The organism is Sphingobacterium sp. N143 (assembly GCF_030325625.1).
In the GTDB taxonomy this organism is placed as follows: Bacteria; Bacteroidota; Bacteroidia; order Sphingobacteriales; family Sphingobacteriaceae; genus Sphingobacterium.
The window spans coordinates 57,672-115,342 of sequence record NZ_JACAIS010000010.1 but is presented as its reverse complement, the minus strand read 5'-3'; the positions used below and the strand labels follow the sequence as shown (position 1 = coordinate 115,342).

General features: G+C 42.3%; 50 protein-coding genes and 1 riboswitch (2 of these 51 cut by a window edge). Of the genes, 16 read left to right on the top strand and 34 right to left on the bottom strand.

All coding sequences use genetic code 11. The annotated features are described in order from the left end of the window. Positions 1 to 209 carry the 3' portion of a DMT family transporter gene (locus HX021_RS18310; protein WP_286591998.1) on the top strand. Its footprint begins 661 nt before the window's first position, so the window shows 209 of its 870 coding nt (coding positions 662-870); its start codon lies beyond the left edge, outside the window; the stop codon is at positions 207 to 209. Between the two features lie 53 nt (positions 210 to 262). Here HX021_RS18310 and HX021_RS18305 read toward each other — a convergent pair whose 3' ends face one another. From HX021_RS18305 to HX021_RS18295, 3 genes are all read right to left on the bottom strand, one after another. After that, positions 263 to 772: a GNAT family N-acetyltransferase gene (locus HX021_RS18305; RefSeq protein WP_286591997.1), complete on the bottom strand. Its 510-nt coding sequence runs from the start codon at positions 770 to 772 to the stop codon at positions 263 to 265. Positions 773 to 856: 84 nt separating this feature from the next. Then, positions 857 to 1,147, bottom strand: a complete 291-nt coding sequence (locus tag HX021_RS18300; RefSeq protein WP_286591996.1) for a putative quinol monooxygenase — start codon at positions 1,145 to 1,147, stop codon at positions 857 to 859. Beyond that, positions 1,144 to 1,755: an NAD(P)H-dependent oxidoreductase gene (locus HX021_RS18295; protein WP_286591995.1), complete on the bottom strand. Its 612-nt coding sequence runs from the start codon at positions 1,753 to 1,755 to the stop codon at positions 1,144 to 1,146. The genes HX021_RS18300 and HX021_RS18295 overlap by 4 nt, the downstream gene beginning before the upstream one ends. A gap of 97 nt (positions 1,756 to 1,852) precedes the next feature. Here HX021_RS18295 and HX021_RS18290 point away from each other — a divergent pair, with 97 nt between their 5' ends. After that, the gene (locus HX021_RS18290) at positions 1,853 to 2,749 is read left to right on the top strand and encodes a LysR family transcriptional regulator (protein ID WP_286591994.1); all 897 of its coding nucleotides are present in this window, start codon (positions 1,853 to 1,855) and stop codon (positions 2,747 to 2,749) included. 52 nt (positions 2,750 to 2,801) lie between these two features. Here the strand turns inward: HX021_RS18290 and HX021_RS18285 are convergent, their stop codons facing one another. Continuing rightward, entirely contained in the window at positions 2,802 to 3,371 is a 570-nt protein-coding gene (locus HX021_RS18285; RefSeq protein ID WP_286591993.1) for a Crp/Fnr family transcriptional regulator, read from the bottom strand. A gap of 172 nt (positions 3,372 to 3,543) precedes the next feature. Between HX021_RS18285 and HX021_RS18280 the strand changes: the two genes are divergently transcribed. Then, positions 3,544 to 4,029, top strand: a complete 486-nt coding sequence (locus tag HX021_RS18280) for an OsmC family protein (protein WP_286591992.1) — start codon at positions 3,544 to 3,546, stop codon at positions 4,027 to 4,029. A gap of 72 nt (positions 4,030 to 4,101) precedes the next feature. On the opposite strand, the gene HX021_RS18275 is transcribed toward HX021_RS18280, so the two are convergent. Further along, positions 4,102 to 5,142 (bottom strand): linear amide C-N hydrolase, encoded by a 1,041-nt coding sequence (locus HX021_RS18275; RefSeq protein WP_286591991.1) that lies wholly within the window; start codon positions 5,140 to 5,142, stop codon positions 4,102 to 4,104. A 145-nt stretch (positions 5,143 to 5,287) separates the two neighbouring features. Then, a complete protein-coding gene (locus HX021_RS18270; RefSeq protein ID WP_286591990.1) occupies positions 5,288 to 6,121 on the bottom strand; it encodes a YgdI/YgdR family lipoprotein in 834 nt (277 codons plus the stop codon). A gap of 315 nt (positions 6,122 to 6,436) precedes the next feature. Here HX021_RS18270 and HX021_RS18265 point away from each other — a divergent pair, with 315 nt between their 5' ends. The 4 genes from HX021_RS18265 to HX021_RS18250 all read left to right on the top strand — a co-directional run bounded on the left by HX021_RS18265 (position 6,437) and on the right by HX021_RS18250 (position 9,209). Beyond that, positions 6,437 to 7,222 (top strand): class I SAM-dependent methyltransferase, encoded by a 786-nt coding sequence (locus HX021_RS18265; protein WP_286591989.1) that lies wholly within the window; start codon positions 6,437 to 6,439, stop codon positions 7,220 to 7,222. A gap of 51 nt (positions 7,223 to 7,273) precedes the next feature. Further along, on the top strand, positions 7,274 to 8,197 hold the full coding sequence (locus tag HX021_RS18260) for a Dyp-type peroxidase (RefSeq protein WP_286591988.1): 924 nt from the start codon (positions 7,274 to 7,276) through the stop codon (positions 8,195 to 8,197). Between the two features lie 127 nt (positions 8,198 to 8,324). After that, complete coding sequence (locus HX021_RS18255) at positions 8,325 to 8,687, top strand: DUF4180 domain-containing protein (protein WP_286591987.1); 363 nt, start codon at positions 8,325 to 8,327, stop codon at positions 8,685 to 8,687. A gap of 21 nt (positions 8,688 to 8,708) precedes the next feature. Next, positions 8,709 to 9,209 (top strand): GNAT family N-acetyltransferase, encoded by a 501-nt coding sequence (locus HX021_RS18250; RefSeq protein WP_286591986.1) that lies wholly within the window; start codon positions 8,709 to 8,711, stop codon positions 9,207 to 9,209. A gap of 59 nt (positions 9,210 to 9,268) precedes the next feature. On the opposite strand, the gene HX021_RS18245 is transcribed toward HX021_RS18250, so the two are convergent. After that, a complete protein-coding gene (locus HX021_RS18245; protein WP_286591985.1) occupies positions 9,269 to 10,405 on the bottom strand; it encodes a serine hydrolase domain-containing protein in 1,137 nt (378 codons plus the stop codon). A 220-nt stretch (positions 10,406 to 10,625) separates the two neighbouring features. Between HX021_RS18245 and HX021_RS18240 the strand changes: the two genes are divergently transcribed. Next, positions 10,626 to 11,375, top strand: a complete 750-nt coding sequence (locus tag HX021_RS18240; RefSeq protein ID WP_286591984.1) for a hypothetical protein — start codon at positions 10,626 to 10,628, stop codon at positions 11,373 to 11,375. Positions 11,376 to 11,483: 108 nt separating this feature from the next. Here HX021_RS18240 and HX021_RS18235 read toward each other — a convergent pair whose 3' ends face one another. After that, positions 11,484 to 12,008, bottom strand: coding sequence for a DinB family protein (locus HX021_RS18235; protein ID WP_286591983.1), 525 nt, complete (start codon positions 12,006 to 12,008; stop codon positions 11,484 to 11,486). Positions 12,009 to 12,306: 298 nt separating this feature from the next. Next, entirely contained in the window at positions 12,307 to 13,071 is a 765-nt protein-coding gene (locus HX021_RS18230) for a DUF3050 domain-containing protein (protein ID WP_286591982.1), read from the bottom strand. Between the two features lie 123 nt (positions 13,072 to 13,194). Next, a riboswitch (SAM-I-IV-variant riboswitch) is annotated at positions 13,195 to 13,289 on the top strand. Positions 13,290 to 13,353: 64 nt separating this feature from the next. Here HX021_RS18230 and HX021_RS18225 point away from each other — a divergent pair. Next, on the top strand, positions 13,354 to 13,611 hold the full coding sequence (locus tag HX021_RS18225) for a 5-oxoprolinase (protein ID WP_286591981.1): 258 nt from the start codon (positions 13,354 to 13,356) through the stop codon (positions 13,609 to 13,611). A 28-nt stretch (positions 13,612 to 13,639) separates the two neighbouring features. On the opposite strand, the gene HX021_RS18220 is transcribed toward HX021_RS18225, so the two are convergent. Continuing rightward, positions 13,640 to 13,945 carry a hypothetical protein gene (locus HX021_RS18220; RefSeq protein WP_286591980.1) on the bottom strand — a complete coding sequence of 102 codons (306 nt, stop codon included), beginning with the start codon at positions 13,943 to 13,945 and terminating at the stop codon, positions 13,640 to 13,642. A 237-nt stretch (positions 13,946 to 14,182) separates the two neighbouring features. Between HX021_RS18220 and HX021_RS18215 the strand changes: the two genes are divergently transcribed. Beyond that, positions 14,183 to 14,725, top strand: a complete 543-nt coding sequence (locus HX021_RS18215; protein ID WP_286591979.1) for a DKNYY domain-containing protein — start codon at positions 14,183 to 14,185, stop codon at positions 14,723 to 14,725. Between the two features lies 1 nt (position 14,726). Here the strand turns inward: HX021_RS18215 and HX021_RS18210 are convergent, their stop codons facing one another. From HX021_RS18210 to HX021_RS18175, 8 genes are all read right to left on the bottom strand, one after another. After that, the gene (locus tag HX021_RS18210; protein ID WP_286591978.1) at positions 14,727 to 14,957 is read right to left on the bottom strand and encodes a hypothetical protein; all 231 of its coding nucleotides are present in this window, start codon (positions 14,955 to 14,957) and stop codon (positions 14,727 to 14,729) included. 382 nt (positions 14,958 to 15,339) lie between these two features. After that, positions 15,340 to 16,803: a polysaccharide lyase 6 family protein gene (locus HX021_RS18205; RefSeq protein WP_286591977.1), complete on the bottom strand. Its 1,464-nt coding sequence runs from the start codon at positions 16,801 to 16,803 to the stop codon at positions 15,340 to 15,342. 26 nt (positions 16,804 to 16,829) lie between these two features. Further along, positions 16,830 to 17,597 (bottom strand): hypothetical protein, encoded by a 768-nt coding sequence (locus tag HX021_RS18200; RefSeq protein WP_286591976.1) that lies wholly within the window; start codon positions 17,595 to 17,597, stop codon positions 16,830 to 16,832. Positions 17,598 to 17,622: 25 nt separating this feature from the next. Then, on the bottom strand, positions 17,623 to 19,167 hold the full coding sequence (locus HX021_RS18195; protein WP_286591975.1) for a RagB/SusD family nutrient uptake outer membrane protein: 1,545 nt from the start codon (positions 19,165 to 19,167) through the stop codon (positions 17,623 to 17,625). A gap of 12 nt (positions 19,168 to 19,179) precedes the next feature. Next, a complete protein-coding gene (locus tag HX021_RS18190; protein ID WP_286591974.1) occupies positions 19,180 to 22,278 on the bottom strand; it encodes a SusC/RagA family TonB-linked outer membrane protein in 3,099 nt (1,032 codons plus the stop codon). A 250-nt stretch (positions 22,279 to 22,528) separates the two neighbouring features. Further along, positions 22,529 to 24,661, bottom strand: coding sequence for a glycoside hydrolase family 31 protein (locus HX021_RS18185; protein ID WP_286591973.1), 2,133 nt, complete (start codon positions 24,659 to 24,661; stop codon positions 22,529 to 22,531). 6 nt (positions 24,662 to 24,667) lie between these two features. After that, entirely contained in the window at positions 24,668 to 25,804 is a 1,137-nt protein-coding gene (locus tag HX021_RS18180) for a glycoside hydrolase family 88/105 protein (RefSeq protein WP_286591972.1), read from the bottom strand. Positions 25,805 to 26,025: 221 nt separating this feature from the next. Continuing rightward, on the bottom strand, positions 26,026 to 29,427 hold the full coding sequence (locus tag HX021_RS18175; protein WP_286591971.1) for a TonB-dependent receptor: 3,402 nt from the start codon (positions 29,425 to 29,427) through the stop codon (positions 26,026 to 26,028). A gap of 499 nt (positions 29,428 to 29,926) precedes the next feature. On the opposite strand from HX021_RS18175, the gene HX021_RS18170 reads away from it, so the two are divergent. Then, positions 29,927 to 30,403, top strand: a complete 477-nt coding sequence (locus HX021_RS18170; protein ID WP_286591970.1) for a hypothetical protein — start codon at positions 29,927 to 29,929, stop codon at positions 30,401 to 30,403. Between the two features lie 60 nt (positions 30,404 to 30,463). Here HX021_RS18170 and HX021_RS18165 read toward each other — a convergent pair whose 3' ends face one another. The 4 genes from HX021_RS18165 to HX021_RS18150 all read right to left on the bottom strand — a co-directional run bounded on the left by HX021_RS18165 (position 30,464) and on the right by HX021_RS18150 (position 33,323). Continuing rightward, entirely contained in the window at positions 30,464 to 31,276 is an 813-nt protein-coding gene (locus HX021_RS18165) for a M48 family metallopeptidase (RefSeq protein ID WP_286591969.1), read from the bottom strand. A 42-nt stretch (positions 31,277 to 31,318) separates the two neighbouring features. Then, entirely contained in the window at positions 31,319 to 31,969 is a 651-nt protein-coding gene (plsY, locus tag HX021_RS18160) for a glycerol-3-phosphate 1-O-acyltransferase PlsY (RefSeq protein ID WP_286591968.1), read from the bottom strand. Positions 31,970 to 31,984: 15 nt separating this feature from the next. Further along, the gene (gene nadC, locus HX021_RS18155) at positions 31,985 to 32,842 is read right to left on the bottom strand and encodes a carboxylating nicotinate-nucleotide diphosphorylase (protein ID WP_286591967.1); all 858 of its coding nucleotides are present in this window, start codon (positions 32,840 to 32,842) and stop codon (positions 31,985 to 31,987) included. A 76-nt stretch (positions 32,843 to 32,918) separates the two neighbouring features. After that, positions 32,919 to 33,323: a DUF4783 domain-containing protein gene (locus HX021_RS18150; protein ID WP_286591966.1), complete on the bottom strand. Its 405-nt coding sequence runs from the start codon at positions 33,321 to 33,323 to the stop codon at positions 32,919 to 32,921. Positions 33,324 to 33,551: 228 nt separating this feature from the next. Between HX021_RS18150 and gpmI the strand changes: the two genes are divergently transcribed. Next, positions 33,552 to 35,084: a 2,3-bisphosphoglycerate-independent phosphoglycerate mutase gene (gene gpmI, locus HX021_RS18145; protein WP_286591965.1), complete on the top strand. Its 1,533-nt coding sequence runs from the start codon at positions 33,552 to 33,554 to the stop codon at positions 35,082 to 35,084. Then, positions 35,065 to 35,643 carry a hypothetical protein gene (locus HX021_RS18140; protein ID WP_286591964.1) on the top strand — a complete coding sequence of 193 codons (579 nt, stop codon included), beginning with the start codon at positions 35,065 to 35,067 and terminating at the stop codon, positions 35,641 to 35,643. Before gpmI ends, HX021_RS18140 begins: the two co-directional genes overlap by 20 nt. A gap of 55 nt (positions 35,644 to 35,698) precedes the next feature. Here HX021_RS18140 and HX021_RS18135 read toward each other — a convergent pair whose 3' ends face one another. Next, entirely contained in the window at positions 35,699 to 36,253 is a 555-nt protein-coding gene (locus tag HX021_RS18135; RefSeq protein ID WP_286591963.1) for a ferritin, read from the bottom strand. A 169-nt stretch (positions 36,254 to 36,422) separates the two neighbouring features. Then, on the bottom strand, positions 36,423 to 37,106 hold the full coding sequence (locus HX021_RS18130; protein ID WP_286591962.1) for a tetratricopeptide repeat protein: 684 nt from the start codon (positions 37,104 to 37,106) through the stop codon (positions 36,423 to 36,425). Between the two features lie 307 nt (positions 37,107 to 37,413). Here HX021_RS18130 and lon point away from each other — a divergent pair, with 307 nt between their 5' ends. After that, positions 37,414 to 39,891: an endopeptidase La gene (gene lon, locus HX021_RS18125; protein ID WP_286591961.1), complete on the top strand. Its 2,478-nt coding sequence runs from the start codon at positions 37,414 to 37,416 to the stop codon at positions 39,889 to 39,891. Between the two features lie 70 nt (positions 39,892 to 39,961). On the opposite strand, the gene dctA is transcribed toward lon, so the two are convergent. The 8 genes from dctA to HX021_RS18085 form a co-directional block, all read right to left on the bottom strand. Then, the gene (gene dctA, locus HX021_RS18120; RefSeq protein ID WP_286591960.1) at positions 39,962 to 41,215 is read right to left on the bottom strand and encodes a C4-dicarboxylate transporter DctA; all 1,254 of its coding nucleotides are present in this window, start codon (positions 41,213 to 41,215) and stop codon (positions 39,962 to 39,964) included. A gap of 245 nt (positions 41,216 to 41,460) precedes the next feature. Then, complete coding sequence (locus HX021_RS18115) at positions 41,461 to 43,371, bottom strand: amidophosphoribosyltransferase (RefSeq protein WP_286591959.1); 1,911 nt, start codon at positions 43,369 to 43,371, stop codon at positions 41,461 to 41,463. 119 nt (positions 43,372 to 43,490) lie between these two features. Beyond that, complete coding sequence (locus HX021_RS18110; protein ID WP_286591958.1) at positions 43,491 to 45,368, bottom strand: Nramp family divalent metal transporter; 1,878 nt, start codon at positions 45,366 to 45,368, stop codon at positions 43,491 to 43,493. An 83-nt stretch (positions 45,369 to 45,451) separates the two neighbouring features. Further along, entirely contained in the window at positions 45,452 to 46,060 is a 609-nt protein-coding gene (locus HX021_RS18105) for a 2'-5' RNA ligase family protein (RefSeq protein ID WP_286591957.1), read from the bottom strand. Positions 46,061 to 46,115: 55 nt separating this feature from the next. Next, a complete protein-coding gene (locus HX021_RS18100) occupies positions 46,116 to 48,071 on the bottom strand; it encodes a gamma-glutamyltransferase family protein (protein ID WP_286591956.1) in 1,956 nt (651 codons plus the stop codon). A gap of 341 nt (positions 48,072 to 48,412) precedes the next feature. Further along, positions 48,413 to 50,089 carry a sodium/sugar symporter gene (locus HX021_RS18095; RefSeq protein WP_286591955.1) on the bottom strand — a complete coding sequence of 559 codons (1,677 nt, stop codon included), beginning with the start codon at positions 50,087 to 50,089 and terminating at the stop codon, positions 48,413 to 48,415. A gap of 52 nt (positions 50,090 to 50,141) precedes the next feature. Beyond that, a complete protein-coding gene (gene xylA, locus HX021_RS18090) occupies positions 50,142 to 51,470 on the bottom strand; it encodes a xylose isomerase (RefSeq protein ID WP_286591954.1) in 1,329 nt (442 codons plus the stop codon). A 1-nt stretch (position 51,471) separates the two neighbouring features. Continuing rightward, a complete protein-coding gene (locus HX021_RS18085; RefSeq protein WP_286591953.1) occupies positions 51,472 to 52,956 on the bottom strand; it encodes a xylulokinase in 1,485 nt (494 codons plus the stop codon). A 144-nt stretch (positions 52,957 to 53,100) separates the two neighbouring features. Between HX021_RS18085 and HX021_RS18080 the strand changes: the two genes are divergently transcribed. Together HX021_RS18080 and HX021_RS18075 are read left to right on the top strand one after the other, a co-directional pair. Further along, the gene (locus tag HX021_RS18080; protein WP_286591951.1) at positions 53,101 to 54,123 is read left to right on the top strand and encodes a LacI family DNA-binding transcriptional regulator; all 1,023 of its coding nucleotides are present in this window, start codon (positions 53,101 to 53,103) and stop codon (positions 54,121 to 54,123) included. Between the two features lie 10 nt (positions 54,124 to 54,133). Beyond that, entirely contained in the window at positions 54,134 to 55,156 is a 1,023-nt protein-coding gene (locus HX021_RS18075) for a WD40/YVTN/BNR-like repeat-containing protein (protein WP_286591950.1), read from the top strand. 121 nt (positions 55,157 to 55,277) lie between these two features. On the opposite strand, the gene HX021_RS18070 is transcribed toward HX021_RS18075, so the two are convergent. Both HX021_RS18070 and glmM read right to left on the bottom strand, forming a co-directional pair. After that, entirely contained in the window at positions 55,278 to 57,353 is a 2,076-nt protein-coding gene (locus tag HX021_RS18070) for a Na+/H+ antiporter (RefSeq protein WP_286591949.1), read from the bottom strand. 102 nt (positions 57,354 to 57,455) lie between these two features. Further along, on the bottom strand, positions 57,456 to 57,671 hold the 3' portion of the coding sequence (glmM, locus tag HX021_RS18065) for a phosphoglucosamine mutase (RefSeq protein ID WP_286591948.1). It continues 1,167 nt past the right edge of the window; only the last 216 of its 1,383 coding nucleotides appear in the window; the start codon falls outside the window, past its right edge; its stop codon occupies positions 57,456 to 57,458.

Genomic DNA, 57,671 nt, shown 5'->3' with positions numbered 1-57,671 from the left:
TGTTTAGTATGTTTATCGGATTTATTTTTTGGTATAAAGGGTTGGCGCAAGGGGGAATTGCCACGATAGGACAGTTACAGCTTCTTCAGCCCTTCTTTGGCTTAATATTAGCAGCAGGCCTGCTCCATGAAGAAATCAGTGCCGGGATGCTATTCGTGACCATAGCGGTCATCCTATGTGTGGGTGGGGCAAAAAAATTCGCGCATTAATTAGTATGACCCTAATAAACTTAGCACCAACCAATAAACTAACGATCAGAGCGTTAAAGAAATAAAACATACATATACTCTTTTGCTGAAACACCATCTGGCCAGATCACATCTTGGGCATGTGTATATTTAAAATTGAAAGATTGATTGGCTGCCTTAGAGGCATCGTTCCCATCACGATGGGAAACCGTAATCCTATTACATCCTTTTTGCCGGGCCCATGTAATTCGAGCTTCATAGAATAATTTAGACAATCCATTTCCTCTAAATGGCTCTTTAATAAAAGAAGCAATTAAAATTGCATTTGAGCTATCGTCTCTATCCAGTATCACTCCCGTCATCCCTATCAATACCTCCTGATCATATAAGCCAAATATGGCACAGGCTGGATTTCCCAACAAAGAGATCCAATCGTCATCGTTATATGCTGATTCCTTTTTGTAATTACTTCCAAAAAATTCAGGATTTGTCTGTAATGCCTCCAGTCTAATTGTTTTATAATCAGCCCAAGCAGTTGTCTCCAAGCGTCGCAGGGTATAGTTACCCTTTCCCAATACGTCCATTTCTTGTCATTTCAAGTAAATATACTTAAGAAAATTGAATAATACGCCCAAACTACTGCTACCAAAAGGCTGTATAAAGAACAATTACGCTATCTTCTCCATCAGATAAATCTGAGGAGCCTCCTGTAGCTGCTCGCCTGCCACACGCCCAAACTCCTGAATATATGGCTGTTGATTGTGCGCATCCAGCCCGGCTTGGTTTTCCCAAATTTCGTAGAAAATAAACTGATTTTCATCCGAGGTCACTTCATGCAGGTCATATTGCAGGCAGGCTGCTTCTTTTCTGCTCTCTTGTACCATCTGATGTAATAGCGCTAGTACCTCTGCTCTTTGCGCAGGAATTGCCTTTAGGATTGCTGTTATATAAATCTTCATGATAATTGATGTTCTAACTGAAATACTTCTTCCAAATATTGTTTATATTCTTTTTCATAATTGTCCACACGTTCTTGCGTAGCATCTTTTTCCATATCATGAAAATGAAAAGTTCCAATATTCTCCAAACCTGCAAATTGATTCATCTTATGAAAACCGAACAAGACCCCTTCATCGACAGAATGTTGATCAAAAAATTCATTTTCCATGGTAAAAGCTGTTTCCGGAGCATTCCAGCTTGAGGTTACAAAATATTTTTTTCCATGCATCAGACCACCTGTACCATAATTGATGGCCGGGTTTTTACGAGAACGGCCATCATTTTTATAGATACCATTGTTATGTCCCGCTGTAAAAACTTCGTCAATATAAAACTTTAAACGATTGGGCACCTGAAACCACCAAACGGGGAAATGATAGACGATAATATCGGCCCATTTAAAATTTTCAGCCTCAACCATAGGATCGAATTCGTCATTAACATTGGTTACACGGGTTTCGAAACCATTTTTAGATACGGCCTGTACAGTCCAGCCTGTAATCGTGCTATTAAAGGAACCACCTGAGTGCGCAAACTTTTGTCCGCCATTGATAATAAATATTTTCATTTCTATAATTTTTATTATTGATAACACAAATTTCTATCATTTTTTTAGATAATACAAATAATTTAAATTGTATATTTGTATCATAAAAATAATAGACATGAAATGGAATCTAGAATGGCTCCGCACCTTTAAAGCAATCTATGAAACAGGAACGCTCTCTGCGGCAGCACAAGAACTATTTATTTCCCAACCCGGGGTGAGCCTGCACCTCAATTCCCTGGAAGCTTTTACGGGTCATAAGCTTTTTGACCGTTCAGCACGCCGGATGGTGCCAACCGAAAAGGGTAAAATACTATATAACTATGTGATAGATCCGCTCAAGAAATTAGAAACGGGCGAACAGCATTTTCATAAACGGGCATTGGATGAACGGGTAACCATAAGTATCGGGATGTGTTTTGAGACTTTTCAATATACATTAGAGGAGCATATTGCCCAACTCCCCTTCAACCTCATCATTAAATTTGGAGAATATCCACAAATGCAACAAGATCTGGATAATGGTCTTTTGGATCTGATCATCACACCACAAAAAGGAAATCAACAAAATCTGCAATACCAACCATTTTCGAAGGAAAGAATTGTGCTTATTGCAGGCTGCCAGACGGATACCACCGACCTGGAAAATTTATTACACAACAACAATATCAAAGAAGCCGCGCAGCTATTAAAAAAACAATTGTGGTATAGTACAGCAGCGGATATGGACCACCTCAAGAATTTCTGGTCTACACATTTTGGGGAGCATCCCGATTTCAGTCCCAATTACATTGTACCCAACATTAGTTCCATTATACGCTGCCTAAGCAATAATAACGGTTTTTCCATTGTACCCGATTTCTTATGTGCCGAAGCCATAGCATCTGGTAAAATCAAACTGATCTGGGAGGGGACAGCACCTGTGGAGAATACCCTATATTTTGGGACAAGGAAAAAAACAATGTATCAGGAAGAAATAAGCCAGCTGGAAAATCTGCTGAAAGAAAAATGGTAACCAATAATTTTCGTTTTGTATACGCAGTGGAGCCGTTGGAAAGTGCCCGTAGTTATTGATTAAGCATCTTACTTAAAAACTCGGGTGTTACACCTATATATGCGGCAACCTGTTTTTGTGGAAGACAATCGATCAGTGTAGGATAGCGCGAACAAAATTTTTCATAGCGTTCCTTTGCTGCTAAGCGCAAATTCTCCATTGATCGACTTTGGTAATAGACCAGCGCATTCTCTGCAAGAACCCGAAAATAAACGTTCAATTTTGGGATCTCTTTATACAATCGGTGCAATTCTACCTTCGGTAGCATAAATATCTCAGCGTCAAACACAACATCAATATAGAGATGCCCCGGATTTCCTGTAACCAAGCTGTACATATCACCGATCCACCAACCTTCGGGGGCAAACTGCTGGATATATTGAAATCCATTTTCATCCACACAATAACTCCGTAAGCAACCTGAAGCAACAAAGATGGCATACCGGCTAATATCCCCTTCCAATAGCAGGTATTGTTTTTTCTTGACCCTTTTAAATTTGACAATAGCTAAAAGCTGCTCGATTTCCTCTTCCATAAGGTCAACCTCCTTACTTATGCTGTCTAATAATATTTGCTGATCCATAATTTGTGCCGATTGCTTCAGGGCAAACTTAGATAAATTATTTTATAAGCCATACAATTGCATCTATATAAAGAAGCACGATCATTTGCATCTGTCCTCCCATAAAAAAAGTACAGGATATTTTAGTAACTTCATCACCTAATCACAATCTTGTTAAATTATAACCTGACAGATGAAACAACATCACTATAATACGACGATAGAATGGACTGGAAATAGAGGGAGCGGAACAGATCATTATAAAAATTATGAGCGGAGCCACCGTATCATTATCGGGCACAAAGCCGATATTGAAGGTTCATCAGATCCAGCATTTCGGGGTGACGCAAGCAAGCATAACCCTGAAGATCTATTGCTCGCATCATTATCCTCCTGCCACATGCTATGGTACCTCCACTTCTGTGCTGTGGATAACATCGTTGTAGAAGAGTATATAGATCATGCCACTGCCGTCATGGTGGAAGAGGAGAACGGTAAAGGTTCCTTCAAAGAGGCTATCCTCCATCCTATAGTCCGTGTAAAAACAGCCGAAATGATTGCCCCCGCCCTTGCATTGCACCGGAAGGCCAGTGAGTATTGTTTCATTGCAAATTCAGTCAATTTTCAGGTATCACATCGCCCGACCGTCCAAACCGAAGCAGTCAATCGGGCAACATGAAAAAAGCATGGGCTTATTTTACGATTTTAATGGCAATGCCAAGCAATAATTATATCCAAATAAATTTGTCTGTTAAATTCCCATAAATTTAAACGGTTGTGCCGCTTTAAATAAGGAATTGGAATTGCCATTGATTGCCATGCCTTGTTTTACCTCCAATTTCATGGATGGGGCACCTTGTGCTAAGTTAAATTTTGCAAGGTCAATCCACAGGGTGCCCGGAATCAGGACATTCTCAAAATAATAAATTTTATTTTTTTGATCAGCTACCGATCTCCAGCGTGTGGAAGATATGTTCGGCTCAGTTTCGGAACTGATGCCAAAGGGTACAGAGCAATTTCTGATCACACTAAACACACTTGCAATCGAAATTCGGGCATCATCGGTCTGCGGAATCGCATTGATATAATAGGAAGCCCGCACAAAGCGGTCTGCAGCGCGATTTGTACCGGGAAGCATGGTTGTTCCGGGAATACCCTGCCAATATCTATTTAAGGCAAGCTGTTCTTCAAATACCGGGGAGTTTGTCATCACGGTATAAGAAGCATCATGATGGATCACCAATTTTCCATCGATGTATTCAAAAATGGCATTATCTCCAGTTGCGTCTGACAAGGATAGATGTACTGTTGTAAATTTTGTGGTGCCAGGAATATAATCACTCACGACCACAAAAGGTTCATCTTGTAATGCCGTCACAGCCGCACTGACTGTCGCAAAATTGTCCAGCACATACTGCGCCCAAGCGGAGATCGCAAGACCTTTTTTTGCTCCGGTCGGGTCAAATTTTGGATAAGTAGACTCAACAAGCCAAAGGACATTTGCCACCAGGCCTTTCTCATTCAATCCATCTACAGTAGCGATATCCCACGCACTGGCAACAATACTACCATATTGTGAGGTCCATTCCAATGACTGTGGCCCCACTTCTCCATTACGGGCAATCCCACGCGGAAAGACCCATAAATTAGCGCTAATATCGTCCTTCCAATCCATGCTCCTTGCCGTAATCACAGTCTGATTCGGTCCTTTATAAACAACCCTGGTACAGGCCACTGGTTTCTGATACCACAGCAGAAACATCGCCAAAACAATAAAATAAAAATACTTCATCTGTATAGATTTTTAATAAATGATATGACTCACGTATGGAAGATCAAAAAGCTCCTCGCTATTAAACAACAATAACAGGAATATAATGTTTTACAAACTGCCCCATGCTTATTGTATACAAAAATGAATAATGGCCAATGTGCTGCTATTCCGGATTTTTATTGTCAATTGCTACCGCCGCTGCCGTTAATGCTGCTGCCCCCCCCACTACCCATATATTTTGACCTTTTTTTTCTTTATAGGCGATCACATCTCCCCTTTTATGATACATTTCAACAATCTTATTCAATGCAATTGCCCCAGTCTGCCAAAGCTGTGCTACATAAAATTTCTGTTCCGTGTTTTTTAACAGTACGTTATCATCCACTAGAATCGAATAGCTCAAAAAGCTTCTTAAATGATAAGGAGAATCTTCGGGCTCAAATCGTGCAAGGTTTACACCATAACTCTCCCCGTTCACATCATACATATATACTTTCTCTTTTTCCGCTGATTTGATGACCTCTTTAATATCATTTCTGAAATCGAAGTAACTGCCATCAATATAAGCATGGGGTGGAATCAGTATCATATCTTTAGGCAAGCTTATTGATCCATTAAAATATCCCTGAATCCGATCTTCCATAAAGGTATCGGTTTTTCGGTTTCCCAAGCTTGTTACCGAGCCATCTAATTGTCCTTCTATGGCTGCACTTTCAGCTGCATAACTATACGCCTTACCATTGATGACCATGGCTGAACTTTTCAGATCCCATAATATAGGTTTATCAATTTTATTCGCTATTCTCAAATAAACCTTGCCATCGCTGCCAGCAAATGAATAATCCAATTGTACAGTATCATTATTGAAAGAAAAATTCCCTTTATCTTCATCTTTTGTTAAATTTTCACCATTGAAGGTCATGAGATAATTTGAGGAACAAGCTGATAAAAAGAGAACACAGCTAGTGAGGGAGAGGATTTTAAATATTTTTAGCATAATAAATAGGATATGTTATAGCACTGGCATGTTAGTGAGTCCTAGCACTTCGATAGAATCGAATATAAAAACTATTAATCAAATTAATCGCTTTACAACTGATTTTTTTAAAAAATAAATCAAAAAAAATGATCTTAACTTGTTTATCAAGCTATTTACTTACTCCATAGAACCTACTTTTCAGATCATTATGCTCTTGTCGACTTCGGATATAGTTCCAAAGAAACCTGACGATGCAATAAACAGCCTGATTCGTAAAATTCTTTTTTAACACGAAAGCAAAAGCTATATTTACCTCAGACTAAACCAAATCAAATGAAAGAGAAATTTATTGACAGAAAAGATCAGCAAGCCAATAAGATATTTGAACGAAGAACATTAGCATCAGATTATAGAACACTCCGCCCACTGTTAAAGCCAGGCTTAAGCGTATTGGATGTAGGCTGTGGTACAGGAACATTGACCAATGAGGTCGCGAGTCATATTGGTGACGGAACAATTATTGGTTTGGACAACACAGCCTCTTTTATTGACATAGGCAAGGAGCATTATGCTGAAACCGAAAATCTTGACTTAGTCTGTGACAATATCTTCAATTATCAGCCCCCGCACCAGTTTGACCTTATTATAACTGCCAGAACCATGCAGTGGTTAACTGATATTCCCAAAGCATTAAAGTTATTTAAATCTTGGCTAAAACCAGGCGGACAAATTTCGATTTTGGATTATAACCATACGACCATAGTCTGGGATCCTGCCCCCCCGGAAACTATGCAGGCGTTTTATCGTACCTTTCTCAGGTGGCGGGCAGATGCCGGAATGAATAACCAGGTTGCAGATGAAGTAGCAACTTTACTACAGCAACAAGGATTTGAATCCATTGAAACGATCAATGCTGACCAAGTCTATCACAAAGGTGAAGCCGACTTTGAGACAAATCTCGCCATTTGGATTAAAGTAGCCCAATCCAAACAAATGGTAACAGAAGGCTATATTTCCGATGAGCTTCGCTTACAGGCTATCGCTGATTATACCCATTGGATAGAAACTGAGGCCAGATCCATGACACTTAAAATGAATGATGTAAGAGCGTATGTTTAATCATTACGCTGATTTATTCGTAGCTTAGTACTAATAATATAATTTATTTTAATGGATCATCAAGCTCAAAATGTCATTGATACACCGAGTAACAATACGGTGTTTATGGTTTGGAACTTTCATGAAAATGTGGATATAAAGGATATTTTCAAGCGCTTATGTGCATTGGTCATCAATCTCAACAATTCAGCTCAGGTACGTTCCACACTTGTAAAGGCAAGTGTCGTACTGGGAATTGGTCATCATGCTTGGAAAAGACTGGAGCTCCCCGAACCAATGCCGAAAGAACTCGTTCCCTTTGAACCTGTCGTTGGACAAAAACATATCGCTGTCGCTACCCCAGGTGATTTACATTTTCATATTCGTGCTCTTGAACAAGGATATTGTGTAGATATGGCTACTGAAATTACGGCATTGCTGACACAGGTTGCTGACTGCAAAGAAGAAGTTCATGGCTTCAGGTATTGGGATGGTCGCAGTATTTTAGGTTTCGTCGATGGCACAGAGAATCCTGTTGGTGACGATCGTGCATTCTTTGGTATTATTGGAGAAGAAGATGCCCCATACCAAGGTGGCAGCTATCTCTTTGTTCAAAAATATGTTCATGATATGCAAGCTTGGCGAGCATTACCAGTTTCCGAACAAGAAAAAGTCATTGGCAGAAGCAAGGCCAATGATATTGAGATGGGTGAGGATGAAAAACCCAGCAATTCACATTCAGCTCTGGCCAATGTAGGTGATGACCTTAAGATCGTGCGGGACAATATGCCTTTTGGTCAAATTGCAAACAATGAAATGGGAACCTACTTCATTGCTTATGCCAGTCGGTTCAGTACGGTTAAAATGATGCTCAAAAGAATGTTCATTGGCGAACCGGAAGACAATTATGACAGGATTTTGGATTTCAGTACAGCACATACGGGCACACTTTTCTTTTGCCCGTCAATCAATATGCTGAAAGATTTCGCAGGATAAAATAGGTGAATCGAAGACCTTAATACCAGGAAAGGCCTACCTAAAAAATTATACCGGACAATCTGACAAGTAACAATTATCCTAAAAAGGGTCCTTATCATTACATGCACTAAACACACAAAATAATATGGAAATAACTATTTTTCAACTTCATGACGAAAACATTGCCGAGGTTAAAGGCTCCGATATATTGATCAATAACCTTGATGATGGATTACAAATTATGGTTGACTGTAGCGCACAGGAGGCCTATAAAGCCATCTTATATCAAGAAAATATTAGCCCCGACTTCTTTGACCTCAAAACAAAGCTCGCAGGTGAAATTCTTCAGAAATATACACAGTATCAATTTGATATCGCTATCATTGGTGATTTTTCAGTCTATGATAGCAAAAGCCTGAATGATTTTATATATGAAAGTAATAAGTCCCGAAAAATCAACTTCGTCGAAACCCGTGAAGAAGCCTTAGCTAGGCTTTCAAATCATTAGGTATATAAACACACATAAGCCATGCATAACACACTCGTATTTGAAAAATACCGATTGGAAGATCTTGCTTCATTTACCAACCTTGTCAGCGAAGATGATGTCATGAAGTACATTTCAGGAAAAGGATTGACGGCAGAACAGGCCAGAATAAAATTTGACTCCATATTGGACATCAATCAAGATCCCGATTTGGGTTATTTCAAAGTGATCGATTCCCAAACACATCTACTTTTGGGCGATTGCAAATTAGTAAATTACAAAAAGGACCCTAGCGTTTTTGAGTTGGGCTATCTGCTGCGAAAAGAATTTTGGGGACAGGGCTTGGGAACTAAAATCTGTGAATCTATGCTTGCATTGGCGACAGATCTCAATTCCCAAAAGGATGTCATTGGCATTATTGACCCACAGAATGCTGCATCAAAGCGACTGTTGACAAAATTTGGGTTTAAAAGCTTTTTTATGGGTATCGAAGATAATATTGCCACAGAAAAGTTGATCTTAAAAAGGACAGCCTCTAAGTAGTCAATGTAGGGCCGGGGTTGCTCCCTTTATCAGAGCCACACCCACTGAATGATGAAGGGTTATTCTGCATTGGTATACACCCGATTAAGCCATTGAAAAACCGTCAGGGAATCTTTCCCTGTTGGCTTTACAATGGGGTTATCGCTACCCAATATCGCTAAAATGGCATCAAATGCGGGTCCTATGACCAGATCATCCCGGTTGCTAAATATAGAGATCGAGACCTTGTTTTTCATATCAAAATACACCATATTATGAAAGCCAGTTGACTCACCGGAATGAAACAGTATGGTATTGTCTGGGCTGTTACATATAAACCAGCCCAAATGATAGGCTATGCCTTCCTTCACCGGCTGTGCCAAGCGATGCAATAACTGCTGAGCCATCGGTTCCTGCAGCCGTTTCTGCAGTAAAAAATTTGCCCAACGATGATATTCATCAGCAGACAAATAAACGCCACCGTCTCCTTGCGTGGCACTTGTGATACTTTGATCCGCAAATACAAAACTATGTTTTTCAGGATGGTAGCCATAGGCACGTTCCTGTATCTTCATCCCTGCCGTATATACAACGCCATCAGCAATACCATTTGGCTCAAAAAGGTTCTTTTTCACAAAAGATGCAAAGGATTCTTTTGAAACATGGGCCACGATCAAGGATAATAGGCAATACCCCGTGTTACTATAACGGAATTTAGTTCCCGAAGGGAAATACAAACGATTCACTTGTTTGACATACTGCAGTACATCCTTATCCGAAACCTGCAGCATCCTATTTTTTGGAATCAGTTCTTCATAATCATACAACCCAGATGTATGCTGCAGCAACTGTCCTATGGTTATACCCCGCGTCTTTTTAGGAAGACCATCAAAAAAAAGTGACAACTGATCATCCAGTTTTATTTTACCCTGATCCAGTAAGGTATAAATCGCCTGTGCCGTTACCTGCTTACTAACCGAAGCCATTCGAAAATGCGTATTTTCCGTTATTTCGCGTTTATTTTCCAAATCAGCCATCCCTTGCATATAACGATACACTATCCGCCCCTGCTGACTGATTTCAACAGCTATTCCCGGGGCTGTCCTATCCCCGTAATATCCTGACAACACATTGTCCAAAGCATGTTTATCCATGTTTTGTCCCATGACCATGCCTGTGATACAAATAAAAATAAAGCTCAATGTTAGATCCTTCATACTTCTTTTGCTACAATTCGGTTTATTCAAACGAAACTTCAATGCACATTGTCCTGTCTATTCGCTTATCTCCAAAAATCGATATTTTCGACAAGGCTTCGTTCATTTTTCTCATTTTTTATTTTATTTCTTTTACCTTTGTCGTCCCATTTATTTTTCAATGGTTTGAATTGAAATGGACTTTCCGCCTTCAATTCTTTTAAAAAAATCACAACATACTATGCTATTTATTTACAGTATCTACGACTTCGTTTTAGCCGAAAAGCCGGTGATCACAACATTAAAAAAAGAAAGCTCACCAAAGCACTTCACCTTACAGATTATCACGCCTGCCCGAAAATTCCTCGGACTGCCTTTCGGAGGTGGCTTCGTGAAGCTTTCCCGACTTTATGATGAAACCGGCAAACTGATCCATGCCAGAAATTATTCAGATGAATTAAAGACTGAGATCAAAGCATTTAAAAAAGATTATGATATTCCGTATTTCCAGCTTTGGAAAGGCTTCCTTTTCGTATTCGCCGCCATCCTGGTCTGGGCCGCCATTTATGGAATAAAAAATAAGATCGGAAATCAAACACGGGAAAACGAAACGGCACGCATGATCGAAAATCTACAGCATTTAAAACCCGGTCAGCTCTATGGCGCAACTTTCTTTACAGATCACGAAGGTAATAGTATCAATGGAGTACCCGCAGGTTGGATAAAAATAGATAAAATTGTCGGTGATACAGTTTTTGTACAGCGGTCCAAAAAAATCGAAGATTCAGCTGCTGTATTTGATATGGACAACATCGCTGCGATCAAACCACAGTCACCTGAAGAGTGGGAAGATAAAATCGAAAAGATGGATTATAAATTGTTGACCGAGCAACTTCAAGAAGCAAACAAAAAAAGCGTTGATGTCGTTTATATTGGCCAGGATCACGAAAAATACGCTGGTGTCATCTTTACGATCAAGGGAACAGAATAAAATTGTTGCTCTTCTATGAGAATAAAATCATAGAAGAGCAGCTTTTTTAGTAAACATTTCACGCATGGTTTGTGCGCGATCAAGTCACTTTGACCTTAGGTTTAACGTTTAGTATCCAATTTTTTCATCAATACCATACTTCATCCCTTGATCGTTGATCAATCTCCGCATAAGTGCAATCTGCCCTACAAGATAGTCTTCCCTACCAATACACATCCCGATAAAATTTAATTTATTTTCTTCGATAAAAGGGATATTCATATCGATTTTGAAAATTTCTTCGAGCTGCGTATCATCCGCTTCCAATAAAGCCTTATAGACCTTGGGGGATATGGCATGAAAATTCTTTTTAAGCTCTTTCAGACCCGGATAGTTGAATTGCTCGTCGAGGGTTTTTCCCATGAAAAATAAATCCTGATAAGGATCTTGATCCTGCAGCCCAAGCACATGGCCCATGGCATAACGTACATTGACAAAATTACCCGCCATCCAAACAATATGATTGGTTCTATCTTGTACACGTTTTAATGCATCATCTTCTGAAACATCATCTAGGGCATTCAGAAAAATTTGACTGTGCATTCTATAAGCGGGAATAATTACTGCTAGTTTTAAAGACTTCGGTTTATCCATTTTACATCGATTTATAAAGTTAAACTTCTGATTATAACAAATTTACAATTTAACAACAACAAGAGTCTTGTCGTATGGCAAGAAAAAGAATATAAGTATAATCAAGACCGAAGGGATTGACCGGCAGCTCATTCAACAACTGTTCGATATTTCATTATATCATTATGGAACCGGCTACGCTCGAGCTACCAGAAATTTTCATTGCCCCTGGATGCCGGTTTTATTGATCGTTTTTCAGCGGCAATATCTTCCTCAGTCCAGTAACATCATCTGTTTTTTTCTAACGCCTAGCACTGTTTTATAACGATTCCTCTATGGCGTCCCAGAGCGCGATTCTCTTCTGAAGGGCAGTTTTACTTACGGTCTTTATTTCCGTCCATTTGGTTTCATCATCTTTTGCAAGATCAGTTATCATCTGCATGGCCAAAGGCCCATGCTCATCCCCATCCAGGTCAATATGGCGCTGAAAATAATAGATAAATCGTTCGAGATCAACCGTTGGGAAATTTGCCTTTATTTCTTCGAGAATGGATGTAAACATCTCGGGGATCAGGTTTTCACGACCAAAAGTAAATGCCGCTGCAATTTTATGAACCTCACCCCCGGTGATGACTTCAAATGTAAAGTTCAAAAAGTCTTTGATTCTCGGGTCCAATGTTGTAAAAGCGATGGCATCAAATATATTGCCTGTCTTTTTTGCATTATGGATAAACTTGTTGACCATGTGAAGGTCCGCCCCCATCACATTCATCGCATCCAAGTACATTTCAAAATGGCTCAACCGACGACCATCAATATATTCATCAGACTCCTCCGCCAATACAATCTCATTGATCAAATAGCGTGTTGAAGGGTCTTCACTTGCAAACCAAGGTAAGCTTGTACAGGTCAGTTTAATCTGTAGTGCCTTTAACAAAGACATAAAATCCCAAACAGCATACACATGACCTTCCGTAAAAGCTCTTAGATTTTTGATCGTTGTGATCCTCCGATATAAAGGGTGCTGCAATAATACTTTACGCTCCTCAGCAATGTATTCGTTAATTTCCACTATTCTATTCATGGCGCAAAAGTATCGCCTTCCCGTTATTTATTAAAGTATTTTAAATGAGATTACAGTAACATGATAAAAGATTAAATAAATTATAAAAATATGCTTGCGTTAAAAAAATAATCTACTATCTTTGTAGAGTATTCAGAATTGCACAGATGCAATACCAACCGAGTGCAGACACCGCGGTGGTAAATTAATACGGGTTTCGACCAAAATAAACGTTTAAAACGGTTATTTTCCCACAAGATCTGGATACAGTTTATGGTTTAATCCTTTAAATTTTTAAATTGTATGGCTACAACAAATCTTTATCAACATTTACTGGAAAAATTCAGCGACTATTCCATCGATGAACTCATACTGCTCAACAATGATACGGTTTTAGGACAAGGTTGGGGGTCTTCCAAAGCCACTTTTAGAACGGCTTTGATCAGTACCTTCTCCAAAAGAGGATTGGATCTTTCTAAAATTATTTCTAAGGAAGATGGTTTTACTTCGGTAAAGCATGTTCCGGTACGTTTAGTAAAAAATGTACTGGTGCCTTTGTAGCATTTAACCACAAAAGGGTAGGCCTAGCCTACCCCTTTGTCAACGAGTGATGATATTTTAATGTATGATTTAGCGAATGTGCAGTCTGACGTGCATCGTCCTGATAGGACGATAAATCCTGACAATGCCTGATATCTGCGACATCCACTTTCTTTCTTACTTTGCTGATGACCTGATTTAATTCGGATTTCCAGTTCCCCGGGTCCCCAAAATCATCCATCCAATTTTTGTTAATAAATCTTTTGTAGTTCAAAAGCAAAATATACAATTCTTCACCACTACCAGCGCGATTGATTGAAGTGCGCCAGTTCTCTAATTTTTCTTTAAAACTCATAACCAGCAATATACAAAAAATATACTTAAATACCAAATATCCGTTCATATCACATTCATCCTTGACTTACGCATGACTTATACAGAGCGGTTCCAGACTTCATATTTTAAACAGGTCTTTTTCAAGCGCATACCGCAAATTGCCATCCACGCATTAAACTGTATTGAATTCAACGGGTCATATAAAGAAAAGCACAATTATTTGGTCATAATAACAACTATTAACTGAACTATTTATATGATGACAAAAGTATATTTGAAAGCTATGCTCACCAGTTTTTCGGTTACCCTATTTTCCATGGCTACTCCTGGATTCAGCACGGAAAAACTTACCCCCAACAAGCATTCCTTTTCCTATGCCCAAGTCCGCTTGGGTGATGATTATGCCAAGCTTGGCAACAGAATTTTCTACCGAGGCAAGGAAATAAAGGCTGCCCATGTCACCTCTTTTCAGTCCCTAGGTAATGGATATGCCAAAGACACCTGGAAAGTTTATTATCGTGGAGTGGATGTTGCAGAAGCCAATTCCTCTACCTTCCAAAACCTAAGGGATGGTTATTCCAAAGATGCATGGAAAGTATATTACCGCGGTAAACTAATCCCCGGAGCCGCTACATCGTCCTTTATGATACTGGGTAATGGCTATACCAAAGATGCCTGGAAAGCCTATTATTTCGGTGAAGCTATTGCAGATGCCAGCGCATCAAGCTTTGAAAATCTAGGCAAAGGTTATGCGAAGGATAGCTGGAATGAATATTATAAAGGAAAAAAATTAGATTGATTTATTCGATAATAATGTTGATACCAACCATTTTAGCCTTGTATTTAATCTTCTCGATAAGTCCGTAGTAACTCCAGTTGCGCAACAAGAAATCATCACCTTTGGCAATTTCTTCCTTATTGGATTGGTTGACCAGTAAGAGCGTACCTGCTTGTGCTTTGACGCATAGCTCAATTAGCCTACGACTATATAGGTGAAGGTTTGTATCTACATAAGTTTTCTCCTTTTTCATTAAACGGAGATCAGGTGGTGACCAAATTATACTTTTTGATAGTGATTGTTCAGTGCTCGTTCAGTGATTGTTCAGTGATTGCTCAGTATAGACTGAATAAACAATGACTAATTACTGACTAAAAACTGATTGAAATTTGTTTTTAGATATAATTTGATAGGAGTATGTTTTACTATTTATTCTGATTATCTATGGCCTATCAGGCTATTGCTTTGGAGCTGCTTAACCTCATTTCATAAATTTAATATCATTCATCTTCCTTCTGGAAACCTGCACAATTATGGAGTTCGTGTATATAGACTGCCAACATCAAAATGATATGCCATAAAAAAAGCGGAGAATAAACAGTTTATTCTCCGCATAAAATAATGTTTAGGATCACTTAAGGATTAATAACCAAGCTGCTCCCCAATCCAGTCATAAACCCCGGACCTATATTTTGTGCTTTCAGCAATTCCCTGTGTTTGCTATCCAATTTTGGCGCTCCTGCATCTGCTGCAGCTGCAAATGGATAATTACCTACAAAGGCACCCAATACCTGGCTACTACTTGTTGGCTCATAGATGCCATCTGTCGTGATTGCATACTGTGGATCTAACCGTACAAACCCTGCTGGAAGCTGTTGACCCGTCGGTACATCAAATACAATATTTCCCTGATAGACAAAGTTAAGGGGCTGATCCGTAAAGGTCAGCAGGATCGACTGTGGGATCTGCAACACAACATTGTTGGCAATATGCCCATCCATTGGTGGTAACGTACGGTTACTTCCTCCCTTCCCTGACCCGATGTCGAAAGACTGCTTACAGTTGATCATGGTATTGGCCACCACTTGGACTCGTTTAACCTGAAAATAACCGCTTAAAGGCGAATTGGGGACGCCATCCATTAAAACCAAAGCGGCTCGCTGCCCTGTGCCGGCCATATTCTGGAAATAATTGTTATACACCAGATGATCTTCACCAATAATCCGTATTCCCCCGGTCTCTTTAATGCCATTCCCCACAAAATAGTTTCCATATACTGCCGAACCATTACCATGTCGCAGGCACAACGTCCCTTGGCTTTCATGGAAAAAGTTATTCCGTATGGTATCTGCCCCCATTTTATTGGATATGATTTCAGTTTCTCCATTGCAACGCTGAAAAATATTGTCTTCAATCGTTGTAAATGCATCGGTCATTGACCAATCACTTGTTCCCAGACGGATGGTTTCACCACCGTTATCCGGTACCGCCGCCCGTTCCCCAAAGAAATTATGATCTATCCGGTGTTTCATTGGCTTGCTTGTTCCCCAAACAACCATTGTTGGACCTTGATGAGATTTGCCCTTTAGATAGCAATGATCAATACGATGACTGGACCCATTGATAGAGACCCAGCGGTAGTCCGTTGTTGCGGTCGGCGGATTATAATCCACGATAGCCGTATTTGTTAAGCGGCAATTAGAGGAAGATGAAGTAAAATCAACCACATTTTTGCCTGAAGTAAAGCCATTCTGGAAAACCAGTCCACTGACTACAAGCCATTTTCCCCGGATACTAACAGAAGAAGTACCACTCATCATTACAGCTCCGGGCTGTTCAGCCCGTAATACAATAGGCTGTTGGCTTGTCCCCTGTGCATCGAATATGAGTTCCTGATCAGTCCATTCACCAGATTTCATCATCACTGTATCCCCTGGCTGTAAATTCAATGCTTGCAGGGCGGCGGCCGATTGGATCGTATGGCATTGAGCACATACTGTATTTTTCAGCTCCATTTCCCCAGAGGTTGATTTTCCACAGCTACTCCCTATCACCAATAAAAAGGATAGGGAGGTCATTGCCGATAATTTTCTAATCATATGTAGTGCTGTTTAAGAGTCAGTTGCTATAGCGTTCCTGGAAAAGGATAGACCGTCGTGTTGCCTTTAGCGCCAAAGACATGGACTACTCCATTGGTGACCACATAACCGCCCGATCTGTTGGTGGTTTTGTTGTTGATCTGGATTGGGGCAAGGTCATTATTATTCAGTAATTTCAAATACATCAGTCCATCTTGGTCAAATCCTTTTCCTTCATTCATATATCCCAATAGACTGCTTTTACTAGCAACCGTATTCTTTGGCAGGAGTGTTTTCGCCGCCGTGTTTGTAATGCCCAATTTGTCAAAATTGTAATCCCCTTGAAGAATAAGGTAGAGAAAATAATTCCTTACATCCGCTTTGCTGTAGTCTTCCCATTTTGTAGCAGGTTTGGTGATTGGTTTTCCGGTATCATCCAAGCCGGTGACCAATGGGAAATCGAAAAACAACCCGCCCGTCACCTTATTGGTCTTCGGATCCCAGGTCTTGATGGCTTCATTATGGAGAAAAATAAAGGTTCGCCCCGGTTTTTCCAGTTCCTCCAGCCCTATCCCTGCGTATTCCAACCCTTGGCGCATCCATTTAAAAATTGTGTCCGTTGGTTTTTCGCTTGTTCCATAAGAGCGGTTCTCCAAAAATTGACGTGCACTGATCCCTATATTTGGATCTAATGTTTTATGTTCATAATCATAGTTCTCCTGCAGCTCTAGATCAAAAAGTGAACAACCTGTTAGCAACAATAGTGAAAAAAGGGCACTACATTGTATCCATTTTATATTAAAGATTCTTTTCATCGTTTCCATATTTTAAATTCTGACATTAGTCTGTATATCCTGGATTCTGAACAAGCAAACTATTTGAATTCAGCACATTTCGGTGGATGGGCCAATAAACTCTATTTTTAGGATCTAAGAATCCGGGCATCTCCAAATTTCCTGCATCCTCCTGCCTGCGTTTCAAAATGGGGTCCATGACTTCCTTAACTCTTCCCGTACGTACCAGGTCAAACCATCGCTTGCCTTCACCAAAGAGTTCAAGCTGGCGTTCCTTCAATATTGCTGTTTCTACCTGCTGTGCTGTAGCCAATTGCGGATCGTTTACATCATACACCGCAACCTGGGCACGTTTTCTCACAAAATTCAGGTATTTGACAGCATTCGCCTTGTCGCCTAAGCCATTCAGCGCTTCGGCATACAAAAGGTATATATCACTGAGCCGATACATGGTTAGGTATACCGGAAGTGTTTGGTTTGTCGCTGGCCAGGGATCTGATTTAGTTGGATTAGGATCCGTTGGATACCACTTAATAAAACGATCCCGATTATTGCTCGGCATGCCATAATACACATCCAAAGTCTGTTTCGGACGAATATCCGGGCTCGGGTTATCTGTTGTTTGCGGTAAAAACCAACTTGACCACACGCCGCCATCAACGACAATCTGCTTATTATTGGCTGTCCAGGAAGTTTGCATACAAGCACAACCATTTTTTAAATAATCCCAGTGGATACTCCAAATGGTCTCCTTACTGGACAATGGATTTGTAAATATGGTTTTCCAGGTTGCTGCGTCCTGTAGATTTTTTTCATCGCTGCCCCCATAACTTGTTCCTGTCGCTGTCTTGGCCAGAAACAATCGTTCAACCCATTTCACCGTATTCTGATAATCTTTTTTCCACATATATACATCAGCCATTATCGCACAAATACTTCCTCCACTGATCGTCCACAAGGGATTCTTGGCCTCCATATCGACCATGGCATAGGCTTTCTCCAAGTCCGGAATAATGACCTCATTCAAGATCTTCTCCTGCGGATCACGTGCCCGTTCTGAAAGTTGCTCAACGTCTTCATAAGGTTCAAGCCATATTGGGGCATCACCCCAGACCCGTACCAGATAGAAATAACACATCGCCCGGAGGGCATAACATTGGGCCAGGTAGTCATCCATCATTTCTTTCGTGATCCTACTATCCAGTTCCGCTGCCTGTGGTATGTATTTAATATTATTGTTGATCCGCCCTATAGTCGTATATAGACCACTCCAATCGGTAAACTGATTACTGGGGGTAAGACTATTTAAGACAATTTCGTCTACATAATCTTTGGTATAACTGATAAAACGGTCGAAGTTATCCGAACGATATTCGCCCCAGTAAAGGTACTTCTCCCCATATTGTTCTTTGCCGATCATCTCAAGCTGAAATCCGCTATACATCCCGGCCATGGCCGCTTGTACATCATACAGATTTTTATAATGTTGGTCCAGGGCAACTTCAGCCAATGGCTTCTCATCCAAAAACTTATTACAGCTGGACAAGCTACCCACTAAAAATACGATTGCTAAAATCTTTATTCTAAACATAATTAAGTCCTCCTAAAAATTGATATTTACTCCAAACCCAAACTCTCTCCTCCTTGGATAACGGCCATCATCCTCTCCTGGAGTCAATGGATTATTGGTACTGAATTCAGGATCATATCCCCTATAATTGGTCCATGTCAATAAATTTGTACCGTAAACATAGGTGGTAATCCCTTTCATCTTTAACTTATTGGCCAGCTGTGGGGCAAAGTTATAGGCCAACCGCGCGCTTGCCAAACGGATAAAAGATGCATCTTCAATATATAAGCTATTTTGATTTGTCTTCATGTTGCCCCGATTGTTTCTTTCTATATAATAAGGGTATTTCGCTTCGTCCCCTGGTTTACGCCAGACATTATACACCATATCAGGTGATCCGGCTCCCGTATTTGACGGATAGTTTTGGCGCTGCAACAGTGCATTATACACTTCGCCACCAAATGCACCGTTAAACAGTACGTTTAGCGAAAAGCGGTTGTAAGTAAACGTTTGCATAAAACCGAAGTAAAAATCCGGAGTAGGGTTTCCCAGTATCATACGGTCTTCATCATTGATCACGCTATCCCGCTTATTATTCAGCCATTCGGCATCCCCACCTTTCAGTTTGCCATCTGGTGCGTATAATTGATGAACTGCCCCCTCATACTCACGTCCATTGAATGTATATACCGGTTTACCGTCCCTGTATAGCGGCGTTCCTTGATCGTTCAGTACAAGGGTCAATTTGTCCCAATTGTCAGTATAGGCATTAGACTCATCCCAGGCATACACACCCAGGTTTTTCCAGCCATAAAAATTGCCGATGCGGCCACCTTCCTCTAGATACCATTTGTTGCCCGGAAAGAAAGGCACACCATCTGCCAGCTTCACGACCCGGCCACGCTCGAATGAAATATTTCCGTTGATTTCCCAGCTGAATTTAGGAGTCACGATAGGTTTGGCACTCACGACAAATTCAACCCCTTTCGTACGGATGGTACCCACGTTGACCTGAAGATTTGTATATCCAGTTTCCTTTGGTAGCTCTCTTGGATAAAGCAAATCTGTAGTCGTTTTCACATAATAATCAGTCGTAAAGCCCAATCTTCCGTTAAAAAAAGTCAGATCCAATCCGATATTATTCTGGGTGGTCATTTCCCATTTGATCAAATTATTCCCAAAGGTACTTGTCAGTGCCGCTCCACCTATTCCATTGTAACTTCCACTAAACTTCACTTTGGTATAGGATTCATAATCGCCAATTTTATCATTGCCAAGTTGTCCAAAGCTATAGCGCAATTTGGCATCCTGCAAAGCGGGCTTAGCCCACTGCATAAAAGGCTCATCCGAAAAACGCCATGCCGCAGATGCAGAGAAAAAGTCCCCCCATTTATTGCCCGGGCCAAATCGGGAAGAACCATCCCGCCTGTAAGATCCCTGCAATAAATAGCGGCTCTTATAGTTATAGCCAATTCGACTAAATACAGATGCTGTCGCATTCGCTGTGGCACTCGTGTATGTTTTTGCGGCAGTCAGATAATCCGGAAACGTGACCAGGATCTCTTCATTTACACTGTTGAGGTATTCAGAATGGAATTGGTCGAAACGCCGGTGATCTGCACTGAACCCAAGTAATGCGTAAACGGTATGATCCTCGGCAAAGGTTTTATTGTAATTGACAAAGGCCTGATACTCCCAAGTAAAAGTCTTTCTAAACTCATTCGTGCCACTATTCTGATCTAGTTTAGCCGATAAAAACCGGGGTGAAAAGCCAGTCTTCTGCAGATTATCGAGACGGGCATTGAATAAAGTTGTGAATTTCAGATCATCCCGGATTTGATAATCGAGCTGATTATTGAACTGCCCCGAGTATGTTTCGTCAATATTCTGTTCAAACAATGCATTTGCGACCGGGTTTCGTTTCGACCCGATATAACTTGTCAGCGAACCATCTGGATAATAAATTAAGGAATAAGCAGGCCGGTCCATGACTACCCGTACAGTATTCCCTATGGGAATGGAGTTTCCTTTTTGCCATGCAAAGGAAATATTGTTTGAATACCTCAGTTTGGGTGAAATCTGATACTCCACATTGATCCTTGCCTGAAGTCTTTTCGCATAACTATTTAAGATGATTGATTTGTCATCCAGGTAATTTAAGCTACTGAAATAGCGGAGATTTTTTTGGCCACCACTCACACTCATTTTAACTTCCTTTTTCTGTGCAAGATTGCCCAATAGCAGGCGCTGAAGATCATTATCCGCATTAAAGCTTGGATTTATCGAATCAGTATTTGTGCTTCTCCCCTGGATATCCCGAAAAGCCCGCACTTCAGCCGAATTGCTGACAGGGATATAATGCGCCAGACGGCCAAAGAGATGATTATAATTCAGGTTGACCATGGGTCTTCCTTCCGAGCCCCTTTTTGTGGTAATCAGGATGACACCATTTGCGGCCCTGGATCCATATATTGAGGCCGAGGCAGCATCTTTCAGCACTTCGATATTTTCGATATCTGTAGGGTTGATATTGGCGCCATCGGGACTGATCACACCGTCTACCAGGTACAGGGGACCATTTCCACCATTCAGCGTTGAAGTTCCCCTGACCTGAATTGAACCTGTGGCTCCTGGGGCTCCCCCGCCATCATTTACGATAAGCACACCTGCTGCCTGACCTTGTAAGGCATCAAAAAGATTGATCGGTTGTCTTTCAGCAATCTTTTTAGCATTCACCGAGGAGATGGCTCCAGTCAGGTCACGCTTCTTCGCCACACTCCCATAGCCTACAACTACGATTTCGTCCAATGCGTTGTTGCTATCAGACAGTTCGACGTTAACCTGGCGCTGGCTGCCTACTATCCGCTCCTCTTCCTTCATGCCCACTTGGCTAAAGATAAGGGTATTGGAAGGAGCGGCTTCGATTTGATACCGCCCTGCTGCATCGGTGCTGGTCCCCTGATTCTTTCCTTTGATTCGGACACTCACTCCCTGCAGGGCCTCACCTTTGCTATTGGTCACTTTTCCTGAAAGCCGAATGTTTTGCTGGGCAAAGACTGGTACCCCTATACTTCCCAAGACAAGAAATAGGCAGAGTACAAAGCACCCCATTTTTGTGATACTTTTTATCATAATAGTTTGTTGTTTAATGGCGATAAAACTATCATGGATTGGGTTCATCTCAGCCGATAGACTGATTTAAACGACATGGCAGCTTCATCATAATTTAAGTTATTGGTTATTTTCACAATCAGTTACATCCCAAATATCGACCTCTTGGCCCAAGCACAGGGTGTAAATTTTGTTCTTTTTAGCAGTAAAAATTGGTCTTTTACTGCTAAAAAGATGTTTTCTAGCGCCTACTAGTGGCCACAATACATTTTTATTTGGTCATAAATTCAAATCTGACAGTACCATACGTATTCGGTTTGCCATGCTCCGGCTTGGATATTTCCCCTGTCAGCTGACCATGCTTGTTCTTTTTGACCAGCACACTACGCCATGCATACATTCCTTTTTCATAATCAAAACTCAGTCCGTCATCATCATATAAATTGTATTTTCCTGCCTTGGTACCATAATGACGAATCGTCAAATCCACTTTTTCATCTGCCGTCGGGGCATGAAGACGACTGGCCATCATCGGGATGATACCTCCATCCTTGACATAGACAGGGATTCGGTCCAATTCGGGATGCGCAACAATTTCGGCTCCATTGCCGACATATTTCCCTGAATAGAAATCATACCAATTCCCCTTTGGGAGCAGTACTTTTCGGGAAGATTCTCCAGTAAATAGTGGGGCAACCAAGATATATTCTCCACACATATATTGATCTTTTACTTCTTTATTAACGGCTTCCAGGTACGGGTTTGTTTCCAGGTCCCGATTCCCAACGACCGCATCTGCATGTCCCTGAAATCCTTCTTCCAGTACCATTGCCCTGAAGGGTGGCGTACCTTCAAAGTGATATTTTGCAAATTCAGAATATAAATATGGCATGAGTTGCATGCGCAATTGCGCATAATACTTTATCTGGTCAGCAACCTCCGGAAAGGACCAAGGTTTGGTGCCACTGGACCAGGCATTGATCATGGCCATGGGCGAAAAGACTACCGACTGAAAACGGCGTAGCCACTCTTCGCCAGTCTTTGAGCCCCTTACTTCTGGCGTCCAAAGCACACCACAGAATCCACTGTTGACCAAAGCCGTGATAAAGTCCTGATGACTGTAATAATCATTGTAAATAACATAAGGCATATTATTAGCCCCTGCATTGGAAGCGCGCACCAATCCGTAGGTCCGTCTATTCTGTTTCCGGAATAAGCTATCTGTCAATTTTTGCGCCAGCACCCCATAGGTTTGCCGCATCTGAATCCCACTGATTCCTGAGGGGAATTTGGCCATATCCGGCCATAGATAGTAATCATAGCCATCCACCTCATCAATCTTATAGCCACTGACCCCGATTTCCAGCTGTGCGCTATCCATCTGCTTAGCCATAATTCTTTTCGCATCCGGATGGTTCAGATCAGGAACCACACCATTCCAGACCGTATGGGAACCGGTGTAAGGTGCGATGTCTTGACTTATGGAAGCTTCAGGTGAAATATATGGATTCGTCCAAAGGTTTAAGCGGATTCCTTTATCCATCAACTTTTTTGTCAATGCGGCAGGGTCAGGAAAACGGTTTTTGTCCCATTCAAATGTACAGGGATAAGCGCGTGACTGCCAGCCTGGCTCAAGGCCGATAAAATCCAGGGGGAAACCATGCTCCTCAAACTCGGCAGCTTCCTTGATCACCGCATCAGCATTGTACAGTTTCTGCACCCTTTGGGTGAAGCCCAGGCCCCAGCGCGGAGGCAATGTGCCACCACCACAATATAAGTTATATCGCTTTATGGCGTCCAAGGGGCTGATCCCAGCAAACACATAAATTTCCACTCCAGCTGCAGGTATATATATTTCTACGGCATCCGAATATGGACGTGAGCTCCACGTCTTGTCGGTATTACGATCTTTCGCTTCCGGCTTCACCTTGGCATCCTTGCGTACGCCAGTTCCGACATAATACGTCAGATACTGCGCAGAATTGATTAGCACACCATAGCCCTTCGAAGAAACATAAAATGGAACTGGAGCATGCGTACGACCGTTGTCCTTACCACCATAATGATCCACATGGAGATTAAGTATTTTGCCACGCTGATGTACGGTTTGAAAATTTAATCCCAAACCATAGATCTGTTCATTTTTTGTCAATGGGAGCCGTACATAGGTCTTGCCATCAATCAATTCAGCATGAACTTCCATCTTGGGCAGGGGAAAATCAATAGACTGCAGCTGTTCTAAAGTCACAGCCTTGGGTTTGCTATCCGCAGCACTCAGCAAGGTATATTGTTCAGGCTGTCCGAATGTCCCTTTCCAGACCCCAGGAAATTGTTCTTGCCAACGGATAGTTTGGGCATCGACCTGAGCTGCGATCAACAATACGAGCATAATCAATAGTCTCATATCAATCTATTTTTTTAACAGTGCGTATGCGCACCACAATATGGGAGCCTGACCATGCATATCTCCCGTTTTTTGTTTACGGTCTAAATAATATTGATAGTCATTTTTACGATTGGTACCTTCACAGACATGTGAGATGTCGCCCTGTGGGTTGATGTATTCCACTAAGGCCAACCATGCTTTGCGGGCGACTGGAGCATATTCTTTTGTATCGAGCCAGCCGTTCCTCACCCCCATAATAAGTGCATAAGTAAACATGGCCGAGCCCGAAGTTTCGACCCAGGACTCGGGCTTATCTATCAGCTGGCCCCATAGACCATCCTTCCGCTGGAATTCTTTGAGGCTCATCATCATCTTACGGTAAGAGGCCAATATTGCAGGTCTATTAGGATGATCAGGGCTTAATGAAGCGAGCAACTCACTCATGCCCGCAGCCATCCATCCATTGCCCCGCCCCCAAAAGAAAGGCGCATCCGGTGCATGGTAGAAAAGGCCATTTTCTTTTTGGATAGTATCGAGGTAGACCACCATTTCATGGGCTGCCCGATCCATATATTTATGGTCGCCAGTCACCTGAAATGCTTTGGATTGCACCATGGTAATCATATACATATCATCAATCCAATAACGGGTCTGCCAGGTCAAACCTTTATCGAGGAATTTTTGATAGGCATCTTTGACGACTTGGGGCGAATCAATCGGAATAGTCCATTGCGCGTCAGCAAAGCGCATACCCATATCATAAAAAGTTTTATTTTTTGTCTGCCTATAGAGTTCAAGGGGAACTGTACCAAACACGGCGAAGTCCACATGGCAGGGCCTTGGGACCAGATGCTTTTCGGCATCAAAAAACGGCATAAAGCGTTGTGTCAATTGATTCAGTAATGCTTTATCACGACTTACTTCAGCGAATTTCAATGCACCATACCAAGTACAGACCTCAGGATAGGTGATTGTTCGCGGAGGAGCCGGGGGTTTAAAGCTATTATGCGGGCTTTCGACGAAACGCTGTGCGACCAAACGCCCTACATTCATTGGGTCAGCTTTTTCCGGCCAATTTTTTAAGTCTATACTTTGTGCCTGAACACAAAAGGATAAAAGGGTGCCAATACCCAAGAGTACGGTCATGAAGGAATTCTTCATTATCTGTGAGGTTTATAATTAAGTTATCAATCAAATATCGTTATATCAGCAGCTTGGCAGGGGGTAAATTTCGTTCTATTAGGTGGAAATATTGATTGAGAAGCTGGAAAAGCGGTGGTTATAAACACCTATTGATCATCCACTGATCGATTTTATTAACAAAAAAAATCCCTATCCAAATGGACAGGGATTTCATTTATATGCTTAATTATTTATAATAATTAGAATATATATCTCACACCAACTTGCATTTTCCACGTAGTCGATAAAGAGCTTAAGTTTCGAAATGGAGTTTTAGATAAGTACGGACCAGTTTCTTCTGTTGAACTATCATTTGTTGCATGCATGCGGAAAGTAGGAACACCATCAGCTGGTACAGCACCTGCAGTGCTTAAAAACTGTCTTGCCGGAGTTAATGTACTCTGAACACCCCAGCTTTTATTCAGTAAATTCCCAAAATTAATCACATCCACGCTTAACTGTAATTTGTGTTTACGCGACCCAATATCTGTAAATAAATCTTGCAACACACGTACATCAAAACGGTTCAACCAAGGCATAGAAAAAGCATTTCTTGGAAGATATTTGCCACGGTACGATTCAAGCCCATTTTCCTTAATGTAAGCTTCAAGACCAGCTCGCTGTTCTGCTTCAGTAAATGTTTTGGTATGCTCGACTTTCTTATCATCCATGTATTTCACTGAGTATTCTTGAAATTTCAATGAAGATATCTCTTTTGGCAAATAGATAAGATCAGCATTCTGTCCATCATTATTTATATCGTTCCCGTAAGTATATGAGAATCTTCCTTGAGAAGCGCCATTATAATAAATACCAACTGTAGTAGACAAGTGATTAGCATATTCAATGCGATAGCTCAAATTAGCGACTACACGATGTGGCACGGCAAATGCTGATTGATATAAATATTGATCATTCGGGCCATGAATATTAGCTGATCCTCCCCATGCTGAGCTTGCGTTTGATCCTGTATTGCCTGTCACTTCTCGTGAATCGGAATATGTGTAAAATAAACTTCCACTAAATCCTCTATAATTTGGCACTGACAATCCTAATGTGGCACTCACTGCATGGCCTTTAACATTTGTATTGGTCAATACAACGGCATTATTTGCACCTATAGCATCATTATAAGCCTGTACACCCTCCGGATAGAATACCCTGTTATCACCGTAATCACCTGCTTCACCCGATGAGCCATAGTTTAAGAAGGTATTTGGTGTTACACGGTTAGCACCAAATTGGAACACAGCATTGATATCTTTTGTATATAGAAAATCTCCTGTTAATACTAATGGTGTATTCGGAATCTGATAATCGGCTCCGAAACTGGTACGCCATACCATTGGCATTTTAAATTCTCTATCAACTAAGGCAAAAGAGCTTGGAGCCCCATCTTTTGGTGTTTTGATGAACACGTTTTCAGCACCAGAAGGAACATTATTCAAGTGATAATAAGGGTCTGGATTAAATTTAACATTCCCTATCCATCCTTGCACATCATTATATGATCCAGGTTCAACAACATTTTGCAATACCCCGGCATTGGTTGGCATATTGGTCAACCATACAAAAGGTACACGTCCTGAAAAGAATCCTGTTCCACCACGCAGTACTAAAGAGCGATCTTTAAATACATCATAGTTAAATCCTAAACGTGGAGATACCAATAATCTTGATTTAGGCCACAAACCAGAATCATAATTTTTAGGCATACCATTTACATCCAATAACCGCAACGCATCTATTGATGGATTCGCAGTTAACTTATTCATATAAATTGGTAGTTCAGCACGAATCCCGTAAGTCAAGGTAAAATTATCAGCAACTGACCAACGATCTTGTGCATATAACGATGCTAAACCAAAATTCACACGGGAATATGTATCCTGTCCTTCGTACGGATAGGTTAAACCAAACATAATTGGCGCTTTCTCATTAGGCCCACCGGTAGAAAGAAAGTCCTCTACAGAATTATAACGGTAATAAGAGGTCCCCATACGCGTATAGCTATTACCATAATTCTGGATTTCAAAAGCAGCTCCAAATGTAAAATTATGTTTATCTGCCTGTAGGTTCAAATTATTGATAAACGAGTAATTGTTATTAATCACATCATTATTGTAAGAAAACAACTCGGTACCAAAACTCATGTAGTTGTTATAGAATCCAGGTTGCTTACCAGCATTTGCCGGATTATCCAAAAACTCTTGATGACTTCCATCACCAATATCTACAAATGGGAATAATTGGTTACTTGGTGTACTTCGTGTATCCTGAATACGGGTATAGGTTGCCAGGAACTGGTTACTTAGTCTTGAAGAAAAATTACTATTCAATTCTGCAGTAATCGATCTAACCACATTTTTAAAAGCATAATTACCATTTTCAAAAGTGATTGAGTTTTGGCCTACACGAGCATATGCATCAAAATCAGCCCTTGGTCTGGGTCCAGAATTCGCATTTGCTACCTGCATCGAGTTTCCGACCACTTGATTATAGCGTAGTGCAAATTTATGGACATCATTAATATTCCAATCTAATCGCGCTAAAAACTTCGTGCTTCCTTCTTTCGCCTCATTTGCGTAGCCCTCATAACGTCCTGGATCATATCCCCATTGATTTATCAGGTGATTACGCACAGCTTCCAACTCCGAACGTTTTGTTCTGGCAATATTATTACTTGGATCAGCTGTACCATCTTCTGATGCACGCCATAAATTAGCTCCTGATGCATTTCCTCCGGTAGCTTCTTCACGTTCAGCATTAACAAAAAGGAATAACTTGTCTTTAATAATTGGTCCACCTAAACTAAAACCAAAATTTTTCTTCGCTGCATCAACTTTATCCAATGTGACATCTTCGATCTTACGTCCTTGTAAGCTCTGGTTTTGAAGAAAATAATATGCTGTACCTTTTACAGTATTTGTACCACTTTTCGTCACTGCATTGATACCTGCCCCTGTAAAGCCAGATTGAGTAACATCAAAGGGTGCAATATTTACAGAAATAGCCTCAATCGCATCTAAGGAGATCGGTTGAGAGTTTCCTCCAGGAATGGGACCACCACTCAAACCAAAACCATTATTGAAATTAGCTCCGTCTATTTGTAAATTATTATAACGCGCATCCCTACCTGCAAATGAATTTCCGTTAGCCTGAGGAGTCAAACGCATAAATTCGGTGATACTACGTTCTACTTGGGGTAATTCCTGCAGTTGCTTTTGACCAATACTCGTTGATGCACCTGTCTTCTGAGTACGTCGGCCCTGTGCCGTAACCGTAACTTCCTGCAATGTAGTTGTACTTTCTCCAAACACAGGATTTAGAACAAATGGCTGCCCTAATTGAAGATATACATCTTCATAAGTTACTGGACTTTGACCAACATAAGTTACTTCAATTTTGTAGGGGCCGCCAACACGCATATTGGCGAGATTAAACCGTCCAGCAGCATTTGCCGAACCTGAATAAACTGTTCCTGATGGTACGTGGGTAGCCTTAATTGTAGCTCCTTGTGTAGTACTACCATTCGTTTGCGTTACGATCCCTGTCATGCTACTTGTAGTTACCTGAGCCTGTACCGCCCCATAGCTAGCCATAACAAGAGCAAAAAAGAGTAAAGATCTTTTCATATAGTATGATTTGTTAAAAAATGTTAAGCAAAATTACTAAGAGATTTTAAATAACAAAGGACTTAATATAAACTTAACATACTATCCCACATACACTTCATATTGCTCCACTCAAAAATTCTGATCTCAACACATAATTTTTTCACAAAATAAACGTTACAACACCTTTAAGCAGTGCTCAGTCGAAGCTCAGGATGCGTAAAAATAGTTTTCCACATCAAATGACCTCAACGAATTTGTAACAACATTCTTCCACACTGACCCTTTCTTTTTTAAAAAATTTAATTAACTTTCTGTCAGTCGAAAATTTAATTGATTAATTCGCTTTTGAAGCGATTTAACTACATAAGCCAATATTTACCATATCATCGTGAACTATTCCAGATGCTCGATGGTTTCTATAGAAATATGTTTTTTTAATCACGAACTTTTTCGAAATTCGCACACCCATATAATTCTTTATTTCATGGAAGACGGTATTCAAAATTCTTCTTTTCAAGAACCTACAGACATTAAATTATCGCCAGTAGGGTTATCTTTCTTAGCCTCTGCGGCTAAATGGGCCAATTTTTTGGCTATTATCTGCTTTATTTTTATCGGCATCTCAGCCCTGACCATGATCAGCCTCATCTTTGGAGCAAGCGCCATGTCACTGGGTGCAGGTGAATATACAAGCTTTGGTTCTCTATCCACTTTTGGTATATGCTATCTGTTGTTCCTGGCTTTCTTCTGCCTGCCGATCTATTTCTTATATAATTTTGGATCCAAAGCAAAAAAAGCCATCGAAAATCGGGACAGCATTCAATTGGAACTATGCTTTGATGCCCTGAAAAAACATTATAAATTCATTGGAATCATCGTTATCATCACGATTGCCTTCAACCTGATGGGACTTCTATTTGGAATTATATTCGGTATATCGGACGCTATCGCTGGTGTATAGAAGCAAAAAAAAGGGAGTATGTGTGCTACATACCCCCTTTTTCCCTTATAAAACTATTCTTTATTTTTTGTAGTATTTCATGGCATTTGGAATCAACTTCTCAATATCCGCAATACGTCTGGCATCACTTGGGTGAGTACTCAAAAATTCAGGTTGTCCTTTTTGACTACCAGCAGCCATACGTTTCCAGAAACTGATTGCTTCATGCGGATCATATCCGGCCAAGGCCATAATGATCAACCCAGCAGCATCAGCAGACGATTCATCACTTCTTGAAAATTTCAGCTGTGCCAAATTACCGCCTAATCCATAGAGGTTATTGAATATACCGAGTGTACTGTTACCCGATACACCTGCAGCAGAACCTAAAATTTGTCCGCCCAATTGTAAAGCCATTTGATTAGAAGCTTGTGCGACGGAATGTTCCTCGATGGCGTGTGCAATCTCATGTCCCATCACAGTGGCCATACCTGCTTCGTTTCGTGTCACTTGTAATATTCCAGTATACACAGCAACCTTCCCTCCAGGCATACACCATGCATTCACATCATCACTTTTTACCAGATTGAACTCCCAATTGAAATTAAATTTATCCGCTTTGCCCGTACTTTGTAAATATTGATTCACGGCAGTAGCCAACCTGTTTCCAACACGTTTTACCATGGCGGCATCAGCTGTTCCGGTGACTACCTTTGCGCTATTTTTGGATAAGAAATCTTTATAAGCCAACGCAGCTTGTTGATTAACCTGGTCTGCACTGACCAATTTCAGATATTTTTTTCCAGTAACAGCTGAAGTTGCGCAACCGGACAACCCCGATGCTAGCGTAGCGCACGCTAATACCATAGCCGAATACTTAAACATTCCTTTCATAATAATCTATTAAATATGTTTTAAAGAACGCAATTATTGTGCCTATTCTTTTGCTTTGGACTTTTTCTTGAATAGATAGATCTTGGATTCATGCCCTTTTAGCAAACGTTCAATATTTTTTTGATGGGTAATTAATAATAATGTACAGATTGCAATTCCATATAGCAGCACAGATGGAATGGTGGTCTTGAAAATAAATGCCAAACTAAATGGAAATGCAAAACCCGCTGAAATTGAGCTCAATGACACATAATGTGTTGTCAGCAGAATAATAACAAACACAGACACACAGACCAGCGCTGCCGGCATATGTATGGCCAATATCATACCACATAAAGTGGCTACTCCTTTCCCCCCCCTAAACCCTGCAAATACAGGAAACAAGTGTCCAATTACGGCGATGACACCAAGTGCTAACTGAAAATTAACAAACTGAATATCACTGGTATTTTGTCCCAGTTCGATGAGATAAGCAAGGTTTGTAGCTGTCCATCCTTTGAATATATCTACAAACATCACAATGGACCCCGCCCTTGGACCCAATACACGAAAGGTATTAGTTGCTCCAGCATTACCACTCCCATACTCCCGAACATCTACCCCATAAAATGCCTGGCCCAACCAAACTGCCGTCGGTATAGAACCAAACAAGTAAGCTAGTAATACTGCAATTACTAAATAAATTGATATCATTAAATTAAATCAGTCTTATATTAATTTGGCTTTCAGACTAAGATCCAAGCTCTTAACACTATGCGTTAGCGCTCCTACTGAGATATAATCTACACCAGCCTCTGCATATGACCGAATGGTGTCAAACGTTATTCCTCCAGAAGCTTCTGTCTCAAAGCGATGATCGATAATTTGAACAGCTTTGGCGACATCTGCTGGTGAAAAATTATCCAACATGATCCGGTCTACTTCGCCAAAGTTAAGAACTTCATCAAGCTCCGCAAAATTTCGGACTTCAATTTCTATTTCTATGGGTTTGCTCAATTTCTTTCGGTAGTCATTTGCGCGCTGTAATGCAGCTGCAATGCCACCACTGTAATCCACATGATTATCCTTAATCAAAATCATATCGAATAGACCAAAACGATGGTTGGTTCCACCCCCGATCCGCACGGCTTCTTTTTCCAGCACCCGCAATAATGGAGTAGTTTTTCGGGTATCGAGAACTTTTGTAGCTGTCCCCTCCAATAGGTCCACATATTTTCGTGTCGTTGTAGCAATCCCACTCATACGTTGCATCACATTCAACACCAACCGTTCCGCCAACAAAATACTCTGGATATTCCCGCTTACATAAAATGCAATATCGCCAACCGCAACCTCGCTCCCGTCTTGGATAAGCACCTCACAGGTCAACGTCTGGTCAATATAGGCCATGATGGCCTGCGCAACCTCAACCCCCGCGATAATGCCGGGATCTTTGACAATCAATTTAGCCTCTCCCTGTGCACCTTCCTCAATTGTAGATAATGAGGTGTGATCTCCATCTCCGATATCTTCCGTTACTGCCTGCTTTACAAATTGTGCTAGGTAGTCCTTGATTTCCTTCTCCATAAATACCTTTTATTGGGCTAATATGTGGAATAATTTTTTAATCGGAAAATAGATTTACAAAAAAATAATGCTTTGGCTAGTTTTTATCCACGCGAAGTTCTTCAATCGTATGGTTGTTTGATCCGGTTCCGATCTTGATAAAAACACGGTAGTTGGCCTGTTCTGTAGCCAACAAAAAGGTGAAATATTGATAGCCATTATTCGCATTACTCGATTGCGTCAATTTCACGGATTTGGGTTTATGCTGATTGAAAAAGGTGTTCAGCATAATCTCTGATTGGTATTTTGTGTACACACCATTCTCGCCCAGGATCGATAAGGTCAGATTTGAACCGAAATACTTCGCAATATTTTTGGCATTCCCCTCTTTTAAATAGGCCTTTAACTCCTCCGAAATATTCCCTAAAAAATCACTTTCCAGGCTCATATGAGGCTGAATTGGGTCGCTCTCCCCCTTAACACCATGTCCGGAAACCTTCATATAGACAAAAAGGCTAAAAACAAGTAAAAATATATAATGGCTCAAAAATCTCATATGGTTCAAAAATAACATAGAACGGTCTCCATCTATAGATATCAATCATTAGGTAGCACAGCTTATGCCAAACATAAACTATGCCACAAACCTATAAAATTATTCCTGATAAACAAGGGAAGTTTTTAAGATGCGTTGATAGATTCTAAAATTAAGGTTATCTTTGTTATTAAGATGAATAAGAAAAAAGTTGCACTCATGATCCTAGACGGACTAGGATATGGAAAACATGATAAATCAAATGCAGTTGAGGCTGCAAACACACCATTTCTAGATCACTTGTTAGAAATATACCCTAATTCAAGCCTTGAGGCTTCAGGTGAGGCCGTAGGACTTCCTGCAGGTCAAATGGGCAATTCTGAAGTTGGTCACATGAATCTTGGAGCCGGGAGGATTGTCTATCAGGAATTAGGTCGTATTCATAAGGCTGTCAATGATGGCGCATTCAACACCGATCCAATCATTCAAGATGCATTTAAATATGCTATTGAAAATAATAAAAAAGTACACTTTATCGGATTGCTTTCCGATGGTGGCGTCCACGCACATACCAAACATTTAAAGGGCTTATGTGATGCCGCCAAGTATGCGGGCCTCACCAGTGAACAGGTATTTATCCACGCTTTTCTGGATGGACGTGACACCGATCCAAACTCAGGTATAGCTTATGTCAAAGACCTTCAGGATTACTTAAAAACTTCCTCCGGCACCTTCGCTTCAGCAATAGGAAGATATTATGCCATGGACCGCGACAACAGATGGGAACGCGTGAAACTAGCTTACGACTTGCTGGTAAATGCAGCCGGTGAAAAATCAAATGATCTTGTTGCCTCCATCCAAGCATCATACGATCAAGGTGTAACCGATGAATTTGTTAAACCGATCGCCCTGGTCCATGCAGATGGTTCTCCTGTCGCAACAATACAAGAAGGAGATGTCGTCTTCTGCTATAATTTCAGGACCGACCGCGGTCGTGAAATCACCATAGCCCTTACACAAAAAGCATTCCCGGAATATGACCTCAAACCGTTGAGCCTGTATTATGTAACCATGACAGCATACGACGAGACATTCCAAAATGTACGGGTAGTCTTTCAAAAAGACAACCTGACCAACACCCTTGGCGAAGTTTTGGAAGCAAACAACAAAACACAGACCCGTATAGCAGAGACTGAAAAATACCCTCATGTTACCTTCTTCTTTTCAGGTGGTCGTGAGCAAGAATTCAAAGGAGAAAACCGTCTTCTGGTACCTTCACCAAAGGTGGCAACCTATGATCTTCAACCGGAAATGTCTGCCAAAGGTGTTACCGAAGCGATCGTCAATGACATGGAAACACTCCAACCTGATTTTATCTGTTTAAATTTTGCCAATCCAGATATGGTCGGACATACAGGTGTTTTTGAAGCCGTGGTAAAAGCGGTGGAAACCGTGGACCAATGCACAAAAACGGTGGTCGAAACGGGACTAAAAAATGGTTATTCTTTTATCATTTTAGCTGACCATGGTAATTCTGAATTTATGGTCAATGCGGACGGATCTCCAAATACGGCCCATACGACCAATTTGGTTCCTTGTATCTTGATCGACGATCATTACAAGAAAATCACAGATGGTAAATTAGGGGATATTGCACCCACAGTGTTAAAACTTATGGGCGTAGATATTCCTACTGAAATGACAGGAAATGTATTGGTATCAGAATAATATCTTAATCTTAGCTAAGAACTTTCGTCGAGCACTTCCCCTATTGGTGGGTAGTGCTCTGCTTTTTTGGAGTTGCGGCAGCCCTGTAGAAAAGAACAATAAACAATCGACAGCTATTTTCTCTGTGGATTCGTTCTTTCATGCTGAGGCAGAACGCCTCCAGCAACTTGACCCTGTGGTCCTGAAATCGGTGAATAAAGACGGCGAAAAGGAACAACGCGAACTCAAGATCGGCAACTGGAAAAATGAACTTTCAGCATTCCAATCTGCTGATATCAGCAAGAACTTCGATCCCTCCCTCTATGAAGTCAAAGCGATTGACTGCGTTACAGAATTCACCGCTAAAAAAGCAGCATTACAGATTCAGGTGTTAAGAATCGAATTTGACAAAAATGAAAAGGTAAAGCATATTCATATCGATAAAAAAATTACAAACTCCCTGTACGATAGCCAAGAGCAACTGGATTATTACAGCGACTCCTTATATCGGATCGTCAAGCACCAAGATGTGCAGGGCCTGGATGCAAATCAATATGAAATTGTTGGAAAATTTAAATGATTGGTCAAATCATAAAAAAAATCGCCCAATTAATTGGGCGATTTTTTTTATGACTTTATTTTGGGTCTTCAGCCGTAGACTCACGGGCCAGCACGACTTCATCCGGCATGGCTTCAAGCGATGAATCCAACGCAAATAGTGATTCGTCCGAAGCACGATCACCACCAGCAATCTTCAATTTGTCGATCAGTTCCAGCGCAAGTTTTTCTTCTTCGATCTGCTCCTTGACAAACCATTGCGCAAAGTTCCATGTAGCCCAGTCTTTTTGTTCCATAGCCAAATTGACAATCTGATAAATGGCTTCCGTATTATCTACTTCATGCTTGAAGACGCGATTAAAACATTCTGTCAGCGTCTGTGGGTCAGTGGGCGGAGCTGAAATTGCTTGTATTCTTGGACGTCCTCCCCGCTCTAAAATATAGCCCATGATCTTGGTCATATGGTTCCTTTCCTCTTGTGCATGCCGATACAGAAAATTTGCGATCCCACTATATCCCTGATCTTCGGCCCATACACCCAAAGCCAGGTAAATCTGTGCTGCTTCGGCCTCCTTAGTCATTTGACTTATTAAAATATCCTGCATTTCTTTGGACAATCGATTTGTTTCCATATTAGTAACCTGTTTTAGTACAATTAAAGAACAATATTGCCGCAATTTTAGTTTTGATTTTGTCCAAGGAGATCCGCTATCCGATCAAATCAAAATCTGCCGGGTATCCAAGGCAACAAAAAAAGGGAAATTCATGTGAATTTCCCCTTTCTTTAGGCTATAGTGGCAACTATTTCAAGTTGTCTCTATATACCTTAGCTTTTTTGATCTCTGTTTGGATATCTTTTTTAGAAGCATCAAAACTTAATACTTTTTCATAATCCTTAATGGCATTATTATAAGCATCTGTAGCCATGGCTTTGTTATAGTTAGGCGTACCTGCTGTTCCGATCAAAATACCCAAATCACGGTTTGCAATAGCTCTATTTTGATAAAATTTAGCGTCATTCGGCGTGATCGCGATTGCTTTCGAATAGTCTTCGATTGCTACACGCAATAATTGCTCTTTATTTGCAACGGAGATTTTATTGGCTTGAACAGCAAGGTTATTTGTTGCTTTCCCTTTGAAATACAAAGCATTTGCATTTTTACCATTTAAAGCGACAACCTTTCCAAATGTTTCAGCTGATTTTTTATAATCGCCATTTTGAAATTGGGAATACCCCAACATATATAATACATCTGGATCTTTTCCTTCTTGAGGTAGAGCTTTTGTCAAGTATGACTCTGCGTTCTTAAAGTCACCATCCAAAAGAGCTTTTTGCCCCATTCTCACATTAGCGTTGCTATGCTGCTCAGCCTGTTTTGGTTGTTGTGCACTGGCATTTAAAGCCATTAAAGCAAAAACTCCTGTAAACAAACCCAATTTAAATGATTTTAAGTTCATATCTAAATAGTTACGTTTTTTTTTCAATTTACTTTTATGATCGTTATTACTTGTTGAAGATCATCCACTCCTTCTATTAATTGTAAGAATCTGTTATGGCTCAATCTTTCACAATCCAATATTACAATTATTATGCCTATTTATCCAACAAATGGCAGATAAATTTTATTTAACCTGCCTTTTTTTCATATTCTAGAAAATAGATTCGTATTTTTGCTACCTTTTAGGCAATTGGCATTTCCCTTGCAATATACAGGAAACAACATTTGAAGCTTAAAATTTGAAAGTCTGCGGTCAACATGTCAGCGACTGACAAATACACAAAATATATACTATGAGCAAATTCGAAACTTTTGATTTCAGTCAGGCAATTCCAATCGTTGCAGAAGATACAGAATTCTTTCCCTTATTGACACAACAGGATGAAGACGATATGGCCAATGCTGAAATTCCAGAAGCATTATCTATTTTGCCTTTACGCAATACCGTATTATTCCCAGGTGTCGTCATCCCCATCACTGTGGGCAGGGACAAATCCATTAAGCTGGTCAAAGAAGCCTATAAAGGGAACAAGACCATTGGGGTGGTGTCACAAAAGGACATGACCGTAGAGGATCCCGGATTTGAAGAACTGAATAAAGTTGGTACGGTAGCCCACATTATCAAGGTCCTCCAAATGCCAGATGGAAATACCACGGTTATCATTCAAGGAAAACAGCGTTTTAACCTACTGGAAATTGTAGAGACCGACCCTTATCTCAAGGCGCGTGTGGAGAAGTTCAACGAAGCTAAACCCAAAATGACCAAGCATTTCAAGGCTACAATTTCAACCTTGAAAGAAATGGCCCTGCAAATTATTCAACTATCGCCAAACCTGCCTAGTGAGGCTGGTATTGCCATTAAAAATATTGAAAGCCCATCCTTTCTGATCAATTTCATTTCGTCAAATATCAACGTCGAAATGGTCAAGAAACAGGAACTGCTCCAAATCCCTAAGGTTGAAAACCGGGCCAAACTTTTATTGGAATTATTGACCACTGAAATCCAGATGCTGGAATTGAAACATCAGATCCAAAATAAAGTACGCGTTGACCTCGATAAGCAGCAACGGGATTATTTCCTGAACCAACAGTTGAAAACCATCCAGGAGGAACTCGGCGGAAATACGCCTGACCTTGAACTGGAAGAGCTCAAAAAACGGGGTAAAACAAAAAAATGGACCACTGAGGTAGAAAAGCATTTCAATAAAGAACTTGAAAAACTTTCCCGCATCAATCCCGCTGCCGCTGATTATTCTGTACAGCTCAATTATTTGGAACTCCTGCTCGATCTACCCTGGAATGAGACAACCAAAGATAATTTTGACTTAAATAAAGCACAAAAAGTGCTGGATAAAGATCACTATGGATTGGAGAAAGTTAAAAAACGTATCATTGAATACCTTGCGGTATTAAAATTAAAGAATGATATGAAGGCTCCCATCCTCTGTTTAGTAGGTCCCCCAGGGGTAGGTAAAACTTCCTTGGGAAGGTCTATCGCCAAGGCTTTGGGGCGTAAGTATACCCGTATGGCCTTGGGTGGCGTGCGTGATGAAGCCGAAATCAGGGGCCATCGCAAAACCTATATCGGAGCAATGCCCGGTCGTATCATCCAATCGCTGAAAAAAGCTGGCACCGCCAATCCCGTCTTTATCCTGGATGAGATCGACAAAATGAGTGCTGACTTCAAAGGTGATCCATCTTCCGCTTTGCTAGAGGTATTGGATCCAGAGCAAAACACGCATTTTTATGACCATTATGTGGAAATGGAATTTGACCTTTCTAAAGTCATGTTTATCGCAACGGCCAACTCCTTAAGCTCCATTCAGCCGGCTTTGCTGGACAGAATGGAAATCATCGAAGTCAATGGTTATACCATTGAAGAGAAGATCGAGATCGCCAAAAAACATCTGCTTCCCAAACAGCGGGAAATGCACGGCATGACTGCCAAGGCCATTTCACTGAAAAGTAAGATCATTGAAAAGGTCATCGAAGATTATACCCGTGAGTCTGGTGTACGGGGATTGGAAAAGAAAATCGGCTCCGTCGTCCGTGGCATCGCCACACGCATCGTCATGGAAAAAGACTACAATCCCAGTATCAACGAACAGGATATCCTGGATATACTCGGGGCACCGATCTTCGATAAAGATATCTACGAAAACAATAATGTCGCCGGTGTGGTTACAGGCTTGGCTTGGACTTCCGTTGGTGGTGACATCCTATTTATTGAATCATCTTTAAGTCCGGGCAAAGGCCGCCTGAGCCTAACCGGGAACCTTGGGGATGTCATGAAAGAATCAGCTTCTATTGCATTGGCCTATCTAAAAGCCCATGCTGCGGATTTTGATATCGACTATAGGGTATTTGACCATTGGGACATCCATATCCACATACCGGCAGGAGCCATTCCAAAAGACGGACCTTCAGCAGGTGTCACCATGCTGACCGCCCTGACTTCTTTATTTACACAACGTAAAGTGAAAGAAAAACTGGCGATGACCGGTGAGATCACCCTTCGCGGCAAAGTATTGCCTGTGGGTGGGATCAAGGAGAAAATTCTTGCTGCAAAACGGGCCAACATCAAAGATATCATCCTTTGCAAATCCAACGAGAAAGATATCCTGGAAATCAAAGAAGACTATATCAAAGATATGCAGTTCCACTACGTAACTGAAATGTCCCAGGTCATCAAATTAGCGCTCCTACAAGAAAAGGTAAGTGGCGCCCTGGACCTGACCAAAGGGATTGAAAACGATAAAAAGGAGGTTTAAAACCTCCTTTTTTTATACCTCCCCTCGCGGGGTACCAATGTGCTATAGGCTTTATCAGCGATAGGGCATACTAACCGAGCTTCTCATGAAGTCGTTCTTCATCAAGGCTATCCTCATATTTTGAGATCACCAGCGTAGCTGCGGAATTTCCGATCAAATTGGTGATCGCACGGGCCTCGCTCATAAAACGGTCAACACCAAAAACTAAAGCTACAGACTCTACCGGCACATGCCCCACGACAGGTAGCGTTGCAGCCAGCGTCACAAAGCCACTCCCCGTCACACCAGCAGCCCCCTTTGAAGTCAACAACAAAACCAACAGGAGCGTAATTTCCTGCTCCAGGCTCAGGTGCATGTTGAGTGCCTGTGAAATAAATACCGCCGCCATCGTCAGATAAATACTCGTTCCATCAAGATTAAAGGAGTATCCGGTCGGAATCACGAGGCCAACGACTGATTTGGCACAACCCGCATCTTCCATTTTCTGCATAATACCTGGTAATGCCGACTCTGAAGAGGAAGTTCCCAATACAATCAAAATTTCACCTTTGATATACTTCAGAAATTTAAAAATATTAACCTTTACATAGAAGTGTAATACCGCGCCGATAATGATAACGATAAAGATAAAACAGGTCAGGTAGAAGCTCAACATCAACATGCCTAACTTGGTCAAGGCCTTGATCCCAAATGCTCCTATGGTAAAACCCATGGCACCCATGGCACCAATAGGGGCCAGGTACATGATCATCTTAATGATGGAAAAAAGTACTTTTAGAAAAGATTGCAGGACATTGATAACAGGTTCTGAAGCTTTGCGGCCAATTTTGGTCATGCCGATTCCAAAGAGCACCGCAAATACCAATACCTGCAGGAGATTATCAGAAGCGACCGAAGCAATCACGTTCTCCGGAATAATACCCAGGACAAAATCCATAAAACTATGTGGCTCCTTTGACTCTGCAATATAATGTGATACCGAAGTTATATCCAGATCTGCAGGATCAGCATTCATACCCGTACCCGGTTGAATCACATTGACAAAGATCAGACCGATGATCAAGGCAATGGTCGTCATGACCTCAAAATAGATAATGGAACTCAGCCCAATCTTTCCCACTTTTTTTACATCCTGCATGCCGGCGATACCGATCACAATTGAACTAAAGATCAATGGTGCAATGACCATCTTGATCAGCTTGATAAAAGCATCCCCCAGAGGCTTCAATTTAACCGCAAAATCCGGAAAATAAAAACCACAGAAAATACCGATTAATATCCCAAGTATAACTTGAAAATAAAGGCTCTTAAAAATATGTTTCATGTATATAACGATTAGCAGCGATTTTGCGGCTTTCTGCTGTAGCCACCCGTCAACTCTTTCACGCTCTGCTAAATGTACGGAAAGAATTGATATTTTCTATTGAATCTTTCGATTAAAACCCATCATCGCAGGGTTATAGTATGAGGATCGATATGGCATGTTCCTTCTCCTTGACGGACCTATCTTGACATAAAAAAAGGGATGCATATGGTATGCATCCCTTGTTCTCTATAATGATCTTTGTCCTAACTACTAAAATAAGCACGTACATTTTTACCTTCAATCCAGTTCATATAGGCCTTATTAACGACCTTATTACCGCCTGGAGTAGGATAATCGCCTGAGAAATACCAATCACCGGTATGCGCAGGACAAGCCTGATGCAAATTGTCCAATGTCTGGTAAACAACCTCAAGCTCTGCTTTTAGATGATGTGGTTTTACAATACGTCCGATTTCGGCCGATATTTCCTCATCTGTAAACGGTGCATAGATTGCCTTAACATAGTTTTCAATCTCATTGACATCCTGCGTCATTGACAACACACATCTTTGGTAGACCTCGTCAATAATATGCGCCATGCCACGTTGCTTCAATAAATTGATTGCAGCTTCAAAAGCGACAAACTCACCCATGCGCGACATATCGATACCATAACAATCCGGGTAACGAATTTGAGGTGCTGAGGAAACGATCACGATTTTCTTCGGGTTTAAACGATCCAAGATCGTCAAAATACTCTGTTTTAATGTCGTTCCCCTGACAATAGAATCATCGATGGCCACAATGGTATCTTCATGATCCTGAACGATGCCATAAGTGGTATCGTAAACATGTTGTACCATGTCTGTGCGGTCAGCATCCTGTGTAATGAAAGTACGCAATTTAGCATCCTTTACATTGAGTTTTTCAAATCGAGGTTTGATGCTCAGAATCTCATCAAGCTCCTCGTCCGAAATTTTTTCCGAACGGTTCAAAAGCGTCTCTTTCTGAAAATCCCGTACATAGGTGTTGATCCCATCCATTAAACCATAGTAAGAAACCTCGGCTGTATTCGGGATGAATGAGAATACCGTATTTTTAATATTGCTTTTGACAGATTCCAGTACCTGAGGCACCAATAATCTACCTAATTCTTTACGCTCTTTATAAATATCAGCATCGGATCCCCGGGAAAAGTAAATACGCTCAAATGAACAAGAACGTTGCTCAACAGGTTGTCTAAACATTTCCTGTGATACCGTACCGTCCTTCTTAGCGATCAATGCATGCCCTGGCTTGATTTCTTTAACCGCACCGATAGGCACATTGAATGCCGTTTGGATCACTGGTCTTTCCGAGGCGACAACCAAAATTTCATCATCTTGATAATAGAACGCCGGACGGATACCAGCTGGATCACGCATCACGAAAGCGTCACCATGACCAAAGATCCCTGCTATGGTATAACCACCATCCCAAGTTTTGGCCGAACGCTTTAATATCTTGGCGACATCAATATTCTTGGCGATCAAGGAACTGATCTCGATATTGGAATGACCTTCTTTTTTGAACTGGTCGAAGAGCTCCTGATTTTCGTCATCCAGGAAGTGCCCGATTTTTTCCAAAACTGTCACGGTATCCGCTTTTTCTTTTGGATGTTGGCCCAGCTCGTACAATTGCTGCAACAACTCATCGACATTGGTCATGTTGAAGTTACCCGCTACAACCAGATTACGGGACATCCAGTTGTTTTGTCTTAAAAAGGGGTGACAGCTTTCGATACTGTTTTTTCCATGCGTTCCATAACGCAAATGTCCTAAAAGTACTTCACCGGTAAAACTTACATGATCTTTTAACCATTGTGTATCTTTTGATTCCTCTGGAAAAGCCTTCTGCACAGAAGCAAATTTTTTCTGTACATACTCGAAGATGTCTGCAACAGCAGAAGAGCCCATGGCTCTGTAACGCGAAATGTAACGATTTCCAGGTTTAACATCAAATTTGATGGTTGCAATCCCAGCCCCGTCTTGTCCACGGTTGTGCTGTTTTTCCATCAATAGGTACATTTTGTTGATGCCATAGAATGGCGTACCATATTTTTCCTGATAATAAGATAAGGGTTTTAACAGGCGAATTAGTGCGATTCCGCACTCGTGTTTAATAGCGTCGCTCATATCTTGATTTGATGACGCAAAAATAAGAATTATTTAGAATTTACCGACCCTTGCCGCACTTTTTCCTGAATAAAATTACAGTGTATCAACAGTTGTGCTGTCCAACAGCATCTAAACGACTATTGCGCGATAAACACAGGAACTTTTACCGCATGGCGCAACTTGTTGACCGTCTCACCAAAGACAAAGTCTTTCACCCCGGTATGTCCATGGCTTCCGACCACCAGCAGATCCGCCCGGTATTTCTCACACAGTGCCGCAATACTCTTGATCCGATTGTTATACCCCAGTTCATACTCCGTCTGGTGCCCCTTTGACAACAAAAAGTCGGCATATAGTTTCAATCGTTCCAAATCTTGGCGGGACTCAAAATCATCCGTAGACTCGCCCGTATACTTCACCGATGCACTTTCCACAATATGAACCACCACAAATGTCGTGTCAGCATGGGATAGCTGCAAAGCATATTGGATCACCTTTTGGTCAGAATTGGAGAAATCCAGCGCAATCACGACCTTCTTGAAAGATCCCTTATCTTCAAAATGTAAAGCTTCAAATGGTGGGTGTACTTCCAATTCAATAGGTTTTGATTTACGTAAAATAGGATAGATCACGGTCATCACCAGTAGGCAAAATAGACCTAAAGCCCCCACAATAAGAAACACGGTGACAAGCGGATTGTTTGCCTCACTGATCCAGCCGACAACCTCATCATACACCAGCTTGAAATTTAACACCGCAATTATTGCGGCAATCATCCAGGCAAAAATCTTCGTCAGGGGATTAATGGCGAACGTTCCCATTTTAGACCGGTCGCTCACAAAATGTATCAGCGGGATCACCGCAAATGCCAGTTGCATGCTCAGGATCACTTGACTAAAAATCAGTAACTGCCCTACCCTTCCTTCCCCAGAAATCAGGATCACCAATACCGCAGGTATGATCGCCAGCAACCGGGTAATGATCCGGCGCAGTGTCGGGCTAATGCGTAGACGGAGATATCCCTCCATCACAATCTGCCCGGCGAGCGTACCCGTTACCGTGGAACTTTGTCCAGCCAAAATTAAGGCCACAGCAAACAGCTTCGAAGCCCATTCCGTACCTAAAAGATTGCCCAATAAATGATACGCATCTTCCAGTTCGGCCACATCATGCATGCCATTCTTGTGAAAGACTGATGCTGCAAGGATCAAGATGGCCGCATTGACCAAAAAGGCCAAATTCAAGGCTATGGCACTATCCCAAAAATTATATTTCAGCGATTTCCGGATAGACAGTTCATTCCGGTCAATTTTCCGTGTTTGCACAAGTGCGGAATGTAAGTACAGATTGTGTGGCATGACCGTGGCTCCGATAATACCAATGGCAATATAAAGCGCCGCACTATTCGGAATACTCGGTATAAATCCCGTTGCCACTTCCGCAAAATCCGGTTTCGCCAAAAACATCTCCACCATAAAGCACATACCGATCATCGATATCAGACCGATGATAAAGAGTTCCATTTTGCGCATCCCCAACTTTTGGAGATAAAGCAATAAAAAAGTATCCGCAAAGCTGATCAATACCCCCCAGAGCAGATCGATACCAAAAAGCAGGTTGAGCCCGATCGCCATCCCCAGCACCTCAGCAAGATCACAGGCAGCAATTGCAATCTCTGCCAGCACATACAGCACAAAATTCATCCGTTTGGGATAGGTCTCACGATTACATTGCGCCAGGTCCTTACCCCGTACGATTCCCAGTCGTGCACATAGGTTCTGCAGCAACAGCGCCATGATATTGCTCATTAACAACACCCAGATCAGCGCATAACCAAACTGGCTCCCGCCAGCAAGATCGGTGGCCCAGTTGCCCGGATCCATATATCCCACACTGATCAAATAAGCGGGACCAAAAAAACTGAGTACTTTTTTGAACTTGGATTTTCCTTGATTGACATCCACACTTTCATGGATATCCGATAATGATTTATGATGGGAGTCGTCGTGATGCATAGCTAACTGTAAGGACAATATCTTCTATTGCTGGGTTAAAGATAAAAAGCTTTACACGATTAGACAATTAAACGGACATATAATTAGAATTTAAATGATAGCTGACCTATATTTTCTTTGGATTGATTGCCGAATTTGACAAAATCTATCACTTCATATTGCCCCAGATCAGCATTAAATCGGCGTACATGTACACCCGAGCACATAAAGCTCAGGTCCACCGTGCGCAGGACCTCATCTGCCACGGCAATTTTCTCTGGTTCTAGCCGGCGTCCGATAGAAATATGCGGCTCATCACTGATTTCCATCAGGTCAAACCGATCCAATGCCCGGATTACTTTGCGGGCCCGGTCCCTGAGGTAGCTTCGGGCATGCACCGTGGGCGCAATATAAAATGCCCCGCCGGCAAAAGCCGCAAAATGATCAAAATAAACATATTGACTATGCTCATAACAGAGTGCTTTCTGCAGCTCGACCATCGCCAGTGCCAGTTTCTCCTCGTTCGCCCCAAAGGCACATATGGTCACATGCGCTTTGGAATTGCAGCTGTGGTACCAGCCTTTGCTCTTATCGGGAAAGCGCTCCGCCAGGGCTGTTCTTAAGCGTTGCTTATAGCCTGCCACCAAATCTATGCCTGCCGCATCAGGTTGAAAGACAAAAGAATATTTACTGACACCAACCTCCATAACCATATAGCTCCTTTTTGATCAGTACGTAAGATACCAAATAGCGGGGAGATAACAAAACCTACCATCCAATACCATAATCTTCACCATTATTGCTGCTCCCTCCCCAAAGTGTACCATGGTTCTGATCAAAATAGATCGCATTGATGGGACCGCTGGTACGTTCGCCCAACTGTATACTATACCCCATCTTTTTGAGCTGTTTGATGGTTGCTTCTGTCGTGCGCTTATCCAGCAGCAAGCTTCCTGACCGTGGTTTTCGGTCATCGACCTTCGTCCCGCCCAAAGACAGCCAAAGCTGGTTGCTATTGATATTTGGGGCCTCACTGGCCTGCTGTGGTGTCATATCAAATTCCACCATATTCAAAAAGAACTGCAAGAGGTTCTGGTCCTGTGTATCCCCCCCCTGCACAGCAAAAGAAAGATAAGGTTTATCTCCCTTTAAGGCCAAGGAAGGAGTAAGCGTCACCCTTGGCCGTTTGCCCGGTGCTATAACATTAAATGGATTGATCAAGGAATCCAGCACAAAACTTTGTATGCGCTGGCTCATTCCCACACCCGTATTTCCTGCGATACATGCCGGCAGCCAACCGCCGCTGGGGGTGATCGACACGACCCAGCCCTCAGCATCTGCAGCTTCCACCGTTGTCGTACCACGCAGCAGACGATCCATATAAATACTATCCGTTGGCAAAGAGGCCAAGGGAGCTGCTGCTGATCCTGCAGATGGTGCAGACATGGCACTCACATCATGCTTGGGAACAAAATCCTTTTTCTGCTCACTATTGGGTGCAAATTGCTGACTGCGCTGTTGCAACAAAGCCTTATACGGATTTTTTTTGCCTTCATATGGATAAGGATCACCCGGAGATACCGCCGGATTATTGTGCTGCGGGTCAATCATTGCTGCCCTTGCCTTTGCATATGCATCACTTAACAAGCCCTGAATAGGAGCCCTGTGCTCTGTATAAGGATCGCCATAATAAAAATCCCTATCGGCAAAGGCGAGGTTCATCACTTGATATAAGGTATGGATATAAGGCGCAGAATTGTAGCCCATGGCCTTGAGATCAAAATTTTTCAACAACTGCAGGCTCTGCAACATCGCTGGCCCCTGGGTCCATTCCTGCAGTTTATAGACATCAATTCCCTTATAGTTGACATGCAAAGGTTCTTCCTCTATAGGCTTCCAGTTGGCCAGGTCCTCTTTTGTGATCAAGCCCCCCTGTTCGCTACTGCCCCGGACAAATTCATCGGCAATATCACCTTTATAAAAACGGTCATAGGCAGCCATGATGGCTGATTTTCGATCTTTCCCTGCCGTGATGGCCTCCTTTTCAGCTTCGACAAGCTTCGTTAAAGTCTGAAGGAGATCTTTCTGAACAAACAGTTCACCCGCCTCAGGCGCTTCCCGTTCTTTTCCTTCATGGACCAAAAATACTTTTTTGCTGTATGGCCATTCTTTGATGCGATCTTTGCCCCGTTCGATACTGTTGGCCGTCTGTGCATCAATGGGATACCCTGCAGCCATTTCCATTGCCGGAGCCAGTACCTCTGCCAAACTCTTGGTACCATAATTGGCCAGCATATGACATAATCCGCCAGGAGTACCCGGAGTCACAGCGGCAAGAGGACCATATTCTGGCGGAAATTCATACCCTTTTGATCGAAAGAAATCCACCGTCGCACCCGTTGGAGCTACACCCAAGGCATTAATGGCGATCACTTTCTTCAGCTTCGGATGATAGATTAAAGCCTGTGTCTCACCGCCCCAGCTCAATACATCCCACATGGTACAAGTGGCCGCAAGCATGGCACATGCCGCATCCACGGCATTTCCGCCTTGCTGGAACAGCTGCGCCCCGGCGGTTGCCGCCAAAGGTTTGCCGGTAATAGCCATCCAATGTTTTCCATGCAAAGGAGGTTTTTGGGTACGTTGCGCCTTCCCCTGCATAGGTACAAATGCGGCCAGCACAACCGCAACAGTAGGCAATAAGGACAAGTATCTTCTTTTCATCTGTAACTCGTTATGGGTTCAATATAGATTATAAATTAGGATTGATACGCTCAGTCTTTCATCATCAGCGATGCCTGCTTCATGATACCTCCCCAACTGCATGATAAAAATCAGGCAGGGCAGGCTAGACACAGCCAGTAGGCTGGATGACCACAGCACGTTTTTTTCATCAGACAATATAGGTATTTTTTAAGATTTACACTGGGTATAACCATTTTACACAGCGAACAGCAGCTCAGGATTATCCATGATCAATAAAAACAGGACAGGATAATGAAAGAAAAGCTCCTATCAAAATGAATGACAGGAGCTTTTCTGATGGCTTTTTGGCGGTCGTTAAATTACCAATAAATCGAATACAGCGCTGTGACCAATAAAGCCACAAGCAATGCACCCACCAAAAAGGCCTTATGTGTTTTAAACATCGTTGTATCAACCTCCAGACCTTGAGGCACTACACCACGTTTGTTGTCGATCAGGCTGATGATCAGCATTCCAACGATACAGATCACAAAAACAAAACCCATGCGATCCAAAAATGGAATCTCATAAATCCCTGTCGTTGGATTCGGAATCGAGAAACCGGTAGATGCCAAGAAAGAAAGATCTGTCCAGTCAGGTAGTTTTTTGAAAATAATCGAGAGTATGAACCCACCAATTGTTGCGAAAAGCGCAGCATTGGAAGTTGTTTTTTTCCAGAAAAAACCTAAGATAAACATGGCGAAAATACCTGGTGACACAAATCCGGTATACTCCTGGATATATTGGAAGCCTCCTTTTTTGTCAATCCCCAGATGTGGAGCAATGATGACGGCCAAGATCATCGCCACAATGACAGTGATCTTTCCGATATTGACCAGTTTTTTGTCCGATGCTTCCGTATTGAATACCTTTTTATAGATATCCAGTGAAAAGATTGTTGCAATACTGTTTGCCTTACCAGCCAATGAAGCTACCACTGCTGCAGTCAATGCCGCAAAGGAAAGTCCTTTCAGCCCGGCAGGCAATAAGTTTAACAAGACCGGATAGGCGTGATCAGGGTTGACTTCACCATGCTGCATCATTTCATTTTGAAACAGACCATCTTTCCACATCACATATGCCGCAATTCCAGGCAACACCACAATAATCGGCATCAATAACTTCAGGAATGCAGCAAATAAGATCCCGTTACGGGCAGTCTTCAGATCAGCTCCCAAGGCTCTTTGCGTAATGTACTGATTACAGCCCCAATAATTCAGATTGACAATCCACATACCACCGATCAGCACTGTCAGACCAGGCAGATCCAGGTAATTTTCATTTTTGCGGTCCAGGATCATATGAAAGTGATCCGAAGCTTTCTCCGTCATCAGGTGATAGCCCTGTAATATCCCCGAGCCACCATAGTGCTCAGACACCAGGTTCAGCGCCAGGTAAGTCGTCGCCAGGCCACCCAATACCAAAAAGAAAACCTGAATAATATCAGTATAACCAATGACCTTCATCCCGCCCAGGGTAATGATCACAGCAAAGATAGCAATCGCATACATACAGGCTTCCAGGCTGATCCCCGAGATACTGCTCACGGCAATCGCGCCCAGGTAAAGAATGGATGTCAGGTTGACCACGACATATAAAAGCAACCAGAATACAGCCATGATCATTGCAACCGTACCATTATAGCGCTTGTGCAGAAATTGTGGCATCGTAAAGATCTTGTTCTTGAGATAGACGGGTATGAAAAATACCGCAACCACAATCAGTGTAATTGCCGCCATCCACTCATAAGTCGCAATGGCAAGCCCCATCTTGAAGCCCGAACCACTCATACCGATAAATTGCTCGGCAGAAATGTTGGACGCAATGAGCGAAGCCCCGATAGCCCACCAGGTTAAAGACCCTTCCGCAAGGAAATAATCTTTGGAACCTACCGACTCCGACTTTTTCCGGTAATACACCCATAATCCATAGCCTGCTACAATGACAAAGTATATCAGGAAAACGATGTAATCTTTTGTGCTTAAATAATTATTCATGTGTTGGTCATTGGTTTAATTTGATCGCCTAATATAGAAATATTTTACAAAACTATATATATCTGTTGATCAAATTTTCTAAATACTCCTGTTTGCCACTAATGGTCTGCGGCTCGCCAAATTCCACGGCTAAATCCCTTAAGCCCTCCAAGGTCAACGCCCGTTTTTCAAAAGAAGCCCCATGCCCGCTGTCAAAAGAAGCATAGCGATCTGCCCTTATTTTACGATATTCGGAATCTTCCAGTATACGTTCGGCCGTGATCAGTGCCCGGGCAAAAAGATCCATACCACCGATATGAGCATAGAACAAATCTTCAGCATCCGTTGAATTTCTACGGATTTTGGCATCGAAGTTAACCCCTCCGCCCTGAAATCCGCCACCTTCCAAAATGATCAGCATTGCTTCGGTCAGCTCATTGATATCATTTGGAAATTGATCCGTGTCCCATCCGTTCTGATAATCGCCACGGTTTGCATCGATAGAACCTAGTTTTCCCGCGTCGATGGCGACCTGTAGCTCATGCTGAAAAGTATGTCCGGCCAAGGTAGCATGGTTTACTTCCAGGTTCAGCTTGAAATCATCCAAAAGGTCGTATTGTCTTAAGAAGCCCAATACAGTGGCAGCATCATAATCATACTGATGTTTGGTCGGTTCACAAGGTTTGGGCTCGATAAAGAAAGTACCTTTAAAGCCATTTTTGCGCGCATAATCTTTGGCCATATGTAAAAACTGAGCAAGATGCTCCTGCTCGCGTTTCATATTGGTATTCAGCAAGCTCATGTAACCTTCCCTGCCACCCCAGAACACATAATTTTCACCTCCCAGCGCGATGGTCGCATCCAATGCCGCTTTGACCTGTGCAGCCCCATGTGCCAGCACCTGAAAATCCGGATTCGTAGCAGCACCGTTCATATAACGCTTATGGCTAAACAGATTGGCTGTCCCCCAAAGAAGCTTGATACCACTGGCCTGCTGCTTCTCTTTGGCATAATCCACGATGGTAGCCAGTCTTTTTTCATTTTCCAGCACATTGTCCGTGTAATCCACCAAGTCCACATCATGAAAACAATAGTATGGAATATTCATCTTGCTGATAAATTCAAAAGCCGCATCCATCTTATCCTTTGCTCTTGTCATCGCATCGCTGCTCTCATCCCAAGGAAACTGATGCGTAGGGCCTCCAAAGGGATCCGAACCATCACCATTAAAAGAATGCCAGTAAGCACAGGCAAACTTAAAATATTCTTCCATGGTCTTCCCGGCAACAAGCTGTTTGGGATTGTAATAACGAAAAGCCATTGGGTTTTTGCTCTCTTTTCCTTCGAATTGTATCTGTTCAATTCCTTTAAAAAATTCTTTCTGTCCTTTGATAATATTCATCTTATTTTATATTGATTATTGCATTTAAAGTTTCCTTCCACTGTTGATAATTTTCTTCATGCTGATCCACATCATTCGGCTGCACCGTATAAACCGGTTTAAGCGTATGGAAAGCTTCTTTGAAATCCCTGTAATAACCGCTCCCGATCCCAGCCCCCAAGGCCGCCCCAACACTGCCGTCATGATCGAAGATCTCTACAGGAACGTCGGTCACCCCCACAAAAGATTCACGGAATACCGCACTCAAGAAGAGATTGGCATGCCCAGCACGGATCATTTGCGGAAACAGACCATTTTCACGCATAATATCCAGGCCATAGCGAAAAGCATAAGCAATCCCCTCCTGTATCGCGCGCAAAATATCGCTCACCTGATGCCGGTTTAAATCAATCCCCGTCATCGATGCACCCACCGATTGATTATTCAGCATACGCTCGGCCCCATTTCCAAAAGGGATAACCTGTAGTCCCCGGCTCCCTATCGGGGATTCGGCAGCCCTACTGTTGATCTGCTCATAAGAAAGATCAGCCCCCACCAGTTTTCGGCCCCAGCTATTCATGATCCCCGTACCATTGATACAGAGCAGCACACCCGTCCGAACAGCATGCTCCCCATAGTTGACGTGAGCAAAAGTATTGACCCGCGATTCCCGATCAGCAATGAGCTGATCGCTGACTCCATAGATCACCCCTGAGGTACCCGCCGTGGCAGCAACCTCGCCAGGTTCGAGCACATTCAGGGAAAGCGCATTGTTGGGCTGGTCTCCAGCCTTATAGTTGATGGTCACCTGTCTGGACAGGCCCAGCTCATCAGCCACTGCTGGCAGAATCTTTCCGTGTTCCGAAAAAACAGGCTGAACAGCTGGAATCAGGCTGTGGTCAAAACCATAGTAGTCCATGACCGACCGAGACAGCTCATTCTCCTGAAAATCCCAAAAAATACCCTCCGACAAAGCAGATATGGATGTCGTTATCTGCCCTGAAAGTTTCATGGCTATAAAATCCCCCGGCAACATGATCTTATCAATCTTTTGATAGACCTCAGGCTCATTCGCTTTCACCCAGGCCAGTTTAGAAGCAGTGAAGTTTCCCGGTGAATTCAGGTGATGGGTCAGATTAAAGGACCGCCCCATTTCTTCAAAAGCAGTATTTCCCAGCTCAACCGCCCGGCTGTCGCACCAGATAATGGCATTGCGGAGTACCTGTTGCGCCTGGTCCACCACCACCAGCCCGTGCATCTGATAAGCGATCCCGATGGCCTTGATCGCCTTTGGATCATACAGTCCCAGCGCATTGGCCTTTAATAATGCCTGCTTAAAATAGGCCCACCAATCCAGCGGGTCCTGCTCCGCCCAATTGGCCTGAAGCGAAATGATCGGTGCCTCTACAGCAGGATATTGTACTGAACAGACCTTACGTTGCGAAGAAGCCTCGACAATGGAAACCTTGACTGAAGAAGTACCTACATCTATACCTAAAAAATACATGGTAAATTATTGTAACTGGTTATACAAAAATAATAACCGAAACAACTCCTGCCCCTTTCGACAACAAAATTGCAACCGGTTGCATAAAAGTAGGATATGTTTCTGAATTTTCAAAATATTAAATAAAATTATTTAATTTGGAGCGTGAACAAAAAAACCACCATATACGATATAGCCCGTGCGCTTGGAGTTACAGTCTCCACCGTCTCACGTGCGTTGAACAATGTACCCACCATTAGCGAGGGTACGCGCAAATTAGTTTTGGAAAAAGCCAAGGAATTGAACTATAGTGTCAACAAAATTGCATCCTCACTTTCTTCGGGCAGATCCAATACCATCGGAGTGATCGTTCCGACCATGCAAATCCACTTTTTTGCTGAAGCCGTTCACAGTATTGAAAAAGAACTCAAAAAACACAATTATAGCCTGCTGCTGTACCAATCCAATGAATCCTTTACGGATGAAGTAAATGGTGTAAAAACCCTATTGGAGGCTCAGGTAGATGGCATTATCGTATCTCTTTCATTGGAAACTCAACAAACCGATCATTTTCAGGAGGTTATCAAACAGGGTAAATGTCTCATTGTTTTCGACCGTACCCATCAAGATATTGTTGCCCCCGTTGTCAAATTGGATGATTTTCAGGCAGGATACCTCGCAACAAATCATCTTATTGAGCAAGGTTATAAAAACATTGGTTTGATCACCACCAATAAGGAAATTTCCATTTTTCAGGATCGTTTTAAGGGCTTTGAAGCCGCCTTAAAGGACGCCGGTATGCAGCTACAGGATGATCTCATTGTACGGGGCGACCTTTCCATTGAGGCTGGTGTCAAGGGCACGGAAAAACTCCTTCAGGCTGCCCTGCCACCTGATGCTATTATTGGAGGGGACGATTTTACGGCAGTAGGGATCATTCAGGCACTCAAATCTGCCCATATTGATATCCCGGGGACCGGTGTCATTGGTTTTGCCAATCAGACATTCTCCTCTTTCATCACACCGACCCTGTCCAGTATCGATCAGCAGGCCAACAAAATGGGCGAGGAATGCGCCAAACTCTTTCTGAAGATGGTCAAACAAAAGAATCCTTATGAAGCCATCGAACAGATCGTATTAGATCCGATACTGATCAAAAGAAAATCTACCGATAGAATAGACCGATAATCATTAAACCATGAAACCCATATTTCTTTTTTTATTGATCCAGCTCTTTCTTTCTGACCAGCTATCTGCTCAAAAGAACAGGATCCAGCTGCTAAATCAAGAACGCAACAGCAGCTACAGGGGGCTGAGCGTAGTGGACGACCAAACCGTTTGGGTCAGCGGTAGTAATGGAACTGTTGGACTCAGTACCGACGCTGGAAAAAATTGGCTCTGGGTCAACCCCATTGGTTATGAAAAGATCGATTTCAGAGATATTGAGGCTTTTGGTGAGAATCAGGCGCTGATTATTTCAGCCGGATCACCAGCACTTATTCTGCTTACGGACGATGGTGGAAGAAGCTGGAAAGAAATTTTTAAAGATACCAGACCTGAAATATTTTATGATGGTTTTGCCTTCACATCATCAGGAATAGGAATTGCTTTTGGCGATGCCATTCACGGAAAGATGCCTTTACTGAGAACGATGGACTTTGGGCAGACCTGGACCGATATCTCCGCCAATCTAACCTATACCATTGCTGAAGGTGAGGCCGGTTTCGCTGCGAGTGGCACATCGATTTTCTGTACTGAAAAAGGTCAGTTCTGGATCGCAACCGGGGGTACGGTCGCACATATCTATAGCAGTATGGACCAAGGCAATACCTGGAATCGCTACCCTTGCCCTATTATCCAGGGAGAAAATAGTACCGGACCTTTTTCTGTGGCCTTCACCAGCCCAAAGAAAGGCATCGTCATTGGTGGGGATTACAAAGCGGATAAAAACAGGACAAAAAACTGCTTTACAACCCACGATGGAGGTCAGGGCTGGACCGCAGCAGCGCAAACCCCTTCTGGTTTTAAATCTGCCGTTATTTACCGCTCAAAAAGACAGCTGATCTGCACAGGTACTTCCGGCACCGATGTTTCGGATGATGCCGGTAGCCATTGGACCAATATTTCGACCGATAGTTTTAATGCTGTCCAACAGGCCAAAAGAGGATCAGCGGTATTTTTAGCCGGCGATAAAGGTAAAATAGCAAAGCTGGTACAATAGACTTGCTTTGCCATTATACGATAAACAGTCCTGTAGCGAGCTTCTGAACAAAAGAGACCCGCAGTCACCACAGGAAATTTTCTGGATGTGGATGTTTATCTGGCAGGCTCTAGGCAGACGCTTACTTGCGTGACAACCGTGATTCTTCCAGATCCAGCGAATATTCCAGCTCCTTGATCACATCACTATCATAAGCCTTGCTTTCTTTTATTTTGTATAGGCCATTGCGGCGTAAGGTCAGCAGCTCCAGCATAATTTTATTGTACAGCCCCCTCACCGCAGAGAGCTGTGCCCGGGTATCTTCTTCCTTGGCCCGTTCAGAAGCATTTACACTCCGGATAATCTGCTCCTTGACCCGTGCAATGGTTTCATATTCCATCATTTCCTTGGCATAATGCTTATCCAGATAAGCAATGGATTCCTTCCCAAGGCGCACACGGATCTCGTCCATCTGCTCTTCCATGGAAGCATGCTCGTCCACTTCTTCGATTTTTATGAGCTTGATCAGCAGCGGTAATGTAAGTCCCTGGAATACCAAAGTCACCAAAATAACCACAAAAGTGATAAACAGAATCAGATTCCGGTGCGGAAAAGCTGTCCCATCGTATAATGTCAATGGGATCGCCAAAGCCGACGCCAGGGAAACGACGCCCCGCATGCCTGCCCAACCAACGACCAAAGGCAACTTCCAGCCGGGACTTTTCTCCCTGATCCGAACCCGCTTGGACAGTATCCGTGGTAAAAATGCAGAAAGATAAACCGCCACCAATCGCAGTACAATGACGATAACACAAATAGCCAATGAATAGTCAATAGCCTCCTCCATCGAATACTCTCCCAACCCATTGATGATGACCGGCAGTTCCAAGCCGATCAGGATAAAGACAAATCCGTTCAACAGAAATCCAACGGTTGCCCAGACTTCTTTTGTCTGTATCCGGGTATGATAATTCAGGTAATCGCCCGCCCTAAAAGAAAGAAACAGCCCCCCACTGACCACCGCCAAGACTCCTGACCATTCAAAATGCTCCGCCACAATATACATCAGATAAGGTGCGATCAGCGTGATCGGGGTCGTGATGCTTGACGATTTGGCAACGTATCGTAAAAAAACATACAGGATATGGCCGATGACAAGCCCCACCACAACGCCCATGACCGAGAGTACCAGAAACTGTGTGGTCGCAGTACTCATCACAAACTGTCCGGTCAGAATAGCGATGGAAGCAAACCGGAATACAGTTAATGACGCCGCATCATTGACTAGGCTTTCCCCCTCCAGAATGGTGATCCCACGTTTGGGGATACTGACACCTTTTAAGACGGAGCTGGCCGCTACTGCATCTGGCGGAGAAATAATTCCCCCTAATAAAAAGCCCAGCGCCAGCGTAAACCCGGGGATAATGCTCACCGAAAAATAAGCGATTGCCAAGGAGGTACAAAATACCAGCCCAAATCCCATGATCAAAATCGATCTCCGCCACTTCAGGAAATTGTCCCAATTGGTGTACCAGGCGGCCTCGAACAGCAATGGTGGTAAAAATACCAGAAAGACAATGTCAGGATCTATACTAATCACCGGGGCTCCCGGGATTAATGAAATCCCCAGGCCGCCAATGACCAGTAAGATCGGATATGAAATCTTTAACCGTTGACTGAGCACAAACAACATGGCCATAAAGAAAAACAGCACCATCACGAGCAAAAGATTGCTGTGGATCTTCTGGCTGATCTTTCCGCCTATTGCAGATTTGACTTCCTGATACGGGGCGATCATAGACAGGCTATATTGGCTGATCTTCCACTCACGGTCAATTCTGCTCAACACCCCTGTACCCCGGAAGAGCTTGGTGTTGATTTTAAAGGTCTCATCAAACCAGGCCGTTGCACTATCGGGACTGAAACTGATATGCCTATTTTCATAACTGTATGTCCAGGCGTATTTCGGATTAAAATATTGCTTTGAAAATTGGTCCATATGGGCCTTGTCCCACCTTTCTTCATGGTCAGTCCCCATAATAACCGCATTCGCAGCCACCAAATTGACGAAGGGGCCATATTTCAGCTCCCCGGATGACTTGTGCCAACTGTCCAAAACAGCGTTGACTTCGTCCACAGCTTCCCCCGCGAGCGAAGGTAGGCTGAACAGCAACAAGCTCAGAAAACAATAAATGCCTATGCCTATCTTTTTAATCATACATTTTACCCTATTTTTATTGAATGTACAGCTTTTCCCATCCAAGCACCACATGATAAGGACATGGATAAAACAAAAAGCTGCAAATGCAGCTTTTTGTTTTTATTTAATTATTTCTTCGATCTCACGGATGATCTTCTGTGCGATCTGTTCAGCTGCTTCCGGCGTTGGTCCTTCTGAATAGATCCGAATGATGGGTTCCGTATTTGATTTACGCAGGTGGACCCATTCATTTTCAAAGTCAATCTTCAGCCCGTCAATGGTCGTATGGTCCTCATGTTTATACTTTTCCTCCATTTTTGCCAACAGGTTGTCAAT

Bases quoted from the DNA above. Each gene is read 5' to 3' on its own strand.
- HX021_RS18150 (WP_286591966.1), bottom strand. From the start codon at position 33,323: ATGAAGGTTTCCGGACATGGTGTTAAGGGGGAGAGCGACCCAATTCAG.
- plsY (WP_286591968.1), bottom strand. From the start codon at position 31,969: ATGATATCAATTTATTTAGTAATTGCAGTATTACTAGCTTACTTGTTT.
- HX021_RS18255 (WP_286591987.1), top strand. From the start codon at position 8,325: ATGGAAATAACTATTTTTCAACTTCATGACGAAAACATTGCCGAGGTT.
- gpmI (WP_286591965.1), top strand. From the start codon at position 33,552: ATGAATAAGAAAAAAGTTGCACTCATGATCCTAGACGGACTAGGATAT.
- HX021_RS18300 (WP_286591996.1), bottom strand. From the start codon at position 1,147: ATGAAGATTTATATAACAGCAATCCTAAAGGCAATTCCTGCGCAAAGA.
- HX021_RS18245 (WP_286591985.1), bottom strand. From the start codon at position 10,405: ATGAAGGATCTAACATTGAGCTTTATTTTTATTTGTATCACAGGCATG.
- HX021_RS18230 (WP_286591982.1), bottom strand. From the start codon at position 13,071: ATGAATAGAATAGTGGAAATTAACGAATACATTGCTGAGGAGCGTAAA.
- HX021_RS18235 (WP_286591983.1), bottom strand. From the start codon at position 12,008: ATGGATAAACCGAAGTCTTTAAAACTAGCAGTAATTATTCCCGCTTAT.
- HX021_RS18280 (WP_286591992.1), top strand. From the start codon at position 3,544: ATGAAACAACATCACTATAATACGACGATAGAATGGACTGGAAATAGA.
- HX021_RS18205 (WP_286591977.1), bottom strand. From the start codon at position 16,803: ATGATTAGAAAATTATCGGCAATGACCTCCCTATCCTTTTTATTGGTG.
- HX021_RS18305 (WP_286591997.1), bottom strand. From the start codon at position 772: ATGGACGTATTGGGAAAGGGTAACTATACCCTGCGACGCTTGGAGACA.
- HX021_RS18270 (WP_286591990.1), bottom strand. From the start codon at position 6,121: ATGCTAAAAATATTTAAAATCCTCTCCCTCACTAGCTGTGTTCTCTTT.
- HX021_RS18175 (WP_286591971.1), bottom strand. From the start codon at position 29,427: ATGGCTAGCTATGGGGCGGTACAGGCTCAGGTAACTACAAGTAGCATG.
- HX021_RS18135 (WP_286591963.1), bottom strand. From the start codon at position 36,253: ATGGAAACAAATCGATTGTCCAAAGAAATGCAGGATATTTTAATAAGT.
- lon (WP_286591961.1), top strand. From the start codon at position 37,414: ATGAGCAAATTCGAAACTTTTGATTTCAGTCAGGCAATTCCAATCGTT.
- HX021_RS18085 (WP_286591953.1), bottom strand. From the start codon at position 52,956: ATGTATTTTTTAGGTATAGATGTAGGTACTTCTTCAGTCAAGGTTTCC.
- HX021_RS18225 (WP_286591981.1), top strand. From the start codon at position 13,354: ATGGCTACAACAAATCTTTATCAACATTTACTGGAAAAATTCAGCGAC.
- HX021_RS18070 (WP_286591949.1), bottom strand. From the start codon at position 57,353: ATGATTAAAAAGATAGGCATAGGCATTTATTGTTTTCTGAGCTTGTTG.
- HX021_RS18265 (WP_286591989.1), top strand. From the start codon at position 6,437: ATGAAAGAGAAATTTATTGACAGAAAAGATCAGCAAGCCAATAAGATA.
- HX021_RS18105 (WP_286591957.1), bottom strand. From the start codon at position 46,060: ATGGTTATGGAGGTTGGTGTCAGTAAATATTCTTTTGTCTTTCAACCT.
- HX021_RS18165 (WP_286591969.1), bottom strand. From the start codon at position 31,276: ATGAAAGGAATGTTTAAGTATTCGGCTATGGTATTAGCGTGCGCTACG.
- HX021_RS18075 (WP_286591950.1), top strand. From the start codon at position 54,134: ATGAAACCCATATTTCTTTTTTTATTGATCCAGCTCTTTCTTTCTGAC.
- HX021_RS18140 (WP_286591964.1), top strand. From the start codon at position 35,065: ATGTATTGGTATCAGAATAATATCTTAATCTTAGCTAAGAACTTTCGT.
- HX021_RS18115 (WP_286591959.1), bottom strand. From the start codon at position 43,371: ATGAGCGACGCTATTAAACACGAGTGCGGAATCGCACTAATTCGCCTG.
- HX021_RS18195 (WP_286591975.1), bottom strand. From the start codon at position 19,167: ATGTTTAGAATAAAGATTTTAGCAATCGTATTTTTAGTGGGTAGCTTG.
- xylA (WP_286591954.1), bottom strand. From the start codon at position 51,470: ATGAATATTATCAAAGGACAGAAAGAATTTTTTAAAGGAATTGAACAG.
- nadC (WP_286591967.1), bottom strand. From the start codon at position 32,842: ATGGAGAAGGAAATCAAGGACTACCTAGCACAATTTGTAAAGCAGGCA.
- HX021_RS18260 (WP_286591988.1), top strand. From the start codon at position 7,274: ATGGATCATCAAGCTCAAAATGTCATTGATACACCGAGTAACAATACG.
- HX021_RS18215 (WP_286591979.1), top strand. From the start codon at position 14,183: ATGATGACAAAAGTATATTTGAAAGCTATGCTCACCAGTTTTTCGGTT.
- HX021_RS18190 (WP_286591974.1), bottom strand. From the start codon at position 22,278: ATGATAAAAAGTATCACAAAAATGGGGTGCTTTGTACTCTGCCTATTT.
- HX021_RS18180 (WP_286591972.1), bottom strand. From the start codon at position 25,804: ATGAAGAATTCCTTCATGACCGTACTCTTGGGTATTGGCACCCTTTTA.
- HX021_RS18250 (WP_286591986.1), top strand. From the start codon at position 8,709: ATGCATAACACACTCGTATTTGAAAAATACCGATTGGAAGATCTTGCT.
- HX021_RS18240 (WP_286591984.1), top strand. From the start codon at position 10,626: ATGCTATTTATTTACAGTATCTACGACTTCGTTTTAGCCGAAAAGCCG.
- HX021_RS18100 (WP_286591956.1), bottom strand. From the start codon at position 48,071: ATGAAAAGAAGATACTTGTCCTTATTGCCTACTGTTGCGGTTGTGCTG.
- HX021_RS18295 (WP_286591995.1), bottom strand. From the start codon at position 1,755: ATGAAAATATTTATTATCAATGGCGGACAAAAGTTTGCGCACTCAGGT.
- HX021_RS18290 (WP_286591994.1), top strand. From the start codon at position 1,853: ATGAAATGGAATCTAGAATGGCTCCGCACCTTTAAAGCAATCTATGAA.
- HX021_RS18095 (WP_286591955.1), bottom strand. From the start codon at position 50,089: ATGAATAATTATTTAAGCACAAAAGATTACATCGTTTTCCTGATATAC.
- HX021_RS18170 (WP_286591970.1), top strand. From the start codon at position 29,927: ATGGAAGACGGTATTCAAAATTCTTCTTTTCAAGAACCTACAGACATT.
- HX021_RS18185 (WP_286591973.1), bottom strand. From the start codon at position 24,661: ATGAGACTATTGATTATGCTCGTATTGTTGATCGCAGCTCAGGTCGAT.
- HX021_RS18110 (WP_286591958.1), bottom strand. From the start codon at position 45,368: ATGCATCACGACGACTCCCATCATAAATCATTATCGGATATCCATGAA.
- HX021_RS18285 (WP_286591993.1), bottom strand. From the start codon at position 3,371: ATGGATCAGCAAATATTATTAGACAGCATAAGTAAGGAGGTTGACCTT.
- HX021_RS18220 (WP_286591980.1), bottom strand. From the start codon at position 13,945: ATGAGTTTTAAAGAAAAATTAGAGAACTGGCGCACTTCAATCAATCGC.
- HX021_RS18275 (WP_286591991.1), bottom strand. From the start codon at position 5,142: ATGAAGTATTTTTATTTTATTGTTTTGGCGATGTTTCTGCTGTGGTAT.
- HX021_RS18200 (WP_286591976.1), bottom strand. From the start codon at position 17,597: ATGAAAAGAATCTTTAATATAAAATGGATACAATGTAGTGCCCTTTTT.
- HX021_RS18210 (WP_286591978.1), bottom strand. From the start codon at position 14,957: ATGAAAAAGGAGAAAACTTATGTAGATACAAACCTTCACCTATATAGT.
- dctA (WP_286591960.1), bottom strand. From the start codon at position 41,215: ATGAAACATATTTTTAAGAGCCTTTATTTTCAAGTTATACTTGGGATA.